57 protein-coding genes and 1 pseudogene (2 of these 58 cut by a window edge) are annotated in these 55,275 nt (G+C 71.1%); 9 read left to right on the top strand and 49 right to left on the bottom strand.

The window, feature by feature from the left end:
* Positions 1-1,161: the 3' portion of a sensor histidine kinase gene (locus OHA91_RS30710; RefSeq protein WP_031154586.1), read on the top strand. Its footprint begins 87 nt before the window's first position; the window shows 1,161 of its 1,248 coding nt (coding positions 88-1,248); its start codon lies off the left edge, out of view; it ends in the stop codon at positions 1,159-1,161.
* Between the two features lie 93 nt (positions 1,162-1,254).
* On the opposite strand, the gene OHA91_RS30705 is transcribed toward OHA91_RS30710, so the two are convergent.
* Positions 1,255-2,697 carry a GuaB1 family IMP dehydrogenase-related protein gene (locus OHA91_RS30705; protein WP_031154585.1) on the bottom strand — a complete coding sequence of 481 codons (1,443 nt, stop codon included), beginning with the start codon at positions 2,695-2,697 and terminating at the stop codon, positions 1,255-1,257.
* 265 nt (positions 2,698-2,962) lie between these two features.
* Here OHA91_RS30705 and OHA91_RS30700 point away from each other — a divergent pair, with 265 nt between their 5' ends.
* Positions 2,963-3,328 (top strand): cupin domain-containing protein, encoded by a 366-nt coding sequence (locus OHA91_RS30700; RefSeq protein WP_266503119.1) that lies wholly within the window; start codon positions 2,963-2,965, stop codon positions 3,326-3,328.
* Here OHA91_RS30700 and OHA91_RS30695 read toward each other — a convergent pair.
* The 27 genes from OHA91_RS30695 to OHA91_RS30565 form a co-directional block, all read right to left on the bottom strand.
* Positions 3,309-4,481 (bottom strand): XdhC family protein, encoded by a 1,173-nt coding sequence (locus OHA91_RS30695; protein ID WP_266503117.1) that lies wholly within the window; start codon positions 4,479-4,481, stop codon positions 3,309-3,311. The genes OHA91_RS30700 and OHA91_RS30695 overlap by 20 nt on opposite strands.
* Positions 4,481-5,797, bottom strand: a complete 1,317-nt coding sequence (locus tag OHA91_RS30690; RefSeq protein WP_456293588.1) for an IS701 family transposase — start codon at positions 5,795-5,797, stop codon at positions 4,481-4,483. Before OHA91_RS30690 ends, OHA91_RS30695 begins: the two co-directional genes overlap by 1 nt.
* A 72-nt stretch (positions 5,798-5,869) precedes the next feature.
* Entirely contained in the window at positions 5,870-6,514 is a 645-nt protein-coding gene (locus tag OHA91_RS30685) for a TMEM175 family protein (protein WP_037633221.1), read from the bottom strand.
* 100 nt (positions 6,515-6,614) lie between these two features.
* Complete coding sequence (locus OHA91_RS30680; protein ID WP_030656331.1) at positions 6,615-6,956, bottom strand: nuclear transport factor 2 family protein; 342 nt, start codon at positions 6,954-6,956, stop codon at positions 6,615-6,617.
* A 12-nt stretch (positions 6,957-6,968) separates the two neighbouring features.
* The gene (locus tag OHA91_RS30675) at positions 6,969-8,507 is read right to left on the bottom strand and encodes an ATP-binding protein (protein ID WP_051893398.1); all 1,539 of its coding nucleotides are present in this window, start codon (positions 8,505-8,507) and stop codon (positions 6,969-6,971) included.
* Positions 8,504-9,724 carry an MFS transporter gene (locus OHA91_RS30670; protein ID WP_266503109.1) on the bottom strand — a complete coding sequence of 407 codons (1,221 nt, stop codon included), beginning with the start codon at positions 9,722-9,724 and terminating at the stop codon, positions 8,504-8,506. The genes OHA91_RS30675 and OHA91_RS30670 overlap by 4 nt, the downstream gene beginning before the upstream one ends.
* Positions 9,725-9,813: 89 nt before the next feature.
* The gene (locus OHA91_RS30665) at positions 9,814-10,644 is read right to left on the bottom strand and encodes an FAD binding domain-containing protein (protein ID WP_328740391.1); all 831 of its coding nucleotides are present in this window, start codon (positions 10,642-10,644) and stop codon (positions 9,814-9,816) included.
* Positions 10,641-13,046, bottom strand: a complete 2,406-nt coding sequence (locus OHA91_RS30660; protein WP_266503104.1) for a xanthine dehydrogenase family protein molybdopterin-binding subunit — start codon at positions 13,044-13,046, stop codon at positions 10,641-10,643. The genes OHA91_RS30665 and OHA91_RS30660 overlap by 4 nt, the downstream gene beginning before the upstream one ends.
* 5 nt (positions 13,047-13,051) lie before the next feature.
* On the bottom strand, positions 13,052-13,576 hold the full coding sequence (locus OHA91_RS30655) for a (2Fe-2S)-binding protein (protein ID WP_031154569.1): 525 nt from the start codon (positions 13,574-13,576) through the stop codon (positions 13,052-13,054).
* Complete coding sequence (locus OHA91_RS30650) at positions 13,561-14,283, bottom strand: NADPH-dependent F420 reductase (protein ID WP_078959463.1); 723 nt, start codon at positions 14,281-14,283, stop codon at positions 13,561-13,563. Before OHA91_RS30650 ends, OHA91_RS30655 begins: the two co-directional genes overlap by 16 nt.
* Positions 14,220-15,704 (bottom strand): aldehyde dehydrogenase family protein, encoded by a 1,485-nt coding sequence (locus OHA91_RS30645; RefSeq protein ID WP_031154565.1) that lies wholly within the window; start codon positions 15,702-15,704, stop codon positions 14,220-14,222. Before OHA91_RS30645 ends, OHA91_RS30650 begins: the two co-directional genes overlap by 64 nt.
* 34 nt (positions 15,705-15,738) lie before the next feature.
* Entirely contained in the window at positions 15,739-16,479 is a 741-nt protein-coding gene (locus OHA91_RS30640) for a type 1 glutamine amidotransferase domain-containing protein (protein WP_266503098.1), read from the bottom strand.
* 69 nt (positions 16,480-16,548) lie between these two features.
* A complete protein-coding gene (locus OHA91_RS30635; RefSeq protein ID WP_031154561.1) occupies positions 16,549-17,292 on the bottom strand; it encodes a MinD/ParA family ATP-binding protein in 744 nt (247 codons plus the stop codon).
* Complete coding sequence (locus tag OHA91_RS30630) at positions 17,293-18,552, bottom strand: PP2C family protein-serine/threonine phosphatase (protein WP_051893394.1); 1,260 nt, start codon at positions 18,550-18,552, stop codon at positions 17,293-17,295.
* On the bottom strand, positions 18,534-18,989 hold the full coding sequence (locus OHA91_RS30625; RefSeq protein WP_031154557.1) for an ATP-binding protein: 456 nt from the start codon (positions 18,987-18,989) through the stop codon (positions 18,534-18,536). Before OHA91_RS30625 ends, OHA91_RS30630 begins: the two co-directional genes overlap by 19 nt.
* Positions 18,990-19,003: 14 nt before the next feature.
* The gene (locus OHA91_RS30620) at positions 19,004-19,315 is read right to left on the bottom strand and encodes an STAS domain-containing protein (RefSeq protein WP_031154555.1); all 312 of its coding nucleotides are present in this window, start codon (positions 19,313-19,315) and stop codon (positions 19,004-19,006) included.
* Between the two features lie 16 nt (positions 19,316-19,331).
* On the bottom strand, positions 19,332-21,479 hold the full coding sequence (gene glgX / locus OHA91_RS30615) for a glycogen debranching protein GlgX (RefSeq protein ID WP_031154553.1): 2,148 nt from the start codon (positions 21,477-21,479) through the stop codon (positions 19,332-19,334).
* Positions 21,476-21,820, bottom strand: a complete 345-nt coding sequence (locus OHA91_RS30610) for an STAS domain-containing protein (protein ID WP_030656304.1) — start codon at positions 21,818-21,820, stop codon at positions 21,476-21,478. The genes glgX and OHA91_RS30610 overlap by 4 nt, the downstream gene beginning before the upstream one ends.
* 37 nt (positions 21,821-21,857) lie before the next feature.
* Positions 21,858-23,681: an AGE family epimerase/isomerase gene (locus OHA91_RS30605; protein ID WP_031154551.1), complete on the bottom strand. Its 1,824-nt coding sequence runs from the start codon at positions 23,679-23,681 to the stop codon at positions 21,858-21,860.
* 1 nt (position 23,682) lies between these two features.
* Positions 23,683-24,132, bottom strand: coding sequence for a VOC family protein (locus OHA91_RS30600; RefSeq protein ID WP_266503090.1), 450 nt, complete (start codon positions 24,130-24,132; stop codon positions 23,683-23,685).
* The gene (locus tag OHA91_RS30595; RefSeq protein WP_031154547.1) at positions 24,132-24,770 is read right to left on the bottom strand and encodes a DJ-1/PfpI family protein; all 639 of its coding nucleotides are present in this window, start codon (positions 24,768-24,770) and stop codon (positions 24,132-24,134) included. Before OHA91_RS30595 ends, OHA91_RS30600 begins: the two co-directional genes overlap by 1 nt.
* A complete protein-coding gene (locus tag OHA91_RS30590; protein ID WP_266503086.1) occupies positions 24,763-26,382 on the bottom strand; it encodes a GMC family oxidoreductase in 1,620 nt (539 codons plus the stop codon). Before OHA91_RS30590 ends, OHA91_RS30595 begins: the two co-directional genes overlap by 8 nt.
* A 10-nt stretch (positions 26,383-26,392) precedes the next feature.
* Positions 26,393-26,764, bottom strand: a complete 372-nt coding sequence (locus tag OHA91_RS30585) for a nuclear transport factor 2 family protein (protein ID WP_031154543.1) — start codon at positions 26,762-26,764, stop codon at positions 26,393-26,395.
* A 13-nt stretch (positions 26,765-26,777) separates the two neighbouring features.
* Positions 26,778-27,233, bottom strand: coding sequence for a nuclear transport factor 2 family protein (locus tag OHA91_RS30580; RefSeq protein WP_031154541.1), 456 nt, complete (start codon positions 27,231-27,233; stop codon positions 26,778-26,780).
* A gap of 22 nt (positions 27,234-27,255) precedes the next feature.
* Positions 27,256-27,690, bottom strand: a complete 435-nt coding sequence (locus OHA91_RS30575) for a nuclear transport factor 2 family protein (RefSeq protein ID WP_030830307.1) — start codon at positions 27,688-27,690, stop codon at positions 27,256-27,258.
* A gap of 78 nt (positions 27,691-27,768) precedes the next feature.
* Positions 27,769-29,409, bottom strand: coding sequence for a thiamine pyrophosphate-binding protein (locus OHA91_RS30570; protein WP_031154538.1), 1,641 nt, complete (start codon positions 29,407-29,409; stop codon positions 27,769-27,771).
* Between the two features lie 42 nt (positions 29,410-29,451).
* On the bottom strand, positions 29,452-30,276 hold the full coding sequence (locus OHA91_RS30565) for a type 1 glutamine amidotransferase domain-containing protein (protein ID WP_031154535.1): 825 nt from the start codon (positions 30,274-30,276) through the stop codon (positions 29,452-29,454).
* Between the two features lie 294 nt (positions 30,277-30,570).
* Here OHA91_RS30565 and OHA91_RS30560 point away from each other — a divergent pair, with 294 nt between their 5' ends.
* From OHA91_RS30560 to OHA91_RS30540, 5 genes are all read left to right on the top strand, one after another.
* The gene (locus OHA91_RS30560; protein WP_031154533.1) at positions 30,571-30,837 is read left to right on the top strand and encodes a UBP-type zinc finger domain-containing protein; all 267 of its coding nucleotides are present in this window, start codon (positions 30,571-30,573) and stop codon (positions 30,835-30,837) included.
* The gene (locus OHA91_RS30555; protein ID WP_266503079.1) at positions 30,834-32,594 is read left to right on the top strand and encodes an FAD-dependent oxidoreductase; all 1,761 of its coding nucleotides are present in this window, start codon (positions 30,834-30,836) and stop codon (positions 32,592-32,594) included. The genes OHA91_RS30560 and OHA91_RS30555 overlap by 4 nt, the downstream gene beginning before the upstream one ends.
* 54 nt (positions 32,595-32,648) lie before the next feature.
* The gene (locus OHA91_RS30550) at positions 32,649-33,158 is read left to right on the top strand and encodes a hypothetical protein (RefSeq protein WP_031154529.1); all 510 of its coding nucleotides are present in this window, start codon (positions 32,649-32,651) and stop codon (positions 33,156-33,158) included.
* 72 nt (positions 33,159-33,230) lie between these two features.
* Complete coding sequence (locus OHA91_RS30545) at positions 33,231-33,560, top strand: putative quinol monooxygenase (protein ID WP_308289038.1); 330 nt, start codon at positions 33,231-33,233, stop codon at positions 33,558-33,560.
* Positions 33,557-34,027: a group II truncated hemoglobin gene (locus OHA91_RS30540; protein ID WP_031154523.1), complete on the top strand. Its 471-nt coding sequence runs from the start codon at positions 33,557-33,559 to the stop codon at positions 34,025-34,027. The genes OHA91_RS30545 and OHA91_RS30540 overlap by 4 nt, the downstream gene beginning before the upstream one ends.
* Positions 34,028-34,116: 89 nt before the next feature.
* Here the strand turns inward: OHA91_RS30540 and OHA91_RS30535 are convergent, their stop codons facing one another.
* From OHA91_RS30535 to rpe, 5 genes are all read right to left on the bottom strand, one after another.
* Positions 34,117-34,551, bottom strand: coding sequence for a barstar family protein (locus OHA91_RS30535; protein ID WP_328740389.1), 435 nt, complete (start codon positions 34,549-34,551; stop codon positions 34,117-34,119).
* Positions 34,548-35,009 carry a ribonuclease domain-containing protein gene (locus OHA91_RS30530; protein ID WP_031154518.1) on the bottom strand — a complete coding sequence of 154 codons (462 nt, stop codon included), beginning with the start codon at positions 35,007-35,009 and terminating at the stop codon, positions 34,548-34,550. The genes OHA91_RS30535 and OHA91_RS30530 overlap by 4 nt, the downstream gene beginning before the upstream one ends.
* A gap of 49 nt (positions 35,010-35,058) precedes the next feature.
* Entirely contained in the window at positions 35,059-35,280 is a 222-nt protein-coding gene (locus tag OHA91_RS30525) for a CarD family transcriptional regulator (RefSeq protein ID WP_030841491.1), read from the bottom strand.
* A 214-nt stretch (positions 35,281-35,494) separates the two neighbouring features.
* Positions 35,495-36,511 carry a sugar-binding transcriptional regulator gene (locus tag OHA91_RS30520; protein ID WP_030841494.1) on the bottom strand — a complete coding sequence of 339 codons (1,017 nt, stop codon included), beginning with the start codon at positions 36,509-36,511 and terminating at the stop codon, positions 35,495-35,497.
* A 138-nt stretch (positions 36,512-36,649) separates the two neighbouring features.
* Positions 36,650-37,336 carry a ribulose-phosphate 3-epimerase gene (gene rpe, locus OHA91_RS30515; RefSeq protein ID WP_030036653.1) on the bottom strand — a complete coding sequence of 229 codons (687 nt, stop codon included), beginning with the start codon at positions 37,334-37,336 and terminating at the stop codon, positions 36,650-36,652.
* Positions 37,337-37,468: 132 nt separating this feature from the next.
* Here rpe and OHA91_RS30510 point away from each other — a divergent pair, with 132 nt between their 5' ends.
* Positions 37,469-38,773, top strand: coding sequence for an MFS transporter (locus OHA91_RS30510; RefSeq protein WP_266503069.1), 1,305 nt, complete (start codon positions 37,469-37,471; stop codon positions 38,771-38,773).
* A 1,092-nt stretch (positions 38,774-39,865) separates the two neighbouring features.
* On the opposite strand, the gene OHA91_RS30505 is transcribed toward OHA91_RS30510, so the two are convergent.
* The 13 genes and pseudogenes from OHA91_RS30505 to fmt all read right to left on the bottom strand — a co-directional run bounded on the left by OHA91_RS30505 (position 39,866) and on the right by fmt (position 50,271).
* Entirely contained in the window at positions 39,866-40,153 is a 288-nt protein-coding gene (locus OHA91_RS30505; protein ID WP_031150138.1) for a hypothetical protein, read from the bottom strand.
* Between the two features lie 63 nt (positions 40,154-40,216).
* Positions 40,217-41,644 (bottom strand): DUF6177 family protein, encoded by a 1,428-nt coding sequence (locus OHA91_RS30500; RefSeq protein ID WP_328740388.1) that lies wholly within the window; start codon positions 41,642-41,644, stop codon positions 40,217-40,219.
* Between the two features lie 135 nt (positions 41,645-41,779).
* Positions 41,780-42,424 carry a hypothetical protein gene (locus OHA91_RS30495; protein WP_078959256.1) on the bottom strand — a complete coding sequence of 215 codons (645 nt, stop codon included), beginning with the start codon at positions 42,422-42,424 and terminating at the stop codon, positions 41,780-41,782.
* 81 nt (positions 42,425-42,505) lie between these two features.
* Positions 42,506-42,940, bottom strand: a complete 435-nt coding sequence (locus OHA91_RS30490) for a hypothetical protein (RefSeq protein ID WP_051893117.1) — start codon at positions 42,938-42,940, stop codon at positions 42,506-42,508.
* A gap of 78 nt (positions 42,941-43,018) precedes the next feature.
* Positions 43,019-43,306 carry a hypothetical protein gene (locus OHA91_RS30485; protein WP_031150146.1) on the bottom strand — a complete coding sequence of 96 codons (288 nt, stop codon included), beginning with the start codon at positions 43,304-43,306 and terminating at the stop codon, positions 43,019-43,021.
* 51 nt (positions 43,307-43,357) lie between these two features.
* Positions 43,358-43,591 carry a hypothetical protein gene (locus tag OHA91_RS30480; protein WP_328740387.1) on the bottom strand — a complete coding sequence of 78 codons (234 nt, stop codon included), beginning with the start codon at positions 43,589-43,591 and terminating at the stop codon, positions 43,358-43,360.
* 81 nt (positions 43,592-43,672) lie between these two features.
* Positions 43,673-43,810: a hypothetical protein gene (locus OHA91_RS30475; RefSeq protein ID WP_158714766.1), complete on the bottom strand. Its 138-nt coding sequence runs from the start codon at positions 43,808-43,810 to the stop codon at positions 43,673-43,675.
* A gap of 46 nt (positions 43,811-43,856) precedes the next feature.
* Entirely contained in the window at positions 43,857-44,444 is a 588-nt protein-coding gene (locus OHA91_RS30470) for a pentapeptide repeat-containing protein (RefSeq protein WP_245240085.1), read from the bottom strand.
* Between the two features lie 40 nt (positions 44,445-44,484).
* The gene (locus tag OHA91_RS30465; RefSeq protein ID WP_328740386.1) at positions 44,485-46,731 is read right to left on the bottom strand and encodes a hypothetical protein; all 2,247 of its coding nucleotides are present in this window, start codon (positions 46,729-46,731) and stop codon (positions 44,485-44,487) included.
* A complete protein-coding gene (locus OHA91_RS30460) occupies positions 46,728-47,111 on the bottom strand; it encodes a DUF6507 family protein (RefSeq protein ID WP_328740385.1) in 384 nt (127 codons plus the stop codon). The genes OHA91_RS30465 and OHA91_RS30460 overlap by 4 nt, the downstream gene beginning before the upstream one ends.
* 126 nt (positions 47,112-47,237) lie before the next feature.
* A pseudogene (locus tag OHA91_RS30455) lies at positions 47,238-47,606 on the bottom strand (Imm21 family immunity protein); the annotation flags it as partial.
* Positions 47,607-47,736: 130 nt separating this feature from the next.
* Entirely contained in the window at positions 47,737-49,212 is a 1,476-nt protein-coding gene (locus tag OHA91_RS30450; RefSeq protein WP_031150157.1) for an RsmB/NOP family class I SAM-dependent RNA methyltransferase, read from the bottom strand.
* A gap of 114 nt (positions 49,213-49,326) precedes the next feature.
* The gene (gene fmt / locus OHA91_RS30445) at positions 49,327-50,271 is read right to left on the bottom strand and encodes a methionyl-tRNA formyltransferase (RefSeq protein WP_031150159.1); all 945 of its coding nucleotides are present in this window, start codon (positions 50,269-50,271) and stop codon (positions 49,327-49,329) included.
* A gap of 252 nt (positions 50,272-50,523) precedes the next feature.
* On the opposite strand from fmt, the gene OHA91_RS30440 reads away from it, so the two are divergent.
* Complete coding sequence (locus tag OHA91_RS30440) at positions 50,524-51,072, top strand: hypothetical protein (RefSeq protein WP_031150161.1); 549 nt, start codon at positions 50,524-50,526, stop codon at positions 51,070-51,072.
* Positions 51,073-51,255: 183 nt separating this feature from the next.
* Here the strand turns inward: OHA91_RS30440 and OHA91_RS30435 are convergent, their stop codons facing one another.
* The 3 genes from OHA91_RS30435 to coaBC form a co-directional block, all read right to left on the bottom strand.
* Positions 51,256-53,355: a primosomal protein N' gene (locus OHA91_RS30435; RefSeq protein ID WP_328740384.1), complete on the bottom strand. Its 2,100-nt coding sequence runs from the start codon at positions 53,353-53,355 to the stop codon at positions 51,256-51,258.
* Positions 53,356-53,443: 88 nt separating this feature from the next.
* A complete protein-coding gene (gene metK / locus OHA91_RS30430; RefSeq protein ID WP_030965755.1) occupies positions 53,444-54,652 on the bottom strand; it encodes a methionine adenosyltransferase in 1,209 nt (402 codons plus the stop codon).
* Between the two features lie 197 nt (positions 54,653-54,849).
* Positions 54,850-55,275 carry the end of a bifunctional phosphopantothenoylcysteine decarboxylase/phosphopantothenate--cysteine ligase CoaBC gene (gene coaBC / locus OHA91_RS30425; protein WP_031150168.1) on the bottom strand. It continues 789 nt past the right edge of the window, so 426 of the gene's 1,215 nt are visible here — the last part of the coding sequence; its start codon lies beyond the right edge, outside the window; it ends in the stop codon at positions 54,850-54,852.

Below are 55,275 nucleotides of genomic sequence, written 5' to 3'. Positions count from 1 at the left end.
TGGCACGCGCGCCGCGGAGAACGCCTGGCGGGCCTGGACCTGGGCACTCCGGTGGAGCGGGCCACCTTCCACACGCTGCACACGGCTTCGCTGGCCGCTCCCCCGCTGCGCGCCGGGCTGACCGAGGACGCGGCGCGCAAGGCGGCCCGGCGGCTGCGGTCGCTGCTGGGGACGGAGGCGTTGTGCCTGACGGACCGGGAGGCGGTGCTGGCCTGGGACGGCCCGGGCGCCGACCACCACCAGCGGCGGGCGATGGCCCGGGTGGCGGTGATGCTGGAGTCGGGGCGCAGCCAGAGCGTGCGGACCGAGTGCCAGCGGCCCGACTGTCCGCTGAAGTGGGCGGTTTTCGCGCCGCTGACCGGCGAGGACGGGGTGCTGGGGGCACTGGTGGCGTACGGGTCGCGGGAGTCGGCGGTGCTGGTGCGCGCGGCGACGGAGGTGGCGCGGTGGGTGTCGGTGCAGTTGGAGCTGTCCGAGTTGGACCGATCGCGGACCCGGCTGATGGAGGCGGAGATCAAGGCGCTGCGGGCGCAGATCTCCCCGCACTTCATCTTCAACTCGCTGGCGGCGATCGCCTCGTTCGTGCGGACCGATCCGGAGCGGGCGCGGGAACTGCTGCTGGAGTTCGCGGACTTCACGCGGTACTCCTTCCGGCGGCACGGGGATTTCACCACGCTGGCCGAGGAGTTGCGTTCCATCCAGCAGTACCTGGCGCTGGCCGGGGCCCGGTTCGGGGACCGGCTGAAGGTGACCTTGCAGGTGGCGCCGGAGGTGCTGCCGGTGGCGCTGCCGTTCCTGTGCCTGCAGCCGCTGGTGGAGAACGCCGTCAAGCACGGGCTGGAGGACTCCACCGAGGAGTGCCGGATCACGATCACGGCGCAGGACGCGGGCCCCGACGCGGTGATCACCGTCGAGGACAACGGGGTGGGGATGGATCCGGCCCTGCTGCGCCGGATCCTGGCCGGGGAGCGCGCGGGGTCCTCGTCGGGGGTGGGGCTGCCCAATGTCGACGAGCGGATCCGGCAGGTGTACGGGGACGCGTACGGTCCGGTGATGGAGACGGGGGTCGGCGCCGGCATGAAGGTGACCGTGCGGATCCCCAAGTACCGGGCGGGTGTGCACAGTTCTCCGTCGGGGCAGGTACCGCCGCCCCGGCGTTGAACGCCCGCGGCCCCCCGGTCCGTCCGTGGTGGACGGGACCGGGGGGCCGCGGGACAGGGCGGGACGGGTCCCTTGCGGAACCGCTCGCCGGGACTAGCTCCAGCTGGCGTGCAGCGGCTTGCCCTCGGCGTAGCCGGCGGCGGACTGGATGCCGACGACGGCCTTCTCCTCGAACTCCGCGAGGGAGCCGGCACCGGCGTAGGTGCAGGAGGAGCGGACGCCCGCGATGATCGAGTCGATCAGGTCCTCGACGCCCGGGCGGGCCGGGTCGAGGAACATGCGGGAGGTGGAGATGCCCTCCTCGAACAGGCCCTTGCGGGCGCGGTCGTAGGCCGACTCCTCGCTCGTGCGGTTCTGCACCGCGCGGGCGGAGGCCATGCCGAAGGACTCCTTGTAGAGGCGGCCCTCGGCGGACTGCTGGAGGTCGCCCGGGGACTCGTACGTGCCGGCGAACCAGGAGCCGATCATGACGTTGGAGGCTCCGGCGGCCAGGGCCATCGCCACGTCGCGGGGGTGGCGGACGCCGCCGTCGGCCCAGACGTGCTTGCCGTACTTCTTGGCCTCGGCCGCGCACTCCAGCACCGCGGAGAACTGCGGGCGGCCCACGCCGGTCATCATGCGGGTGGTGCACATGGCGCCGGGGCCCACACCGACCTTGATGATGTCCGCGCCGGCGTCGATGAGGTCCTTGACGCCCTCGGCGGCGACGATGTTGCCGGCCACGATCGGGACCTGCGGGTCCAGGGCGCGGACGGCCTTGATCGCGTTGATCATCGACTCCTGGTGGCCGTGCGCCGTGTCGATGACGAGCGTGTCCACGCCCGCGTCGAGGAGCTGCTTGGCCTTGGCCACGAAGTCGCCGTTGATGCCGACGGCGGCCGCGATGCGCAGCTTGCCGTTCGCGTCGGTGGCCGGGGTGTAGAGGGTCGCGCGCAGGGCGCCCTTGCGGGTGAGGATGCCGACGAGCCTGCCGTCCTCGTCGACGGCCGGGGCCAGCTTGCGGTGGCCGGCGTCGAGCTTGTTGAAGGCCTCGCGGGGGTCGATGTCGGCGTCGATGAGCAGCAGCTCCTTCGACATGACCTCGGAGAGCTGGGTGAAGCGGTCGACGCCGGTCAGGTCGTGCTCGGTGACGACGCCGACGGGGCGGCCCTCGGAGTCGACGACCACGCCGGCGCCGTGGGCGCGCTTGGGCAGCAGGGACAGTGCGTCGGCGACGGTCTGGGTGGGCGCCAGCGTGATCGGGGTGTCGAGCACGAGGTGGCGGGTCTTCACCCAGGAGATGACGTCGGTGACGACCTCGATCGGAATGTCCTGGGGGATGACGACGATGCCGCCGCGGCGGGCGACGGTCTCGGCCATCCGGCGGCCGGCGATCGCGGTCATGTTCGCCACGACCAGGGGAATGGTGGTGCCGGTCCCGTCGGGCGAGGAGAGGTCGACGCCCTGGCGGGAACCGACCGCGGAGCGGCTCGGCACCATGAACACATCGTCGTACGTCAGGTCGTACGGCGGCTTCAGGTCATTGAGGAAACGCACGTGCTGAACATCCCAGTCAATCGGAGGTGCCTCGACAGGGTGCAGCCGAGGAAACGCACGTACTTCATTCTCCCACGACCTGGCGTTCACACCGCCCGGGCCGATCGTCCAAGGCATTCCCGTCCGGGTGGTGGCTTCCTACGGGACCTTGGTCCCGCGGAGTGCGCCGGTCCGTTCCCGCAGGGCAGGAGGCAGCGGTCGGGGTCACAGTGGAAGGGTCCGGACGAGTCCCGGCGTGTCCGGGCCGAGCAGCGTTGGAGGATCCATGGCGGCGACGACGCGGAACGAGGCACCCATCGCGGTGGAGGGCGGCGGGCTGGAAGTGCGGGTGCAGGAGATCGGCGGCGACCTCAGCGTGGGGTTCTTCCGCCTTCCGAAGGGCACCGATCTCACGGAGGCGCTCAAGGGGCTTCCCGACGACATGTGCCCGTGCCCGCACTGGGGCTACCTCCTCAAGGGCAGGCTGCTGATGCGGACCGGGGACGGGGAGCAGGTGTACGAGGAGGGGCAGGCCTTCTACTGGGGTCCGGGGCACATCCCCGTGGCGCTCGCCGACACCGAGTACGTCGATTTCTCCCCCACCGCCGAGTTCCACCGCGTCGTGGAGCACGTCAGGGGCGGGGCGTCCTGAGGGCGGCGGCGCGGAGTGCCGCGGGCACCGGTCTTCGGTGGATGGGGGCGGCGCCGCCGGTCAGCGGGAGCGCCGATCCGCCGTGCCGGAAGGCCGTGAACTCGGCGGCGATGGCCAGGGCGGTCTCCTCGGGGGTGGCGCCGCCGAGGTCGAGGCCGATGGGTGAGCGCAGCCGGGCCAGGGCGGAGTCCGCCACCCCTTCCTCGCGCAGCCGTCTCTCGCGTTCCGCGTGGGTGCGCCGCGACCCCATGGCGCCCACGTAGCCCAGCGGCAGCCGCAGGGCCAGCTCCAGCAGCGGTACGTCGAATTTCGCGTCGTGGGTGAGGACGCAGACGGCGGTACGGGGGTCCAGCCGGCCGGCCTCCCACTGCGCGGCCAGATGGCGGTGCGGCCAGTCGACGACCACCTCGTTGGCGTACGGGAAGCGAGCCGGGGTGGCGAAGACGGGCCGGGCGTCGCACACCGTGACCCGGTGGCCGAGGAAGGCGCCGATCCGGGCCAGGGCGGCGGCGAAGTCGATGGCCCCGTAGACGAGCAGCCGGGGCGGTTCGGCGGCGGACTCGACGAGCAGCGTCAGGGGCTCCCCGCACAGCCCCCCGGCCGTGCCGAGCTCGGTGGTGCCGGTGCGCCCGGCGAGCAGCAGGGCGCGGGCCCGGCCGGCGGCGGCCCGGTCGAGGGCGGTGCCGCCGGCGAGCCCGCCCTCGTAGGAGCCGTCGGCGTGGACGGCGAGCGCCCGGCCGAGCTGGCGCGGCGGGCCGGACACCACGCGGGCGAGCGCGGCCCGGCCGCCGTCCGCGGCGGCGTCGAGGACCGAGCCGAGGACGGGCCGTACCGGGTCGCGGCCGCGCACCGGGGTGACCAGGACGTCGAGGACTCCGCCGCAGGTCAGGCCGACGGCGAAGGCGTCGTCGTCGCTGTAGCCGAAGCGGTGCAGGCCGCCCTCGCCGGACGCGAGCGCGTCGAGGCAGAGCTCGTGGACGGCGGATTCCACGCAGCCCCCGGATATGGAGCCGAGCGCGGTGCCCCGGTCGTCGACGGCGAGCGAGGCGCCGGGGCCGCGCGGCGCGCTGCCGCTGACGGCGACCACGGTGGCCAGTGCGAATTCCCGGCGCGCGGCGCACCACGCGCGTAGCTCCTCGGCGATGTCGAGCATCAGCGGATGTATTCGCGACGCGGTGTCTGGCCGGGCAGGTGCGGGTGCGGCGGCAGCACGGCCGGGGTGGCCGGGCGGGCTGCGGCGGGCCGGGGCAGGGTGGCCGGCCGGGTGAGGGCGGCGGGGCGCGCGGGGCCGGGGTCCCGGTCGCGGTCGTGCGGGCGTGCGCCGAGCAGTTTCGCGGCGTGGGCGACGCTGGCCAGGGTGGCGTGGTGGTGCCAGCCGCGGAAGGAGCGGCCTTCGAAGTCGCGGATGCCGACCGGTTCGCAGGTCTCGGTGAAGTCCAGGGAGACCCGGTCGGTGAGTTTGGCGAGCAGGAAGAGCTGGGCGAGCGGCCGGTCCCCGATGTTGGTGATCCAGAACTCGGAGGGGAGCAGGGCCGTTTCGGTCCAGGCCCCGACCAGCAGCAGCGGGGTGGGCGCGGCGGGCGCGGGGCGGTCCTCGCAGGGGGTCGCGAAGATCGGGGCGGAGGTCAGCAGGGTCACTGCTCCTTCGGCGCGGCCGTGCCGGGTCCATTCGACGACGCGGCGCTGGGAGCGCAGGGAGTCGATGAGTTCGCGTGCGGGTGCGGTGTGCGGGCCGGGTTTGTGCCGGCCCGCCCCGCCGAAGGAGACGGGCAGCGAGCCGTCGACCTTGAAGACGAAGGGGATGTCCTGGAGGGCGAAGGAGTCGATGCTCTGGGGCAGGTCGCAGTTGGCGACCTCCATCACCACGGGCCGGCGCTGGAGTTGCCAGGTGGCGGCCATCCGCTGGACGGCGTGTACGGCGTCCTGGGCGGGGGTGAGGGAGCGGGCGGTGTCCGGGATGCCGGCCCGTCGGCGGCGCATGAGTTCGCTGGTCCAGGGCCCGGGGAGGGTGAGGGTCCATTCGACGGGGAAGCTGGCTTCGCTGGAGGCGAGCCAGATCCCGCTGGCCTGCTGGCAGTTGGCGGTGCGGCCGAGCTGGGGGACGAACTGCCGGCCGACGCCGACCGAGCGGTCGCCCGCCTTCTCTATGACCATGGGCTGGAGCACCCAGGCCAGGGGGCGCTGTGCGGTGCGTTCGAGGTGCTGGGCGAGGGAGCGCCGGACGGGCGTCCAGTCCCAGGGGGACTTGCTGATGAACTGCTGCAGGCTCTGCTCGACGGAACTCGCTCCGGTTCCGGCGATGTTACGGATTGTTTTCTTCCCGTTGGTCCGCACGAGGCCGTTCAGATAAACACGGGCCCAGTTTCGCTGGTCCCGCCGGGGTAAGGACTCGAAGAGAAGAGAGATCATGACATCGATCAATTCGGAGACTTCCTCGACGGAATCCTCCGGCAGGACTGCGCGAGCCATCTGGGCCTCCCCCGCGACCAGCTAGATCCAATACCCTACTTGACCGCGGAGAACGGCCGTAGGCCCCTGCGGCTACTTCCTGAGGTCGCTGGCAGATTCGAGCCGCTCTTCCTCTACCACGAGGGGGATGGGGATCTGGTTCGCCGCATAGTAGATCGCGATCAGGAAGTGTGCGACAAGCGTGAGCGGTGCGGAGAAGAAGGCCAGGACGACCGTACAGGGGTAGGCGATGGCACCGAGGCCGAAGCGCACCCTGGTGGCCCGCGCCCCGTCCTTGTCCACCTGTTCGTGGAAGAGGTGCCCGACCCGGGTCACGTACCACCAGAACAGCAGGAACGCCAAGGCGTAGGCCACGGTGACGAGGCTGTAGAGGACCGCGGCCGGGTTGGCGTCGCCGCCTTCGGTGAGGTGCTCGGCGAGGACGTTGGTGGTGTACGGGATCACCGATACCACCATCAGCACCATGAGATTCAGGAACAACAGCGGACGGTCGACCCGCTTGAGGTGACTGAAGATGGTGTGGTGGTTCACCCACATCACGCCGATGATGAGGAAGCTCACCACATAGGCGGCGTAATGGGGCCATTGTTCACGGACTCCATGCCAGAAGGCCGACCCGGTTTCTTCCGGAACCTTTAATTCCAGGACGAGGATCGTAATGATGATGGCGAATACACCATCACTGAATGCCTCGACCCGCCCGGTTTCATTTTCCATGACCTCCCCTTTACCATTTCCCGACGCGGGCACCGCGGGCCGCATACGGGGAGAGCGTGTTCGCCCGCTCTCCCTGCACACGCTACCCAGATTTCCGGTCTCAGCCGCCGAAGCCGGCCGTCTGGCGCCAGATTCGGCCATCGCGGACCACAAGTGTCCCGAACGCGTGCTCCGGTTCGCCGTTCAAGTTCATGATCGCCCGGTAGAAGATGGTGTCCTCGGTCTCGATGTACTCCTGGAGTTCCACCAGCGTGGGCTTCACGGTGAGGTAGCCGGTGAACGTCTCGCGAACCGCTTCGATGCCCACCGAGACGCCCTCGAACCGCAGCAGCACCGCGTCGTCGGTGTAGTTCTTCATCACCGCCTCGATGTCCAGGGCGGCCAGCGCCTCCATCTGGCGGACGAACACCGGGTGCAGCTTGGAGATGTCGTACTTGGCCATGTCGACTCCGTTTCAACGGCGAGTGGTGCCCTCGGCAGGTGCGGTTTCCCGTGCGGTATCGGATGTTTGCGCAGGTGAGACGCAGGACTGGGCGCTGCCGGCGAAGGGCAGCCGCACGACCATCCGGGTCTCGCCGGGACGCGAGCGGGCGGTGAGCGACCCGCGGTGGCGCTGGGTCACGATGCGGTAGCTGAGGTGCAGCCCCAGGCCCGTGCCCTTGCCCACGTCCTTCGTCGTGTAGAAGGGTTCGAAGATCCGCGGCAGGGACTCCGCGGGGATGCCCCGACCGGTGTCGGCGACCTCCACGACCATGCAGACGCCCTCGGACCGGGCGCTCAGCGTCAGCACGCCGGCGCCCTCCATGGCGTCGACGGCGTTGTCGACCAGGTTGGTCCACACCTGGTTCAACTCGCTCGGATAGCCCGTCAGTTCGGGCAGGTCCGGCTCGTACGCACGCACGATGCTGATGCCGTCGAGCTTGGCACGCAGCACGACCAGCGTGTTCTCCAGACCCTCGGTCACCGGGAAGCGCTGCTCGGGCGCCCGGTCCAGATTGGCGTAATCCCGGGTGGCGGACACGAGTTGGGAGATCCTGGGACCCGCCGCCCGCAGCTCGGCGGCGAGCGACCGGATCTCCAGCAGCGCCGCCAGGTGGTCGAGGGCGCGCGCGAGGGACTCCTTGCCGACGCCCTCCACCCGGTCCAGGAGCCAGCCCAGTTCCAGTCCGAGGTCGGAGACGCCCGAGCCGAGCAGACCGGATTGTTCGGCGCCGGCCCCTTCGGCCCAGTCGGCGATCTCCTCCTCGGCATCGGCCTGGGCCAGCGGGTCGGTGGTGACCGGCGGCGGCAGCGCGTCCAGTTCCCCGGTGAGCCGGTCGAGGACGGAGCGCTCGGCGGCGGTGGCGGCCGCGCCCCAGTCCTGGGCGGTCCGGGTGAGCCGGTCCAGGGCGGGAGCCAGTTCCTGCGCGGCCCGGGCCACGGCGGCCGCCGGGTTGTTCAGCTCGTGCGCGAGCCCGGCGGCAAGCGTGCCGAGCGCCTCCACGGTGGCCCGTTTGCGGGCCTGCACCTCGGAGGACTTGATGCGCCAGGCCAGGACGGGGATCAGGACGGCGGCCACCCCGTGGCAGCGCGTGAGCATCTCGAAGAAGACCGCCTTGGGGTACGCCACGACCGTGGTCGACGGCCCGCTCGCGGCAGCCGTGGCCACGTAAGCGCCGTCCGTCAGCAGCGGCAGTTCGCCGGTGAACCGGTGGGCGGCCGAGGGCTTGCCGTCGTGGTCCTCGGCCGCGGCGCTCTCCTCCTCGGTGGAGTGCCGGGTGAGCACCTCCTCCCGGCCGTCGACGACCTTGGTGACGACGAGCCCGCCCGAGAGCAGCACGTGGAAGCCGGTGGCCTCCTCGCCGTCGCGGAAGAGCACCTCCCCGTCGGCGAGGACCTGCGGCCGGGACACCGAGACCAGCCAGTCCAGCTGCTCCTCGGTGATCCCCGCGAAGACCTCCAGTCCGCGCAGGGCGGAGCGCAGCTCCGGAGTGGTCATGTCCGGTGTGTTCATGCGGTGCTCCCCTCGGCCTCGGTACGGGCGGCCAGGCGCAGGGTGGCCAGCAGGGCCACCGCGCACACCGCGGCGACGGCGGCCATGAAGCCGACCGAGGTGCGGTGCAGCCCGTGGATGTTGGTGAGCATCCCGGCGAGTACGGCCGGCACGCTCATCGCGAGGTACGCGAAGACGTATACAGCGGCGGTCAGTTCACCGCGGTGGGCCGGTTCGGCCAGCCCGCTCAGCGCCCGGAAGGAGCCGAGGAAGGCGGCTCCCCAGCCGCTGCCGAGGACGGCCGTGGCCACCAGGAACACGGGGGCCGAGCCGAGGCCCAGCGCGAGCAGCACCAGCGCGAGACCGGTGAGCAGGCCGACCAGCCCGAGCACGGCGGTACGCAGCGCCGCGGTACGGCCGAGCATCAGCTGGGCGACGGTGGCGGCGCCGGCGAGCAGCGCGACCGTGGCCCCGCCGACGAGGTAGTTCGTGGACTTGAGCAGGGACAGGGCCAGGTGCGGGCCGAGGGAGAGGTAGAAGCCGCCCACGGACCAGACGGCCACGATGGTCAGGACGAGGACCAGGAAGCGGCGCCGGGCACCCGCCGGTACGTGGATCCGGTGCGGGACCACCCGCAGCCGGCCGCCGGCGCCGGGAGCGCTCTCTCGCATGCGGACGACCCCCACCAGGGTCGCGGCGAAGGCCCCGATGAGCAGCAGGTAGCTGAGGACGGTCGGTGCGGGTGCGTACTGGACGAGCAGTCCGGCGCCGATCCCGCCGAGCCCGATGCCCACGGTCGGGCCGGCGCTGTTGACCTGGGCTCCGAGGGCGGGCCGTGCGGCGGGGCTGAGTTCCAGCAGGGCCGCCCCCATCGCGCCGGTGGCGAGGCCCACGGCGAGCCCCTGCACGGCGCGGGCGGCGAGGAGCAGTCCGAGGCCCTGGGCCCCGGCGAAGAGGGCCATCGAGACGATCGCCAGGACCAGTCCGGCGCCCAGGACGGGGCGCCGGCCCAGGGTGTCGGAGAGGGAGCCGAAGAGCAGGAGCCCGGCCAGCACCGTGACCGCGTACAGGGCGAAGACCACCGTGATCGTGCCGGAGGACAGGCCCCACTCCTGCTGGTAGAGCACGTAGAGGGCGGAGGGTACGGAGGAGGAGAGCATCAGCAGGACGAGGACGGCGCCCACCACCCGGAAGCCGGAGCCTCTGGGCGCACTGGCCGCGTGGGCGGCTGGGGGCACGGTCGACCCCGTGGTCGTTTTGGACGGTTCGGCCACTGCTTCACTCAACTCCCCCGTGAGGGGCCCGGGCGGGCCCTGTGGTCGGTCGGTCAGGCGAGGGCCCGCTCGGCCCTCTGCAGCGCTCGGGCGGTGAGGACTCCCGCGAGGTGGCCGAGGTATTCGGCCGAGGTGCCGCGCCCGGGGACGAACAGCTCCCGGGGTTCGGCGCGGAAGGCCGCGAGTACGGCTTCGGTGCTGTACGGGCCCCCGCGCAGCCGGTCCTCCACCCCGCGCAGGCGCAGGGGGCGGGGGGTGGCTCCGGTGACGGCGATGCGCGGCCCGTCGGCGGTGATCCGTACGGCGGTGGCGCAGACCGGGTAGCGGGTGGCGCGGTCGGCCGACTTCTCGAAGGCGGCTGCCGGACCGGCGGCGGGCAGGAGCAGTGCGGTGAGGACCTGGCCGGCGGGTGCGGTGCCGGCGGCGAACTCCTCGGCAGGGAGGGTGGTGCGCCCGCCCGGGCCGGCCAGTTCGACGACGGCGTCGGCGGCGATGGCGGCGACCGGCAGGTCGGTGGCGCGTCCGGCGGCCGCCAGGTTGCCGCCGACGGTGCCGAGGTTGCGGACCTGCGGATCGCCGTTGGAGCGGGCCGCAGCGGCCAGTTCCGGTGCTTCGGCGAGTACCAGCTGGTCGGCGGCGAGGTCGGCGAGCGTGGTGAGGGCTCCGATGCGCACGTGCCGGCCGTCGGGGGTGCGGCCGGTGCCGCGCAGGTCCGCCAGCCGGCGGATGTCGACGAGCAGGCGGGCGCTGTCGGCGCCGCTGCGCAGGTCGGGCAGCAGGCTCTGGCCGCCGGCCAGGATCCGGGCGCCGCGGGTCCCGGACAGCAGGGCCAGCGCCTCGTCGAGGCCGGCGGGGCGGGCGTAGTCGAACTCGGTGAGGATCACTGGGATTCCCCTCTCAGGCGGCGCCAGACCTTCTCGGGGGTGAGCGGCATGTCGATGTGCCGGACGCCCAGGTCGGACAGGGCGTCGACGACGGCGTTGACGACGGCGGCGGCGGGCGGGACGGTGGCGATCTCGCCCGCTCCCTTGGCGCCGAGCGGGTTGTGCGGGCTGGGCGTGACGGTCTTGTCGAGCGCGAAGAACGGCACGTCGGCCGCGCGCGGCAGGGCGTAGTGGCCCAGGTCGGCGCTGACCAGCCGGCCGTTCTCGTCGTATTCGGCGACTTCCAGGAGGGCCTGGCCGAGGCCGTGCACGATGCTGCCCTCGATCTGCCCCTGGACGATCTTCGGGTTGCCGATGTTCCCGGCGTCGTCGACGGCGGTGTAGGCGACCACCTCGGTCTCGCCGGTCAGTTCGTCGATCTCGACGACGGCGACGTGCGTGCCGAAGGGGTAGTTGAAGTCCGGCGGGTCGAAGTGGGTGGTCTCGTCGAGGGCCGGCTCGATCTCCGGGGGCAGCCCCCAGCCGTACCACATGGCCATCGCCAGTTCGGCGAAGGTCTTGGTGTTCTCCGGGTTGCCCTCTTCGTGGATCGCGCCGCCCTCGTAGACGACCTTGTCCTCGGGCACGCCCAGGAAGACGGCGCCGGCCCGGACCAGCTTGGCCTTGAGCTTGCGGGCGGTGAGGGCCACGGCGGGCGCCGCCATGCTGTAGGAGCGGGAGCCGTAGGTGCCCTGTCCGTACGGGGCCTTCTGCGTGTCGCCCTCGTGGACCTGGACGGTCTCGGGGTCGATGCCGAGCTCGTCGGCGGCGACCTGGGCGAAGACCGTCCCGTGGCTCTGGCCGGTGGAGGCGGAGCCGACGGTGACGGTGACCTCGCCGGTGGGGTGGACGCGGATGTTGGCGCTCTCCCAGGTGCCGCCGAGCATGCCCTCCTGCGACATCCGGGTGGACGGGCCGACGCCGCAGATCGCGACGTAGGTGGCGATGCCGACGCCGAGGCGCTTGCCGCGGGTGCGGGCCTCGGCCTTGCGGGCGGACATGTCGGCGTAGCCGGACAGCTCGATGGCCTTGTCGAAGTTCAGCTGGTAGTTCCCGGAGTCGTAGGTCCAGCCGAGGCCGTTGTCGTACGGGAACTTCTCCTTCGGCACGAGGTTCTTGCGCCGCACCGCCGCGGGGTCCATGCCGATCTCGGAGGCGTACCGGTCGACGAGCCGCTCCATGAGGAAGGCCGCCTCGGCGCGTCCGCTGCCCCGCTGGGCGCCGAGGGAGACGGTGTTGGTGAAGGCGGCGTACACCTCGCAGAAGGCGGCGTCGATGTCGTACATGCCGCTGATGGAGCGGCCCATGAGGGCGGTGGCGACGCCGGGGCCGATCGTCGAGGGGTACGCGCCGAGGTTGGCGTAGCTGGTGCAGCGCACGGCGGTGATGCGGCCGTCGCGGGTGCCGGCGAGGGTGACGTGCTGGCGGTGGTCGCGGCCCTGGACGGTGGAGTTCATCAGCCCGGTGCGGGTGTCCACCCATTTCACGGGCCGGCCGAGCGCCTTGGAGAGCAACAGGACCAGGGGCATGTCGGGGTACAGGTACCCCTTGGTGCCGAAGCTGCCGCCGACGGTCGGGGCGATCACCCGGAGCTTGTTGAAGGGGATGCCGAGGACCAGCGCGGCGAGCAGGAAGCGGTGGTTGTGCGGGCCCTGGGTGGAGGCGTAGAGGGTGTACTCGCCGGTGGCCGGGTCGTAGTCGCCGACCGCTCCGCGCGGCTCGATGGGGCTGTTGATGGTGCGCTGGTTGACCAGGTCGAGCTCGACGGTGACCTCGGCGGCGGCGATGGCCGCGTCGGTGCGGTCCTTGTCGCCACAGGTCCAGTACGCGTTGAGGTTGCCCGGAACGGCCTCGTGCAGCTGGGGCGCGCCGTCGGCGAGGGCCTCGTCGGCGCGGGTGACGACCGGCAGCGGCTCGTACTCGACTGCGATGGCGGCCAGCGCGGCGGCGGCCTGCCGGGGGGTCTCGGCGACGACCACGGCGATGGGGTCGCCGACGTGGCGGACGGTGTCGCCGGTCAGCACCGGGCGGGCGCCCGGGAGTCCGTAGGGGTGCGGCGGGAAGTGGCTCTCGACCCCGCCGGGGATCCAGATGCAGGGCAGCGGCATGACGTCGGCGAAGTCGGCCGCGGTGGCCACCTTCAGCACACCGGGCAGCTGCTCGGCCGCCTTGGTCTCGATGGACAGGATCCTCGCGTGGGCCACCGGGCTGCCCAGGATGGCCATGTGCGCGGTGCCCGGCAGGTCGATGTCCGCCACGTACGTGGCCTCGCCGCGCAGCAGCTGCGGGTCCTCGCGGCTGTCCAGCGGCTGCCCGAGCACTCCGCCCCGGTCGGCCGGGGCCTCCCCCGTCACTGTGGTCATGTCCCTCACACCTCCGGTGCGGCTGCGGTGGATGCGGCGGAGCCGGCGGGCACCTCGTCGCGGTGTGCGGCGCAGGCGCGCTGCACCCCCCGTACGACGCTGTGGTAGCCGGTGCAGCGGCACAGGTTGCCGGTGAGCCATTCGCGGATCTCGGGCTCGGTGGGGGCCGGGCCGTCGGCGGTGGCGTCGACGAGCTCGCCGAGGGCCATCACCATGCCGGGGGTGCAGAAGCCGCACTGGGTGCCGTGCTCCTGGCGCAGGGCCTCCTGGAGGCCGGACAGCTCCCCGCCCCGGGTGGTGACGCCTTCGATGGTGGCGATCTCGCCGCCCGCGGCGGAGGCGGTCAGGACCAGGCAGCTCTTGACGGAGCGGCCGTCGAGGCGGACGACGCAGGAGCCGCACTGGCCGGTGTCGCAGCCGACCTTGGTGCCGGTCAGGCCGAGGCCGTCGCGGAGCCGTTCGACGAGCAGTTCGTTCGGCTGCGCCGAGAACTGCTCGGGTCTTCCGTTCACGTTCAGTGTGATATCCATGCCAGCGCCTGCGCTTCCGTGAGCGGCCGGTTGAAAAGGGGCCCGCCGGGCTGCTGGAGAATTCCCCCGGAGTGCAGCGGGCCGGTGTCGACGGGTGCGAATCCGAGATCCGTGATGATTCCCGCGACGATTTCCTTCGCTTTCACGTCGTCTCCCGCGGTGAAATGCGCCAGGCGCTCTCCGGGTGCGGTTCCCGCGACGGCGAGTGTTTCGAAATGCATGGTGTTCAGCGATTTCACGACCTGGGCGTCCGGGTACCACTCGGCGACGAGGTCGCTGGAGCCGCGCCCGCCGAGGTCGGCGGGCGCGCCGGGGCCGCCGAACGCGTTCGTCGCGTCCACCAGCACCTTGTCCTGCACGACGCGCGGCGGGAGCAGTCCGCGGACGCGCTCGAAGGGCACCATCAGCACCAGGAGTTCGGCCTGGGCGGCGGCCTCGGCGGGGTGCGCCGCCGAGGCCGCCGCTCCCAGCTCGGCCACGAGCGGGCCGAGGGTCTGCGGGCCCCGGGCATTGGCGAGGACCACGTGGTGGCCCGCCGCCACGAGGATCCTCGCGAGGACCGTGCCGATCCGCCCGGTGCCGATGATGCCTGTCCGCATTGACGCTCCTCGGGAAAGGGGTGTTCGGGTCCGGTCCGGCCTTCTCAGTCCATGCCGATCCAGACCGACTTGGTCTGGGTGTAGCTCTCGAGGGATTCGGGCCCGCACTCGCGCCCGAATCCGGAGGCCTTGTAGCCGCCGTAGGGGACCGCGGGGTCGTACTGGTTGTAGCAGTTGACCCAGACCGTGCCGGCCTTGATCTGCGAGGCGACGCGGTGGGCGCGGCGCAGGTCCTTGGTGTGGACACCGGCGGCGAGGCCGTACGCGCTGTCGTTGGCGATGCGTACGGCGTCCTCCTCCGTGTCGAAGGGGATGATCGACAGGACCGGGCCGAAGATCTCCTCCTGGGCGATGCGCATCCCGTTGTCGACGCCGGTGAAGACGGTGGGCAGGAAGTACAGGCCCTCGGCGGAGGCCCCTTCGGGGGTCCATCCGGTGCCGCCGGTCCGCAGGACCGCGCCTTCCTTCTCGCCGACCTCGATGTACGAGCTGACCTTGTCGAACTGGGCGCGGTGGGCGAGGGGCCCGAAGAGGGTGGCCGGGTCGCGCGGGTCGCCGGGCTTGAGGGCGGCGGCCCGGCGCACGAGGCGTTCGACCAGCTCGTCGTGGATGGGGCGCTGGAGCAGCAGCCGGGATCCGGCGGTGCAGATCTCGCCCTTGTTGTAGTAGATGCCGAAGAAGGCGAGCTCCTCGGCGGCGTCGAGGTCGGCGTCGGCGAAGACGATGTTGGCGGACTTGCCGCCGAGTTCCATCGTCACCTTCTTCAGGGTGCCGGCCGCTTTGCGGATGATCGACTGGCCGACCACGGTGGAGCCGGTGAAGGCGATCTTGTCGATGCCGGGGTGGCCGGTGAGCGTCTCGCCCAGCTCCACGCCGGGGCCGGTGACCACGTTCAGGACCCCGTCGGGGATCTCCGCCTCCTGGAAGAGCTCGGCGATCTTCAGCGCGGTGAGCGGGGTGGCCGGCGAGGGCTTGTGGACGACCGTGTTGCCCGCCGCCAGCGCCGGTGCGATCTTCGTCATCGACAGCAGCAGCGGGAAGTTGAACGGGGTGATCGCGCAGACCACGCCCAGCGGTTCGCGCAGGGTGTAGGCGAGCTGTCCGCCGGCCGGGGCGCGCGAGGAGCCGTCGACACGGGTCACGGCCCCCGCGTAGTAGTGCATGAGCTGGGCGGCCATGGGGGCGTCGACCGTGCTGGAGAAGGCGAACGGCTTGCCCATGTCCACGGTCTCCAGCAGGGCGATCTCCTCCAGGTCGCGCTCGATGAGCTCACCGACCCGGTTCAGCCGCAGCGCCCGCTCCTGGGCGGACAGTCTGCTCCACGGACCTTCTTCGTACGCCGTGCGGGCGGCGGCGACGGCCGCGTCCGCGTCGGCCGCGGCGGCCTGGGCGACCGGCACGATCTCCTGTCCGTCCACGGGGCTGACGTCCGGCTCGGTCCGGCCGTCCAGGGCCGGGACCCATTTGCCGCCGATGAACAGTTTCCCGGGGTTGGCGAGGGGCGGGCCGCTCAGCTCACGCTTGGTCATGGCTGCCTTCCGGTGTCGGATGCGGGGCGGGGGGTCAGCCCTTCGCGAGCTGGGTTAAGAACGTCTCCGCGAGGGCCTTGGAGGAGTACGGGTTCTGGCCGGTCGTCAGCTTGCGGTCGACGACCACGTGCGAGTCCCAGATCGCGTCCGCCTTCTCGTAGCGGGCGCCGAGCCGGGTGAGTTCGACCTCGAGGATCAGGGGGAGCCGGCCGGCCATGTTGGTGACCAGTTCCTCGTCGTGCGAGAAGGCCGTCATCCGGTAGCCCTCGAACGGCCAGCGGCCTTCGCCGTCGCGCAGGGCGAGCAGCGAGGTGTGGCCGTGGCAGACGGTGGCGAGGGGCTTGTCCTGGGCGATGACCCAGCGCAGGATCTGGGCGAGTTCGTCGGACTTGGGCAGGTCGCCGATGGCGCCGTGGCCGCCGCTGACGTAGACGCCGTCGTAGTCGGCGACGTCCTTCTCGGTGAGGGACTCCAGGGCCAGGGGAGCTCTCAGCTGGGGGGTGTTCTCGATGACCCGGACGTACTCGGCGGCGTTGGCCGCGTCCTCGTCGGGGGAACCCTGGGGGCGGACCCACTGGAGGAACTGGGGGTCGATGCTCGTCAGGTCGACCGTGGGCGCGCGGCCCCCGATCGTCGCCACGTCCACGTCGTGGCCGGCCGCCTTGAAGAGCGAAAAGGGAACGACGAATTCCTCTGCCCAGAATCCCGAGGGATGCTGTTCGCCGTCCAGCAGGTGCAGGGTCGCCTTGGCCGTCATGACGACGAGAATCTTCATGATTCTCTCCTTGTTCTGGATTCGCTGCCGATTCAACACGCCCCCCGCAGGGGGCGTAAGGGGGTGACGTCAGGCCCGCGATACTTCGTCACGTGCGTCCAACGCCGAGATGATGGTGCGGAATTCACCGACCAGGGGGTGGTCGGGATGGGCTTCTGCAAATATGCGCTCTCCGTACAGGGAGGCCATTTCCGGCGAGTAGGGAAGGATTCCGGCCACGGGTGCGCCGTAGACCTCCTCGGAACGCCGCCGGGCCGAGTCCCGGTCGATGCCCGCGGGTGCCATGCTCAGCACCAGGGTCCGCCGGCAGGCCAGGCGCCCGGCGAGGGCGATGGTCTCCTCGACCCCGGAGAGGTCGATCCGGTCGGCCCGGGCCATGATCATCAGTACGTCGGCGCTCGCCATCGCGGTCACCGACTCGTTGTTGAGCCCGGCGTGGGTGTCGAGCAGCAGCACGTCCAGCGCGTAGTGCTCGGCCAGCCGGTCGAAGCCCTCCGGCAGCAGTCCCACGTCGTAGCCGCCGGCCATGAGCTCCCGCAGGGCCGCCGTCCCGGTCCGGGCCGGTACGACGTACAGCCCTGGTACGCCGGCCTGCTGGGCGGCGGCCTCGATCTCGCAGCGGCCGAGCAGGTAGTCGGCCAGTGAGGGTCCGGGACCGAGCCGGAACAGCAGGTCCAGGGTGGGTGACTGGATGTCGGTGTCCACCACCCCCACCCGGCGCCCCCCGGCCGCGATGAGCAGCGCGAGGTTGGCCAGGACCGAGGACTTCCCGGTGCCGCCGCGGTGCGAGTGCACCACGATGGTGCGGGCCATCTAGGCCACCACCTGGTGGCCGGGGCCGTCCGCGTACGGCCCCCGCGCCGCACGTGGCCGGTGCAGGGCGAGCATGGTGACGTCGTCGTGCTGTTCGGCGGTGCCGGTGTGCTCGCGCACCGCCAGGTCCATCCGGTCGACCAGGTCCTTGCCGCTCACCAGTGGTCCGGCGAGCAGTTCCAGCATCCGTTCGTCGCCGAGGAAGCTGCCGTTCGGGCAGCGGGCCTCGGGCACTCCGTCGGTGAACACGAAGAGGGTGTCGCCCGGGTCCAGCTGGGCGTAGCCGAGCGTGTAGACGCAGTCGGGCAGAACTCCGACGGCCGGTCCGGTGATGTCCAGGGCGGCGGGCGGGCTGCCGTCGGCAGGTCGTAGCAGGGGCGGGTTGTGGCCGCCGTTGATGTAGACGAGGCTGCCGGTGAGCGGGTCCAGCACCCCGAAGAACAGGGTGGCGAAGTAGCCCTGCCGCAGGTGGTTGTTGGTGAGGTAGCCGTTGGTGGCGGTGACCGCGTTGAGCAGGGGTGTGGCGCCGACGACCGGGATCCGCCGGCTGCCGCCGGCCCGGCCGGCGGCGACCAGGTGCTGGAGTCCGCTGTTCTGTGCGGTGTGGCGGAGCAGGGAGCGGATGAGCGCCATGAAGAGCGCGGCGCCGACTCCCTTGTCGCAGACGTCGGCGACGACGAAGGCCAGCCGGCGGCCGCGGGAGATCTCGAAGACGTCGTAGAAGTCCCCGGCGACCTGCCGGGCGGGCCGGAAGCGTACGTCGATCTCCCAGCCGTCGGGGACGGGCAGCGATTCGGGCAGGAAGCCCGCCTGGATCTCGCGGCCGATCTCCAGTTCCTTCTCGTAGCCCATGAGTTCGGCGCGGGCGTCGGCCTCGCGCAGGGTGCGGCCGAGTCCGGCGCGCTCCGAGCAGCTGTGCAGCCGGGCCCCGACGAGGGCGGGGAGGAAGGGGGGTACGAGGTAGTCGTGCCCGATCCGGACGTGCTCCTCCAGGGAGGCGAACTCCGTCACGGTCCAGACGACCACGATGGGGGCCCCGGCCCAGCGGCGCAGCCGGCGTACGGCCATCCGTACGGCTTCCCCGTCGGAGTCGGCCGGGGCGAGCAGCACGTCCGCGACGGGCAGCAGCTCCAGCGGCCCTTCGCGCAGCTCCGTCAGCGTGCGGGTGACGAGGGAGGCGTCCATCGTCCGCAGGGCGTCAAGCAGTTCGGGCGGCGGTGCCGGGTGCGCGTCGAGGATGATCACGGTCGTGGAGGGCATGGGTCCGTCCCCTCAGCCTTCACAGTCAGCGTGCTGATGTTGCGGCCGTCCCTGTGCGCATAGGCGAACTCGTCCACGCTGGTCAGGGCGAGGTGGATGCCGAGGCCGCCGATCCGCCGGTCCTGCGGGGGGACCCCGGGGCAGGGCGGCAGGCGGCCCGCGACGGGGTCGAAGGCGGGGGCGGAGTCCTCGATGGTGATCTGCACCCCGCCCGGGCCGGAGCGGCCGCGGACGGTGATCCGTCCGTCGCCGCCCCGGTACCCGTGCATCACGACGTTCGTGGCCAGTTCGTCCACGGCCAGCCGGAGCCGGTAGGCGGCCCGTTTGCCGAGCCCCGCCCGTCCGGCCAGCCGCAGGACGAACGCGGCGATGTCGCCCAGTGCCTGCACCGTCGCGGGCACCTCCAGGACGGAGGGCGTCCTCGCCAGCTCGACCATGTCACTCACGGTCGTCACTCATCGGAGAGGACGATGCTGCGGTCGAGGCCGGCCGTCCGGATGGTCCGGGAGACGGGCTCGATGGCACCGACCACCTTGATGGTGACGTGGTCCGCGATCTTCTGCTGGGCGAACACCAGGGAGCGCAGTCCGGCGCTGGCCATGTAGCCGACGCCGGCCATCCTGATCTCGACGATGGTGGTGCCGTGTCCGGCGGCCTTCTCGATGGTCCGGTGGAAGTCCGGCGCGGTCTTGGCGTCCAGCTCGCCCGACAGTTCGATCACGGTGGTGTCGCCCTCGATGCTCAGGGACACGGAAAGCGGCATGTCAGGTCTCCTTCGGTCAGGGCGTGTCGAATGCGTCGGGGTCGTTCGTGCGGCCCACGAGGATCACCACCGACCGCGGGCCGATCAGGTACTTGCCGGCGTTGTCCAGCTCCGGCTCGGTCCCCGGGGTGCGGATGTCGTGCGGTGCCTCGGCCCCGGTGTCGGCGAACAGGTGCCAGCTGCGTCCGCCGGGCAGGGCCGGCAGTTCCAGGTCGTGTGACTCCCAGTGCGAGTTCATGGCCACGTAGACCACGTCGTCGTCGCCGGCGCCGCAGCGGGCGACCGCCACCAGCCGGCTCTCCGCCGACCAGTCGGGCTGCCAGGCCCGCTCCCCGTGCCAGCTGATGTCCGGCAGGCCCAGGTTCTCGCGGACCCGTCCGGTGGGGTGGGAGGTGGAGCGCAGCTCGCGGTGGCGCTTTCGGAAGGCGATCATCTCGCGGGTGAAGCGGAGCAGTTCGGCGTTGTCGTCGACCTGGTCCCAATCGAACCAGGACAGTTCGTTGTCCTGGCAGTAGGTGTTGTTGTTGCCCTGCTGGGTCCTGCCGACCTCGTCGCCGGAGAGCAGCATCGGGATGCCCTGGCTGGTGAGGAGGATGGCGAGGGCGTTCTTCATCTGCCGGGTGCGCAGGGCGTTGATGTCCGGGTCGTCGGTGGGGCCCTCGGCGCCGCAGTTCCAGCTGTTGTTGTCGTTGGCGCCGTCGTTGTTGCCCTCGCCGTTGGCCTCGTTGTGCTTGTCGTTGTAGGAGACCAGGTCGGCGAGGGAGAAGCCGTCGTGCGCGGTCAGGAAGTTGACCGAGGCGGCGGTGCCGCGGCTGGAGTAGAGGTCGGGTGAGCCGGCGATGCGGGTGGCCAGTTCGCCGGTGACTCCGGGGTCGCCCTTGAGGAAGCGGCGTACGGTGTCGCGGTACTTGCCGTTCCACTCCGCCCAGCGGCCGTACGCCGGGAAGTTGCCGACCTCGTAGAGGCCGCCGGCGTCCCAGGCCTCGGCGATGAGCTTGGTGTGGCGCAGGACCGGGTCGTAGGCGAGCAGTTCCAGGAGCGGCGGGTTGGGCAGCGGGGTGCCGTCCAGGGACCGGCCGAGGATGGCGGCGAGGTCGAAGCGGAACCCGTCGATGTGGTAGTCCGCGACCCAGTGGCGCAGGCAGTCGAGGACGAAGTTGCGCACGACGGGGTGGTTGCAGTTGACGGTGTTCCCGGTGCCGCTGAAGTTGAAGTAGTACCCCTCGGGCGTGAGCATGTAGTAGGTGGCGTTGTCGAGCCCCTTGAAGGAGATCGTCGGCCCCTGCTCGTTGCCTTCGGCGGTGTGGTTGAAGACGACGTCGAGAATGACCTCGATGCCGGCCGCGTGCAGGTCCTTGATCAGGGTGCGGAACTCGTCGCCCTGCATCCCGTAGCGTCCGGTGGCCGCGTAGCCCGCCTTGGGCGCGAAGAAGGAGACCGTGTTGTAGCCCCAGTAGTCGAAGAGCTTCTCACCCGTCTCCGGGTTGGAGCGTGGGTTGTCGCTCTCGTCGAACTCGAACACGGGCAGCAGTTCGATGCAGTTGACCCCGAGCTCCTTCAGGTACGGGATCTTCTCGCGCAGCCCGGCGAACGTGCCGGGCGCGGTGACGCCCGAGTTGGGGTGCCGGGTGAAGCCGCGCACGTGGGCCTCGTAGACGACGAGGTCCTCGGCGGGGATGCCCAGCGGGGTGTCGTCGGCCCAGTCGAAGTCCTGGAGGCAGACGCGGGAGCGGTACTGGTAGCCGCGGCTGCGGTCCGGCTCCACGCCCCACACGTCACGGCCGGCGATCAGCCGGGCGTAGGGGTCGGAGAGGACCTGGCGGGCGTCGAAGCGGTGGCCGGTGACCGGGTCGTAGGGGCCGTCGGCCCGGTACCCGTACTCGATGTTCTCGTGGTCGAGGCCGAATACGGTCATGGCGAACACGCTGCCGGTGCGGAATTCCTCGGGGAACTCCAGTTCGGCCATCGGTTCGGGTTCTCCGCGCTTGTAGATGACCAGGGTCATGGAGGTGGCCTGGTCGGAGAAGACGGAGAAGCTGACCCCGCCGGGGACCACGTTGGCCCCGAAGGGGAACGGTTTGCCCGCGCGGACGCGGTACCCGCCCACCTCGTGGGTCGGGTACGCGTCGACGCGCAGGACCTGCTCGGACCGGGTCTCGCTCATCGCGCGGCCTTGGCCTTGGCGGCGGCCGCGGCGGCCTCGCCGGTCTCGAAGAAGTCGAGGAAGCCGGTGGCCGACATGACGAACCGGACTTCCTCGCTCACCCCGTAGAGGGTGACGGCCACGCCGGCGTGCTGGGCCTCGCGGTAGACGACGAGCAGGGTGCGCAGGCCCGCGCTGGAGACGTAGGTGACCGCGGTGAGGTCGATCCGCAGCGGCTTGCCCTCGCGGACCAGCGGCAGCAGGGACTGGAGCAGCGTGCCGGACGTCTCGCTGTTGATCTCGCCGGTGGCGACGAGCACGGTGCCCGTCTTGTTCCGGCGTTCCTTGACGTTGAGAGTCATTGCCTTCCCCTCTGTTTGGGGCGCCCCCCGTTGAGCGCTACTTCTTGGCCGTCGGCCGCAGCCGGACCTTGGCCTTGACCCGGCCCTGGACGTCGGGCAGGCGCACGGTGAGCGCCTCCGCGTCGAAGTCGGTGTAAGGCTTCTCGTCGATCTCCACGGACGCGATCCGCACCGAGCCGGCGGGCAGCAGGTCGGGCGAGACGCGCAGGATGCGGTCGGGCAGGCCGGTCGGGTCGGGCTGGAAGTGGAAGTCCATCTCCCGGCCGTTGATGAGCAGGTTGTTGTAGACGGCGGCGAGGTAGCAGAGCTCCGCCGAGTGGTACATGGACATCGAGTGGCTGCCCTTGAGCCGCTCGGTGCCGAGCAGGTACGGCGTACCGCTGGCGAGGACGTTGAAGTAGACGGCGCCCTCGTCGTGGTCGAGGAAGAAGGTGTTGTAGAAGGCCTGCGCCTGCCGGGCCTCGCGCTGGTTCGCGTCGCCGCCGACCGTGCCGTTCAGGATGAGGTAGGCGAGAATCGCCTGCTCCTGCTGCCACCAGGCCTTGCGGTCATGCCAGGCGAAACGATACGTCTCCTGATCGCCCTCCTTCACGCGCTCCACGACGTCGTACCAGCCGCCGCGCTGCACGTCGCTGCCGACGGCCGGCATGATCTCGCCGATCTTCCGGGCGAGCTCCTCGTACGCCGGCTTGGCCTTCAGCGAGTTCATCCGCATCAGGTTCCAGGCGATCTTCAGGTTGTGGCCGACGACCGCGCGGTCCTGCTGCCAGCTGTGCGCCTTGTCGTGGGACCAGTCGCGGAAGAAGCGCTCCTGGACGAAGGGGCTGTTCTTGTAGTCCGGGAACTTGTCCGCGATGGTGTCGAAGGTGTACTCCAGGAAGTCGGCGTACTTCTGGTCGCCCGTCGCCAGGTACAGGTTGATCAGGTAGGCGGGGGCGTGGTCGCCGACCGAGTTCCAGTTCTTGCGCTCGGCGTTCTCGCCGAGGGACTCGTGGTCCGCGCTGAAGAGGATCGGGTCGATGTGGGAGTAGTAGCCGCCCTGCTCCGGGTCGAAGAAGAACTTGTCGAACAGCCGGATCGTGGCGTCCGCGTCGTTCTTGATCCGGACGTCGCCGGTGATCCGGTAGGTCTGGACGGGGCCGGCCAGCGCGTAGATCTGCTCGTACATCGGGATCGCGTCGTAGTCGTCGGAGAACTCCGAGGTGAACAGCTTGCGCTCGCTGTCCCCGTCGACGCTGATGCCGTGGTACCAGAAGACCACGTCCTCCTCGCCGTCCACGACCCGCATGTGCTTGCGCAGGTACTCGGTGCCGCGCTCGGCGACCTCCAGGTACTCGTCCTTGCCGGTCAGCAGGTAGGCCGAGGCCATGCCGTAGACCAGGCGGGAGATCGTGTCGGTCTCCTGGACGTGGCTGGCGGTCTTGTCACCGCCGAGCCGGATCTCGGTGCGGTACTCGGTGAAGTCCACCGGGCCGTCGCCGAACTGCGCCCGCTTGTAGAAGTCGGCCAGCGACTCGATCTGCTTGATCCACCAGCTGCCCTCCTCGAAGCGGTAGTCCTCGGCGCCGCGGCCCAGGAACACCAGGCGCTTGGCGTCGAAGCGGCCGCCGTGCTCCGGGTAGTGGACGCCGTAGACGAAGAGGAACCGGCCCGGCGAGAGCATCTCGTCGATGTGCCCGGAGGCGTCGATGTAGGGCTCGTCCAGGTTGCGGACCAGTTCGGCGCTGGGGTCGCCGGCCAGCGAGACGTCGAACTCGCGACCGTCGGAGGTCTTCAGCCGCAGCAGGCGCGTACCGGAGTCGAAGCGGACGACGTAGCCCGCGATGGTGTCGGAGAAGGAGAAGCTCACGGCGTCCGCCATGTCATGCACCGTCCTTGTCGTGAGTGCTGTCGTCCTCGTATCCCTGGCTCACTTCGACGATCACCCCGTCGGGGTCGCGGACCCACACGGTCCGCCAGCCGCAGATGAAGTCGTCGAAGTCCAGCGGCCCCAGGGTCACTTCCGCCGCGTCGCCCAGCTCGGCCAGGAACGCGTCCACGCTGTCGGTCTGGAACGCCAGGTGGCGCATCCGTCCCGGGGCCTGCGGCCCGTCTCCCCCGGGCGCCGTGCCGGCCGGCTCGGTGCCCGCCGCGAAGAGCTCCAGGTACGCGTCCCCCTTGCGCAGGAACACGATCCGGGACTCCCCGAGGTCGACCACCCGGGCCCGGGAGAAGCCGAAGTACCTGGTGTAGAAGTCCTCGGTGGTCTTCTGGTCCACGCAGTTCAGGCCCACGTGCGACCAGACCATCGGCCGGTCCGCGGGGCCCGGCATCAGGGGGCACCTCCCAGCGGTGGCCGGGGGACGGTCCCCCGGCCCCGCCCGGCCGAGACCAGCTCGATGATCCGGCGGGCGAACAGGTGGTGGTGCGCCCCGGTGCGGCCGGTCACCAGGTCGCCGTCGACCACCACGTCCTCGTCGACGTACTCCCCGCCCATGTTGCGGACGTCGCCGATCAGGTTGTTGTGGCAGACCACCTTGCGGCCGCGGATCTTCCCGGGGATCGAGGACGCCAGCCACATGCCGTGGCAGATGATCCCCTTGAGGACCGTCGGCTCCTCGAAGGCCCGCCGCAGCAGCTCGGTCGCCGGTGCGAGGACGTCCACGTCCTCGGTGTAGCGCAGCCGGTCCGCCACCATGCCCGAGGGCACGACGATCGCCGCGTACCGGCGCAGCTCCTCGTCGCTCAGACCCTCCAGGGACCGGTTCACGGTGAAGGGCGCCCGGTACTCGTGGCCGGTGAAGGTGATGGAGTCGTTTCCCCACAGCCGGGTCAGGAAGTCGACCTCGGCGCCCTCCTCCGCGAACCGGTGCTGGTAGTAGAAGATCTCCGGCTCGTAGTAGTCGCTCTCGACCAGGACCGCGATCCGGGTCCCGGACAGGGCGCCCTCGCGCAGGACGGCATCAGGCACGGGAGGTCCCCCTCAGGAAGTCCGCCGCGCGCTCGGCGATCATCGCGATGGCGGTGTGGCAGTTGCCCGACGGGACCGCGGGCATCACGCTGGCGTCCACGACCCGCAGGTTGCGCACGCCGTGTACCCGCAGCTCGGGGTCGACGACGGCGAGGTCGTCGATGCCCATGCGGCAGGAGCCGGCCTGGTGGTGGTAGCTCTCCGACTTCTGCTTCACGAAGGTCCGCAGGTCGTCGTCGCTCACGTAGCCGGGGCCGGGCTGCAGCTCCTGCTTGTACCAGGGCGAGAACGCCGAGGTCGCGAAGATGTCCCGGGCGATCTTGACGCCCTGCACCATGCGTTCCAGGTCCCACCGGTCGCCCAGGTAGTTCGGGTTGATCAGCGGGTGGGCCAGCGGATCGGCGCTCGCCAGCCTGATCCAGCCGCGCGAGACCGGGCGTACGACACCGGGCAGGATGCTCACCGTGTTCGGGTGGTCCTTGCCGACGATCACGTCGAACGGCACGTGGACGAAGGCGATCTGCAGGTCGGGGGCGGGCAGACCCGGCTGTGAGGACAGGAACAGAGCGCTCTCCGACAGGTTCTGCGCCGGTGGCGGGAGCTCCTGGGTGACCTCGGCCATCAGCCCGGTCAGGACGTGGTTGTGGAAGTTCTCGCCGACCCCGGGCAGGGCCGCGGCGACCTCGATGCCGTGCTCGCGCAGCTGCTCGGGCCGGCCGATGCCGGAGAGCAGCAGCAGCTTCGGCGACTCGATCGCCCCGGCGGCCACGAGCACCTCGCGCCGTGCCCGTACGGTGTGCAGCCCGGGCGCCGCGACGCTGCTGTGGCCGTCCCGGACGGTCCGGCCGGGGACGTCACTGCCCGGAAGCGGGGCGGGGGGCTGGAGCTGGACGTACTCGACGCCCGTGCAGGTGTCCCCGTCGAGGAGCAGCCGGGTGCTCTGCGCGTTGGTGCGCAGGGTCAGGTTCGGCCGGTCGAGCGCGGGCTCCAGATAGGCGGCCAGGGCGCCCTGGCGGCGGCCGTCGGCGACGTCGATGTGGTGCCAGCCGGTGCCGAAGAGGCCGCGCCGGGGCCCGTCGGTGTTGAAGTCGGCGATCTCCTCGTGCCCCAGCTCGACGGCCGCGTCGATGAAGGCGCGGGAGACCGGGTTGGGGCCGTGCAGCCCGGCGTTGGTGACCCGTTGCGGGCCGCGGGTGCCGGTCGTGGCGGCGGTGACGTCCTCCTGGCCCTCCAGCAGGGCGAAGTACGGGAGCACGTCCTCGTACGCCCAGCCGGCCGCGCCCTGGTAGGCCCAGTTGTCGAAGTCCGAGGCGTGGCCCCGGATGTGCATCATGATGTAGAGGTTGCTGCTGCCGCCGGGGGCCTTGCCGCGCGGCTCGTAGGTGCGGCGGCCGTCGAGCCCGGGCTGCGGGGTGCTGGTGTAGCCCCAGTCCACGGGGCCGCCGAGGAGCTTGTACCAGGAGGACGGGTCGTCCACCTCGGGCGGGATCCGGGAGCCGCCCGCCTCCAGGACGAGGACGGAGACGTCCGGGTCCTCGGAGAGCCGGCCCGCCAGCACGCTGCCCGCGGTCCCCGATCCCACGACGATGTAGTCGTACTCTTCCACGCTCACCTCTGCCCCCTCAGTCCTGGCTCAGCACCTGGAAGGGGACCGTGTCGTGGTAGTTCGCCATGTAGGCGATCTTTCCGTCCACGATCCGGAAGAAGTTCATGACCTCGGCCTCGATGGGCTCTCCGGAGGCGCTGACCGCGGTCAGGTGGGAGACGGCCGCGGCCTTCTCACCGTCGACGAGGAAGTGCACGGGCTCGTTGTGGAAGACCCGGTACATCGTCCCCATGCCCTTCATCATCGACCGGAGCACCTCCAGGCCCTCGATGTGGCCGGCGAGCTGCTCGTCCATGACCTGGTCGTCGGCGAACAGGTCGCACCAGCGGTCCCAGTCCCCGGCGTTGGCGTACTCGTAGTACTTCTGCAGGATCTGTCGTGCGTCCATCGCGCTCATCCCCCTATCGGTCCCTGCGGGTTCCGTCCGGCGCGAACGGCGCCCAGAACTGGCTGAAGGCGGTCGCCGAGTCCCCGAAGAGCCCGTCGCGGCCCTCGACGATCCGGCCGCCCTGCCACCGCATGAAGTGGAAGACCGGGTAGTCCATCCGCTCGTACGGGGACCCGCTCGCGTCGGCGGCGCCGGCCCGCAGGGCGACGTTGCGGCACACGTCCGCCGAGCAGTCCTCGCCGACCAGCACCGCCTCCAGGTCCATCCGGAAGGTGCCGCCCGTGAGCTTGTGGGTCTGCCCCATCAGCTCCAGGAAGGCGTCCAGGCTCTCGTACCAGCCGGCCAGGGGGTGGTTGCCCGGCACCAGCCAGCGCAGGTCCTCGGAGTAGTACTCCAGGATCCGCGCCCGGTCGCCGGAGCCGAGGGCGGCGTAGGCCTCCCGTACCCGCTCCCGTGTCACTTCGGTCATCGTCGGTCCTCCTTCACCGCGGTCACAGGGAGCCGGAACCGGGCATCGGGGCCAGGTCGTTGACGGTGTACTGCTTGATCAGCGGTCCGTCGGGGCCGGCGACCACGGTCCAGGTCTGGTCGGCGTCGAAGCCCAGCCACTGGCTGCGGGCGGCGGGCGGGTCCCAGATCTTGGCCTGCCAGTTGACGAGGACCCGGACGACGGCGCGGTCGCCCTCGATGACGGGCTCCACCTTCGTGACCGTGTGCACCTCGTCGAAGAAGCGGTGGGTGACGGCCTCGTACCAGCGGCCGAACCCCTCGTGTCCGAGGAAGGTGTCCTCGGGGACCTTGAACTCCAGGTCCTCGGTGATCAGGGCGAGCACATCGGCCAGGCCCACGTGCTGGTCCAGCGCCACGTACCAGTTCTCGGCGAAACTGCGGATCGCGTCCTCGGTCAGCTGCCGCTCGGCGGGCATGCGGTCTCCTCCTGTTCCGTTTCCGTGCTGGGTGACTGGTCGGGTCGGGCAAGTCGGATCGGGCAGGCGGGTCTGCGGTCAGATCTGCACGTCGACGAGGAACGGTCCGGGGTGGGACAGCATCCGGCCCACCGCGGCGACCGCCTCGTCCGGCTTCTCCACGCGCATCCCGCCGGCGCCGAGCGAGCGGGCCAGCCCGGCGAAGTCGATCTCGGGGTGCGAGAGGTCGAAGGAGCCCGGGAAGCCGTGCTCAGGGATGTCCCGCTCCCGCCAGTACTGGGCGATGTTGTCGTCCAGCAGCCGGTACTTGCGGTTGTTGCAGACGACGAACTTGGCGTCGATGCCGTGCCGGGCCGCGGTCCACAGCGCCTGGTAGGTGTACATGGACCCGCCGTCGCCCGCGAAGCCCACGACGAGCCGGTCCGGGCGGGCCAGCTTGGCGCCGACCGCCCCCGGGAAGCCCACGCCGAGCGAACCGCCCCGGGTGAGGTGGTAGTCGCCGGGGCGCTCCGCCGGCAGGTACCGGGTGACCAGCGGCGAGGTGGTCAGCGCCTCGTCGAAGACGATCAGGTCCCCGCCGGTGCGCTCGGCCAGGGTCCGCAGGAAGACGGCCATCGGCGTGCCGTCGTCCTCGGCGGCCGCCCCCGCAGTCCGGGCCCGCTCCCGGGTCCGTACGTCGAGCCGGGCGGCCGCGGCGGCCCGCCGCTGCGGGGTCAGCTGCCGCTCCAGTACGCCGGCCAGCGCGCGCAGCGCCTGCCGCGGATCCGCGGCGAGGCCCAGGTCCACCGGGTGGTTCTTGGCGATCTCATAGGCGTTCAGGTCGATGTGGACGACCTTCGCGCCGGCCCGGAAGGGGCTCTCCAGCTCGGGGAACACCTCCGGGAAGACATAGGTGCCGACGATCAGCACCCCGTCGGCGTCCGCGACCAGCTCCTTGCTGTGCGGGCCGAACATGTGGCCGGTCTGGCCGCGCCGCAGCGGGTGCGAGGCCGCGATGTTCACCTCGGAGGAGTCGACCTCGTACACGTCGGCGCCCAGCAGCTCGGCGACGGCGACGAGCTCGCGCTGCGCCCCGGAGAGCGCCACCCCGTCCCCGACCAGGACGACCGGCCGCTCGGCGGAGGCGAGCAGTTCGGCCGCCCGGCCCACCGACGCCGGTGAGGGGGCCACGTCCGTGAGCGGGACCGTGGCCGGCAGGACGGGCTCGGAGTTGAGCTCGTCCAGCACGTCCATGGGCAGCGCGACGAACACGGGCCCGCGGGGCGGGGTGAGCGCGATCTTCACGGCCCGCCGGACGGTGCGGAGCACGGACCGCGGATCGGTGACGCGGGTCGCGTACTTGGTCACGGGCCTGGCCATCGCCACCAGGTCGGACGCCATCTGCGCGTCCATGGCGTCGTAGCGCACCCCGGCGTCGCCGGCGACGACGACGAGCGGGGTGTGGCCGCGCAGCGACTGGTAGAGCATCCCGATGCCGTTGCCGAGGCCCACCCCGGAGTGCAGTTGGAGCAGGGCCGCGCCGCCGGTCGCCCGGGCGTACCCGTCGGCGATGCCGGCGGCCACGGTCTCCTGGAGGGCGAGGACGTACCGGAAGTCCTCCGCCGCGTCCACCGCGTCGAGGAATCCCTGTTCCACCGTCCCCGGATTTCCGAACATCACATTCAGGCCGTCGGCCTTGAACTGCTCGATCAGCCTTTCCCGTCCGGGAGTGGCTTCCATGAATTCCCCCTCGCCTGTCCGATTTCCCGGCGGTTTCCGGGATTACCAGCCGAACCGGGTGAGCCCGTCCTCCAGGACTTCCACGATCTTCTGCCCCGTCAGATAGGAGTCGGGGGTGGAACGTCCCGTGACGAAGGGGAAGTCCACGATCACCGAGACCGGCTTGCCGAAGTTCCCGTGGTACGCGCCGCGCGGTCCCGTCGCGTCGCGCAGGATGTACTCCAGCGGATACGGCGGCGGGCCCATGTTGAAGTCGGTACCGAGGAATCCGGTGCCGTCCTTGTAGTCGTACTCCTTGCAGTGGCCGGTCACGTGCTTGCCCCAGATGATGCTCTTGCGGTCGTCCCAGTCCCGGGCGAAGGCCAGGCAGGCGACCCCGTAGCACTCGGCGGCCACGACCTTGCCGGCCTTCCGGAAGGCCAGGATCAGGGCGTGCACGCGCTCGTTGTTGGCGAGGTCGGCGATCGGTCCGCTGCCGCCGACGATGAGGATCGCGTCGTATCCGGCGATGTCGGCGTCGAGTGTGTCGAGATCGCGGTGGTACTGCTCCAGCTTGGGCAGGTAGGCCGCGTCGCTCGTGTACGGGCGCTCGGGCACCCACGCCTCGATGTCGAGCGGCGAGTCCAGCCGGCTCGACTGCTCGAACTCCCGCCCCAGCCGGGCGTTCTCCTCGGTGGTCACCGAGCGGCCGAGCGGGGGGTCGACGTAGTTCGCGTCGAGGCTCGGCGGAAGAGCGTGTGCACGCTTTCCGGTCGGCGTGGCGAATATGACCTCGTAACCCCGCTCGTCGAACTTCGAGACGGGGCCTATCAGTTCTTCGGCCCAGTAACCGTGTTCGGAGACAATGACCAGAATCTTTCTGCTCACGTATTCCTCCAGCGCCGCCTGTTGTCGTTGGCGTCCCCCACACTGGCCGGGCCCAGGGCCTTCGTCAAAGCGCTGGCATGCGACTTCGTGAGGTAGCCGGACAGCCGACCGGGGCACCTCAGGAAGTCGTTCGCGGACGTCATGAAGTAGTCGCAGGACTACGTGACTTCGGCCGAATCGGTGAACCATTTCGCAGGGCCCGTCCTAAGGTCTGGACGCGCCGTGAATCGCGGGCGCGCGGGCCGTGTTGCTGGGACGAGCATGAGCACGAGGAGAGGGACGGCGACGATGACGATGGACCTTTTGTGCACACACATCGATCAGATACGTCCGGTGAAGCCCACCGCGGTGGGCTGCGAGGAGTGCCTCGTCGCCGGCGACACGTGGGTGCACCTGAGGCTGTGCCTGAGCTGCGGACACGTCGGGTGCTGCGACTCGTCGAAGAACCGTCACGCCACCCGGCACTACCGGACCACCGAGCACCCGATCGCGGCCTCCCACGAGCCGGGCGAGGACTGGGCCTGGTGCTACGCCGACCAGCTGATGCTGGACCCGGCATGAGCACGGCCCGGGAGAGCTCCCCCGCACCCGCCTCGTCCGCCTCCCCGGCCTCGTCCGCGGCCGCCGCCTCGTCCGCTGCCGCCGCCGAGCGCGCGGAGAGCCGCAAGCCGGTGATCCTGGCCGTCGACGACGACCCGCAGGTGCTGCGCGCCGTCCGCCGCGACCTGCGCAGCGCCTACGGCGACCGCTACCGGGTCCTCGGCGCCTCCTCGGCCGCCGACGCCCTGAAGATCCTCGACTCCCTCGACGAGCGCGGCCACGACCCGGCGCTGTTCCTCGTGGACCAGCGCATGCCGGACGTGACCGGCGTGGAGTTCCTGCTGGAGGCCGTCAGCCGCTTCCCGGACGCCCGCCGGGTGCTGCTGACCGCGTACGCCGAGACCGACGCGGCGATCACCGCGATCAACCGGGTCCGGCTGGACTACTACCTGCTCAAGCCGTGGGACCCCCCGCACGAGCGGCTCTTCCCCGTCCTGGACGACCTGCTCTCGGACTGGCTGGCGACCTACCGCCCCGCCTACGACGGGATCATCGTCGCCGGCCACCTGGTCTCCCCCGGCACCCACGCCGTACGGGACTTCTTCACCCGCAACGGCCAGCCGTTCCGCTTCCTCAACGTCGAGCGGGACCCCGAGGCGCTGACCCTCATCGCCGCCCAGCCCGACGGCGCCCTGCCCCTGGTCCGCTTCCCGGACGGGGCGGTGCTCTCGGCACCGACCGACGCACAGCTCGCCCAGCGCCTGGGCCTGGCCACCACCGCCTCGCGCCCGCACTACGAGTGCGTCATCGTCGGCGCGGGCCCGGCGGGCCTCGCGGCCGGCGTCTACTCGGCCTCCGAGGGCCTGTCGACGCTGATGCTGGACTCCCGCGCCCCCGGCGGCCAGGCCGGCACCTCCAGCCTGATCGAGAACTACCTCGGCTTCCCCTCGGGCCTCTCGGGCGGCGACCTGACGCGCCGGGCGACCATCCAGGCCTCCCGGTTCGGCGCCGAGATCCTGCACCCGGTGGAGGTGGTCTCGCTGACCCGCGACGACCCGGCGAAGATCCTGACCCTCGCCGACGGCACGGAGATCTCCGCCGAGACGGTCCTGCTGGCGACCGGGGTCTCGTACAACCGGCTCGACGCTCCGGGCGCCGACCGCTTCGAGGGCGCCGGCCTCTACTACGGCGCGGCGACCACCGAGAGCTCGGCCTGCATCTCCCAGCACGTGTTCATCGTCGGCGGGGCCAACTCGGCCGGGCAGGCCGCCGTGCACTTCGCCAAGTACGCCGCCCGCGTGACCATCCTGGTCCGCGCGTCCTCCCTGGACGCGAGCATGTCCCGCTACCTCATCGACGAGATCGAGCGCACCCCGAACATCGAGGTCAAGGTGCGCACCACGGTGGTCCGGCTGGACGGCGAGGAACACCTCGAACGGCTGACCCTCCACGACGCGGAGACGGGCCGGGACACCGAGATCCCGGCGCGTTTCATGTTCACCTTCATCGGGGCCCGCCCGCACACCGACTGGCTCGCGGGCGTCGTCGAGCGCGACGAGTACGGCTTCGTCCTCACCGGCTCGGACCTGATCGCGAACGGCGGCGAGCTCCCCGCCGAATGGAGCCTGGAGCGCGCCCCCTACCCCCTGGAGACGAGCGTGCCCGGGGTCTTCGCGGCGGGCGACGTCCGCGCCCACTCGGTCAAGCGGGTGGCGTCGGGCGTGGGCGAGGGGGCGATGGCCGTCTCGCTGATCCACCGCTACCGCTCGATGGGCTGAGAGCGAACGCTGTGCCCTTGTGATCAAGGGCACAGCGGATGCAACGTTAATTACATGATTACAGCCGAACAGAGCGAACAGCTCCGCGCGTGGTTCGCCGAGCGCCTGCCGGTGGACGTCTACGAGTCCCTCGACTCGGTCACCGCAGACCGCGAGGAGATCACGGTCGTCGGCGTCATCCCGGCGACCGAATCGGTCCAACAGTTCCGCGAACGCACCCGCGAACAGCGCATCGAAGTGGCCCGCGAGGCCGAGGAGCTCTACCGCCGCAAGGTCGCCTGGGGCGTACGGGTGGGTGACGAGACGACCCTCTTCACCCACCTCGCCGTCCCCGTCATGACCCGCCTGCGCCAGTCCGAACGCCAGGTCCTCGACACCCTGGTCGCCGGCGGCGTCGCCCGCAGCCGGGCCGACGCACTGGCCTGGTGCGTCCGCCTCGTCGGACGCAACACCGACAGCTGGCTGACGGAACTGCGCGACTCCCTGGACCAGGTCGGCCGGGTCCGCGCGCAGGGTCCCGACGTCTCCGGCACCACCGACTCCATGAAGTCCGGGTCCGAATGACGAATCCGCCCCACGGCGCCGTGTGATCGCGTAAGGCTGGCCGAGACCTACACCCAGGGAGAGGTACGCACCATGACGACCACCGTCGAATACATCCGCTACCGGATCGCATTGGACGACCAGCAGGCCTTCGAGGACGCGTACGCCCGGGCGGCCGAGTCCCTGGCCGCCTCGCCCGAGTGCATCGACTACGAACTCGCCCGGTGCGAGGAGGAGAAGGAGCGCTACATCCTCCGGATCCGCTGGACCTCGATCGAGGCCCACCTGGGCGGCTTCCGCAAGGGGGAGCAGTTCCCGGCCTTCTTCGCCGCGATCCGCCCGTACGTGAACGCCATCGAGGAGATGCAGCACTACCTCGTGACGGGCGTCGTGGGCACGGGAAAGGGCGCCGGACAGCGATGAGCACCACACCCACCATCTACGAGTGGATGGGCGGGGCGGAGGCGATGAACCGCCTCACCGACGCCTTCTACGCCCACGCCCTACAGGACGAGATCCTGGCACCGGTCTTCGCGGGCATGGACTCGGAGCACCCGCAGCACGTCGCGGTCTGGCTGTCGGAGGTCTTCGGCGGCCCGGCGGACTACACCGACCACCACGGCGGCCACCAGCACATGGCCACCAAGCACCTGGGCCGGGCGATCACCGAGAAGCAGCGCCGCCGCTGGGTGGACCTGCTCATGGACACGGCCGACGAGGTGGGCCTCCCGACGGACCCGGAGTTCCGCGGGGTCTTCGCCTACTACATCGAGTGGGGCACCCGCATGGCCCTGATCTACTCGGGCCCCAACCCGCCGCCCGTCGACGCGGCCAAGATCCCGGTCTGGTCCTGGGGCCAGACCCCGCCCTGGATCCCGAAGACGGACTGACAACGACGGAACCGGGTGGCTCCGGACCACCCGGTTCCGCCGTCTCGGCCCCGCACCGTCCCGCTACGCCGACGCACGCGGCCCGCCCTTCAGCCCCGCCGGCGTCTGAGGCGCGGGGCCCGGGACGGAACCCCGGCAGCCGGCCCGCGCTCGGGCACGGGCTCCGCCAGCACCACGGTGAGCCCCGGCTCCTGCTCCCGCCAGAAGTCCACGGCCTCTTCGAGCACCTCCACGAACGTCTCCCACTCCGAAGGCCTCGCCCCGGCGTACCCGCTCCAGGACGTGACGGCGACCAGCCGCCCCGCCGCCGCCCCGGCATCCGGCAACCAGGACAGGTCCTGCAGGACATCGGCCAGCGCGTCCCAGTTCCCGCCGAACCACTCCGGCAGCCGCAAGGCCTCCCCGCACCGCCTCATCAGCCCCGCCTTGCCCCGTACGCCGTCCAGGTCCAGCCGTACGGTCGTCCAGCCCGCGGCCTCGGCGGCGGCGAGCGCAGGGGCGAGCGGCTGCGGATGCAGGGTCATCGGAGAACCGCCTTGAAGGTCTGGTAGTGGTCGTCCGTGTAGTAGAACTCCCCGCCCTCACCCGTCACGATCCGCCGGGCCCCGCGGTCCCGCTCCCCCGGCGTGCGCACCGTGAACTCGTGGTAGTAGCCGCGCTTCTGGCGCGGCAGGACCTTCTCGAAGTTCCCGAAGGCGGTGCCGTCCTGCCGGTACGGGTACGGGCCGCCCTTGTCGATCAGCGCGAGGACGTCCTGCGCCTGCCGCGGCAGCGCATCGGCGCGCACGACGGCCATCCCCCGCGCCCAGCCCGGAACCGCATCGGGTGCGGCGCTGGGAGCCGCACTGAGCTCGGCGCTGCCGCTGGCGACGGCGGGGCCGGGTTTCTGCGCACCACAGCCCGCCGTCGCGACGAGCGCGACACAGAGGAACACGGCCCCCAGTGAACACAGCAACCATCGGGGCACGTTCCGGAAGATCATGCGCCGATGGTGCCAAATATCCGATTCGCCCGCGAATCGCTCGGTCGCGTCAGAGCGCGGCCATCTTGCTGTAGGGACTCAGGATGCGCTTCTGGACCGAACCGAAGTCGACGAGAACGGCGATCCCCTCCTCGATTCCGACGACACGGCCGAGGCCGTGCTCGTCGTGAGTGACCCGATCGCCGACGCTGAACTGCCGGATGGGCTGCTCCACGGGGGCTTTGAACGGGCTGGACGGCAAATGGCGGCGAGGAACTGCTGATTTTGTCATTGGATTCAGTATGCGCCCCGCGGGCCGCCGCGCGGCGGCCCTTCGGATCTCGATCCGGGCACCATCCGCATCAGCGGCACCCCCGAGCCGGTGTCCGTCCGGGCCGAACCCGCTCCGAACCCCCTCTGCGGGGCACAGGAGCCGCCCGACGCATCGCGGGCCCGCCCGGGCCCGCACTACTCCGTACGCGGCACAGCAGCCCCGTACCGGGGTCCTACAGGTCGTCGGGGTCGGCCCGGTCCAGCGCCGGCCGCAGCCCCGGAGCCGACTCGGTCAGCAGGTAGTCGGCGACCGCCGTGTCCGTGACCAGGCTGGTCACCAGCCCCGACCGCAGCACCGCGCCGATCGCGGAGGCCTTGCGCAGCCCGCCGGCAATCGCCACGACCTCGGGGATCCGGCGCAGCCGGTCCGCCTCGACCGTGATGCACCGCTCGCCGAGGTCCCGGCCGACCCGCCGGCCCTCGGCGTCGAAGAGGTGGGCGGACATCTCGGCCGCGACGCCCAGCGAGGCGTAGTGGGCCCGCTCCTCGTCCGTCAGCATGTCGTGGACGGTCGAGATGCCCGGCTCCCACGAGCCGATGGAGACGGCCGCGACCGTCACCTTGTCGAAGTAGTCGAAGGCGCGGGCGATCCCCGTCTGGCTGCGCAGCGCGGCCGCGGTCGCCGGGTCGGGCAGCAGCATGGGCGCGTAGATCGGGTGCGCGTCGCCGCCCGAGACCTGCGCGGCCCTGCGTACGGCCTCGACCGACCCGCGCTCCGCGGTCCCCGCGTCGTACACCCCGGTCAGCTGGACCACGGTGCACTGCGGCAGACGGTGCAGGGAAGCGGCCATGTGGATGGTCGACCGGCCCCACGCGAGGCCCAGGACGTCACCCTCGCTGACGAGTTCGCCCAGCAGGTCGGCGGCGACGGCGCCCAGGTTCTCCGGGTCCGGGGCGTCCTCGGTGGCGTCGGCGGGCGACTCCACCACGACGGCGTGCCGGAGCCCGTACCGGGCCCGGAGCGCGTCCGACCGCTCCGCGTCGAGTTCGGCCGGGACCCGGATCTCGATCCGTACGAGGTCGCGTTCGAGGGCGGTCTCCAGGACCCGGGCCACCTTGAAGCGGCTCACGCCGAACTCCTCGGCGATCTGGATCTTGGACTTGCCCTCCAGGTAGAAGCGGCGGGCCATGGCCGCCGCCTGCACCAGCTCCGCGGGTCCCATCCGCAGGGCTGACCGTCCCGCCGACATTGCAGACACCGCGTTCTCCTCACTGCTGTTCACACTCTCGTGTTCACACTCTCGACTCGCCGTTCATCCTGTCAGATCCGACGGCCGTTGATCAGCCTGGACAGCTCCCGTTCACCGAGCTGTTCATCAACCCTTGGCTCAGTGGTCGCAAGCCCACGGCGCCGCCGCGATCGCCGCACCCGCCTGGTCACGCAGCGTGCGGACGGCGGCCGCCGGATCGACCGCCCCGTAGACCGCGCTGCCCGCCACGAAGACGTCCGCGCCGGCCTCGGCGCAGCGCTCGATGGTCGAGGCCGAAACCCCGCCGTCGACCTGGAGCCACAGCTCCAGACCGTGCTTGGCGATCAGCTCCCGGGTACGGCGGATCTTGGGGAGCATGATGTCGAGAAAGGGCTGGCCGCCGAAGCCCGGCTCGACCGTCATGATCAGCAGCATGTCGAGCTCGGGGAGGATGTCCTCGTACTGCTCGATCGGCGTGGCGGGCTTGAGCGCCATGGAGGCCCGCGCCCCCTTCGCCCGGATCTCCCGCGCGAGGCGCACGGGCGCCGCCGCGGCCTCGGCGTGGAAGGTGACCGAGCCCGCGCCCGCCTCCACGTACTGCGGGGCCCAGCGGTCCGGGTTCTCGATCATCAGGTGCAGGTCCAGCGGGATGTCCGTGGCACGGCTCAGGGACTCCACCACCGGCATGCCGAGAGTGAGGTTCGGGACGAAGTGGTTGTCCATGACGTCGACATGCAGCCAGTCGGCTCCCTCGACGGCCTTCGCCTCCTCGGCGAGACGGGCGAAGTCGGCGGACAGGATGCTGGGATAGATCTGAGCGGCCATGCCCCAAGCCTGCCATGCCTGCGGCCGGTTCCGGCCACGACCCCGCAAGTCAGGGTTCGCGCAGCAACGCTAAAGCAATGACGGAGAACATTTAACTTGTTCTTATAGATCAGCTTCGACACGGTTCTGTGCATGACATCCTCGCCACGCCGGCGCCCGGAGCGCCGCTCGCGGACCCTCCGGACGACGCCCGAACCCACCCCGGGAGGCGCCACCGCCCCCTCCGCCACCGGCTCCCCCTGGCGCGATCAGGACTTCCGCACCCTCTTCGGCGCCGCCGCCCTCAACCAGCTCGGCACCAACACCGGTCACGTGGCCGTGCCCCTGCTCGCCCTCACCGCCCTCGACGCCGGCCCCGCCCAGGTCGGCACCCTCGCCGCACTCTCCACGCTCGCCTTCCTGCTGATCGGCCTGCCCGCCGGCGCCTGGGTCGACCGCCTGCGCACCCGCGGCGTCCTCGTCGCCGCCGACCTCGCCCGGGCGGCGCTCTTCGCCTCCTTACCGCTCGCGTGGTGGCTGGACGTCCTCACCCTGGGGCAGCTCTACGCCGTGGTCCTGCTGGCCGGCTGCGCCACCGTCTTCTCCGACGTCGGCTCGCAGAGCGTCCTGCCGCAGCTGGTCGGCCGGGAGGGGCTGGTACGGGCGAACACCGCCATGGTGACCCTCATGGCCGCCGCCAACATCGCCGGCCGCGGAGCCGGCGGTGCCCTCGTCGCCGCCCTCACCGCCCCGTTCGCGCTGGCCTGCTCCTCGGCGGCATACCTCGCCTCCGCGCTCCGGCTGACCGCGATCCGCTCCACCCCCGCTCCGGCGCCGGCCGCCCGAACCCCGCTCACGGCCCAGATCCGGGAGGGGCTGCAACACGTACTGGGCCACCCCGAGCTGCGCGCCCTGACGCTGGCCGCCACCCTGAACAACCTGGGCGGCGCGGTGCTGGGCACCATGCTCCCGGTGCTCTTCGTCCGCGAGCTCGGCCTGTCCCCCGCCTCGCTGGGCCTGTTCTGGGCGGCCGGCGGCGTGGGCCTGCTCCTGGGAGCCCGCCTGGCCCGTCCCTTCGCGGCGCGCGTGGGCTACGGGCGCGCCCTGCTGCTGAGCCTGACCCCGGCGGCCCTGCTGGTGCCGCTGCTCGACCGCGGCCCGTGGCTCTGGCTCGCGGGCGGCGCCTGGCTTCTGACCATGATGAAGATCGGCTCGGACAACGTCCTGGGGGTCAGCCTCCGCCAGCACCTCACCCCGGACCCCCTCATGGGCCGCATGAACGCCACCTTCCGCTTCACCCTGACCGGAGCCCTGGCCCTGGGCTCCGCCACCTCGGGCCTCCTCGCGGAACTCACCACCCTCCACACCACCCTCTGGACGGGAGCCACCCTCCTGGCCCTGTCCTGGACCCCGGTGGCACTCTCACCGCTGACGCGGCGGCGGGGGGTGGGCGGGTGAGGGTGGACTGTACGGGGTGGTGTGGCGGGAGCGGGGTCTGCGCGGGGCGGCATCAGAGCTGTCTTGGGGGTTTCCCGTCAGTCCCATCGTCTCTCCGGTTCGTGCCGGTCCCTCAAGGGCGCTCCCTCCGGTCGCGTCGCTACGCGATGGCCTACGGCCACCCTTGACCGACCGTCCCGCCCCGGAAATCCGAAAGACTGCCGGGAAGCCCCCAAAGGAACGGGCCGGGCGATCGACAGAGAGACGGCCGCATCAGTGATGGGCGGGGGGTCAAGGGAGCGCGTCTAATCGCTACGCGCTCCTGCCGGAAGGCGTCTGCCAGCCTCTTGGGCTGGACATAAGCCGCCCTCGATCGCTACGCGCTTCTCCGAGACCGCGTCCGCCCCTTGCTGGGGGCTGGGAGGGGCGGATTGGAGGGCAGGAGGGCGAACGGCTCAGCCGAAGCCAACCCCCATCAAGCCCGAGGTGGCATCCCACTTGCCCACCCAAACAGGAGCAATTGGGGCAATCGGACGGCTCTCCGAGGCCTCCATCCACCCACACCTGGATTGGCATCGCCTCAGCCGTCGTCTGGCGCTTTTCCTCCCCCAACCGTCCTCGGACGCCGTGCATGAGGAGCGAATCGGGCCTCTGCGGCTTATGACCAGCCCCAGACGGACTGCGGACGCGTGATCGAGAAGCGCGTAGCGATCGATGGCGGCCTATGTCCAGCCCCTGACAGCTCGCAGACGCCATCCTGGCGAAGCGCGTAGCGATTTGGGGCGCACCGGGCTCCCGCCCGGGCCTCTCCGACGCCCCGATGGCGTCTTGATCCCCCGGCCCGTCCCTTTGGGGGCTTCCCGGCAGTCTTTCGGATTTCCGGGGCGGGACGGGCGGTCAAGGGTGGAGCGCAGCGACATCGCGAAGCGACGCGACCGAAGGGAGCGCCCTTGAGGGACCGGCACGAACCGGAGAGACGATGGGACTGACGGGAAACCCCCAAGACAGCTCTGATGCCGCCCCGCCGAAACCCTGCCGCCCCACACCACCACCCCGCACACGTCAGACCCCGCCCCGCACCTCCCCACCCCGCCCCGCACCTCCTCCGCGCCGTCATCCCGGCGGCATCGGCTGCTGTGGAGCGCCCTCGAACAGGTAGGCATACATGGCTCGAAGGTAGGTCTTCAGGCTTTCACCATCAGGGAATTCGATATCGGTCAGCCGCTCGTATTCGGCTGGACCGAATGAATCGTCCGTGACGATCTGCTCGAATCCCGTGCGGATCAACTCCACATAGGAGTCGTTGAAGCTCAGCAAAGTGGACCTCAGACGGCCATCAACATAGTAGCCCTGCTCAATGTTCAGCTGAGCTCTGAAGAAGTTCCTGAAATGCAGATCCATGGAAATCTCTCACCACGAATAACGGCCGGGGTGTGTACCTGCGCCGGCCGCCGTCATCGCCTGTCAGGCGGGCGGCGCGCCGCGCAGGTGGCGCAGCAGCCCCTCCAGCGCGGTCCAGCTCTCGGCGGTCTCGGCGTCGCCCAGTGCGTAGTAGAAGCCCGGCCGGGCGCTCGGGCCCAGTTGTACCGGGCGTTCCTTGAGCGGCGTCCTGCTCGCGGTGTCCCGCCCCGCCTCCTGGACCTCCGCGGGGCCGAGTACGAAGGCGTACGGCAGCGGCGGGTGCTCGTAGTGGGGCGGGGCGCTCAGGTCCCGGCGGGCTTCGCGCAGCTGGCACAGCATGGTCGTGAGCCCGTACCGGGTCACCAACTCCTCTGCCAGCCCCGGAAGGGCCTCAAACGGTATCTCCTCGCCCGGGCCGTAGCCCACGGTGAGGGTGATGTCCTCCTCCACTCCCTCCGAGGTGCGGATCACGCGGAGTGTCGCGACGGCGGGCCGGTCCGGTGTGCCGACGACAACGGTCCAGGTGGAGCGCGGGGCGCGTTCGTACGCCAGCTCGGTCAGCTGGCGCCGCGACCACGTCAGGCCTGCGGGCTCCGAGGTCCCCCAGCCGGCCGGCAGGCCGCCCGTCAGTGCCTGCCAGGCGGCTTCGAGCGCGCCGCCGAGGACGAGGTCCGCGGTGGGGCGGTGCAGGGTACGGAAGGAGACGCTGAGCTGACGCTCACCAGTGGGTGCGGTCTCCGTGAAGGCGTCCGCGACCGGGGTCTCGCCGTTCTCGCCGCGGTCCGGGGCGAAGGCTTCGTCCTGCCAGGTGAGTACGGCGCCGGTGAGGCCGTCGTAGTAGCCGCACCGCTCGTCCTGCACGACCCACCGGGCGGGCATGGACTGCAGCAGGAGACGGGTGGGCGTGGACAGCCGGCAGTGCGGCGGGGTGACGATCTGCAGGGAGCGGTCGCTCTCCACGGTGGCCCGCAGCACCTCGGAGAGCCAGCTCGTCATGGGGACGACGGGGCGGTCCTGGAGGACGACGGCGGCCTTGTCTGTGAGCATGTCCACGGCCGGCTGGGCGGCGGCGGGCGCCGGTACGGCGGTGATGCCCGAGACGTCGACCGGGCGGGCCGCGCCGACGGTGCCCGGGGCGTCCGGCGGCCAGACCCGGCCGCCCAGGAGCATGGTCAGCCGGGCTGCGAAGGCTCCGGCGAGCTGCTCGGCCTGCGGCATGCCCGCGGCGGCTCGCGCCTCGACCCACCACACCGGGCCGTCGCCCGACAGCTCGGCTCCGGGCCCCAGCAGCCGGACCGCCTCGCCCGGCACCTGGAGCATCAGCGGGACCTCGATCGAGACGAGCGGCCGACCCTCGGCGTCGCACAGCTGGACCACGGCGCCCTCTCCGGCAGACTCGATCAGCAGGTCCGGTCCGCCCGCGAGCAGGCCCGCCAGGACGCTCAGCGCGTCCGGCATCCGCTCGGTGAGCGCGATCACGTCCTTGGTCATGCCGTGTTCCTTGTCGTCATATCTCTCAGTGCGTTTCTGTCAGTGCTTCGCGGGCTTTCCGCGCGCAAGGGTTCCTCTCCGAAGGCCAACAGGTCGGCATGGACCGGACCCTGCTCTCGCTGAATCGGCCGCCCGCTAGCACGGCGCCGCATCGGTGAGGTCCGGTCCGAGCCCGTCGATGAGGTCGGGAGTCCCGAGTCCGTAACCCTCGGCCCGCCCGTAGTAGGTCGGTTCGCCGGGCTCTGCGGCGACGCCGAGCACCTGGTCGAGTTCCCGCAGGGCGGAAGCGAGGCGCGGCGCATTGTTTGCGTGAATGATCGGCTGCGGCTCGCCGCGGAAATCACACTGACCCCAGACGTCGTGGAAAACGGAGAGTTCAGCCCAGGTACCCAACTCATTGGAATTCACCAAAAGTTCCACCAGACGGTGTTCCTCGTGCCGCACTCCGTTCGCGTCGAACCAGGCACCCGAACCCAGCACGAGGATTCCGCCGATGTCCGCCTGCGGATTGCCCGTCGGTCGACAGGCGCGGAGCCGATCGGGCAACGCCGGATCGGCGAGCGGGCGAGCGCGGATGTTCAGCCGGCAGCTCACGCCGAGGACGCCCTTGCCGGCGATGGACCAGTCCCACTCGAGTGAGTCAGGCGCCAACAGGGCGTGCGCCTCCAGCACCGCACTCATGCGCCCGGCGATCTCGAGCACGGACTCCAGGCCGGGCTGCGCTACGTCGTCCAGATCCCAGGTCCACGAGCCACTCTCCTTGGGCGCGCGCATCAGCATGCTCGGCGAACTCTCCTGTGTGGGTGCAGCATCGCTGCTGAAGTGGGGCGGCGGGTTGACCGCGGGCGTCGTATGACCGGTTCAAGCGGCGAGCAGCGCCGTGGCTCGACGGAAGAGGTCGTCGTCCTCCAACTCCACGCGCTCCGTTTCGATGTCGGTGACCATCCGCCGCAGAACCTTCGTCCATTCAGCGATGAACTCCCGTACGGGAACGACAACATCGCCCCGTTCGGCCAGCAGCGACTCGTAGCTGCCGAGGATGCTGTGCCAGCGCGCCCGGATCCTCAGCGAATCGCCCTCGCGCACGACGCTCCACTCGGCCGAGAACGTGTCCGACCCCCAGAAGACCTCGGCGTCCGAGAAGCCCGGCCGCCGGATCTCCTCGAGCAGGGGCACCAGGTCGTCGAGAAGGACGGACAGGTCGTGGCCGTACGACAGCCGGACCGCCACCAGATTCCAGACGAGAATGGCGTCCTCACACTCAACGGGGTACATCTCACAGACCGCGTCGGCCATGTCGGCGGCCGAGCCGCACCCCCGAACGGCCGGACAGCCCGCCTGGATCGAAAGGCTCACCGTCGTACCACCGCGCGGTCACCCCGGGGGCATCGGCTGCTCCGGCCCACCATGGAACAGGTAGTCGTACATCGCCCGGAGGTAGGCATCCAGAGTCTCCTGGTCGGGGAATTCGATATCGCTCAGCCGCTCGTATTCGGCAGGCCCGAAGGAATCGTCTGCCAAAACCTGGTCGAAACCCGATCGAACCGCTTCGACGAACGGTTCATTGAATCCGAACAGTGTGGGTCTGAGGTAGCCGCTCGTGTCATATCCTTCCACGAGGTCGAGATATCTCCCGACGAAGCGCTCGAACCGCTCGTCCATTCACACCTTCCCGGCTGCGGATCGTCCTGGAAATCACACTGGCCCCAGCCGTCATGGAAAACAGTCAGTTCGGCCGCGCGAATTTTCAGCTGGCAGCTCGCATTGAGGACGCCCTTTCCGGTGATGCACCAACCCACTCAAGTGAGTCAGGCGCCACAGGGCGTGCGCCTCCAGCACCGCACTCATGCGTCCGGCGATCTCGAGCATGGACTCCAGGCCGGGCTCCGCGACGTCGTCCAGGTCCCAGGTCCACGAGCCGATCTCCTCGGGCGCGCGCATCAGCATGGTCGGCAAACTCTCCTGCGTAGGTGCAGCATCGCTGCGGAAGTGCGGCGGCGGGTTCACCGCGGGTGTCGTGTGGCCGGTTCAAGCGGCGAGCAGCGCCTTGGCGCGACGGAAGAGGTTGTCGTCCTCCAGCTCCACGCTTTCCGCCTCGATGTCGGTGGCCAAGCCGCACTTCCTGCCCTGGCCCTCCAATGAACAGCGAACCCGAACGAACCACATCGACAAACGGTTCACTGAATCCCGGTCCACAGGAGGGTGCGTTGATCTACTGCGGGGAACTTCCCGGAGCGAGGACTTGGACCTTCCCGCCGCGCTCGCCGATCCACGTCTCCAGTTCCGCGCCGCCCACTTCTCGGGACGATTCGCCACTGAAGACGGAGATCGGCCCGAAAACGCTGCCCGTCAGGCCGCGCAACACCGTGGTGTCGTCGACTGAGACCTTGAAGGTGTTCTGGAACAGGACCGCGTCGGTCAGATCCGCTCCCCTCATGTCCACCCCATGGAGAGATGCACCCATGATGCGCGTTCCCCTGAAGCTCGCTCGTGACGCATCGACCCCGTGCAATGAAGCGTTGACCATGTCGGCACCATCGAGCCGTGCCGACCTGAGCACGGCCCTGTCGAGGTTCGCCCTGACCAGGTCGGCACCGGTCAGATCCGCGCCCGTGAGGTCGGCCGACTGAAGGTCGGCGCGGTAGAGAACCGCTCCCACAAGCCGCACGCCCGCCAGGATGGAGTCTGTGAACCACGAGCTCGAAAAGTCTCCACCCGACAGGTCGGAACCTCGGAAGTCGAGCTCGACGCCGAAGAGGCTGAAGCCGTCCTCGGTGAGCCATTCCTGCAGCCGGCCCATGGCCTCGGGGTCCGCCGGAAGCGTCTTGGGCTCCCAGTTCCTACGGGTACCAGATGACATCTTCTCCCCAACCATGTGTTTCAACGATTTCCCTGATGCTGTCGATCGCCGCTTGATTCGCGTTCCGGACGTCAATGATGACTACCCGACGCTTTTCAACGATCTGCTCGGAAAAGGTACGCACCCAGGTATCGGCATCCCTCGCCGGGTTGTACGCGCCCGGGAAGGGCCGGGCCAGCAGGGCAGGATTTTTCACGTTGTTGAAGGGTGGCCAGAAAGAATGTACACCCTTGATGTCGTAGTGCCTGCCTGTGGTTTCCGAGCGGAACTCACCCATGTCCTGCATGGGTGGACGTCGAATGTCCGCAGGGAGGCGCCCCTGCTCCCGCAGGTCGAGGCCGACCCGGGCTTCGTCCTTCGACTTGACGTCGACCTGACCTCTATGGTCGGGGTCGTGCTTCAGGTGATCGAATTCGTCCGGAGCCCGCTTCTCCACTTCCTCTAGATGTCCCCAGTGCCCGGCGCGCTCTTCGACCGTCAACTCCGGAATCGGCTCGTTCACGCGATCGCTCGGCGTCGTCCCCGGTTCGCTCGAAGCGCCCGAGCCGTTGCCGTGGTTCCCGTCACCGCCGGGCGCGCCATCGGGATGACCGCCGGTGCCCGCACCTGGGGTATCGCCGAAGCTGCCGCCACCGGACGGAGTGTGCGTACCGGATCCACCTCCCGACGAAGTGTGCGCGCCCGCACCCCCACCGTTGCGGTCCGGGTGGGCTGCGGCGTGGCCGGCCGTGGACGACGTGTCGTGAGCGCCGCCTCCCTCACCCGCGGGGTGGGTCGGGCCCGTCGGGTGGCCCGTGGAGTTCTCCGCTCGGCCGGGGCCGCCCGCGCCTTCGAGGATGCGTTCCCTGGCCGGGGCGGGCTCGTGGGTGTTGGGCAGGTCGTCCCTGTGCGGCTCCCTGACGGGCTCGGTGTCGGGGACGACGTTGCCGTGCTCGTCGCGGATGGTGCCGTCGCGGCCGATGACGCGCTTGTTGCCCTGCGGGTCGGCGTACTCGTAGCCGGGCGGCGTCCTGTCGGCGGCGCCTGCGGGGGGTGCGGTGGTGTCGGCCGGGTGCGGGGAGGTTCCGCCGGGCATGTTGCGGGCCATGTCGTCCACGCCCGCCCTGCTCGCCTTCAGGCCCTCCATGAAGTCGCCGACCTTGATCTTGGTGACGTTCGCGGCCTTGCCGAGGTAGCTCATCGGGTCGACGAGCACGCCCGCCTTGCCGACCACGGTCGCGATCTCCGAGCCCACGCCCAGCTTTCCGGCCCTGCCGAGCTTGAGGAACGAACCCGCGCCGATGGTCAGGACGTTGAACACCACCGTCCCGCCGGCCCGCGCCGGGTCCTTGCCCCACTCGTCCCACGCGACCAGCGACTTGCCGAAGTTGCGCAGGGCGGCCTTGTTCTTCTCCCGGTCGCTGTGGTCGGCCGGGCCGAGCATCTTGTCCATCGCCCAGTCCCACGGCGTGAGGAGGTAGCCGCTGACTCCCTGGAAGACGTCGCCGATGCCCGACCAGGTCTCCTTGAGGGTGTCCATGTCGAACACGTTGACCATGTTGCCGAGGCCCTTGAGGGTGCCCCAGACGCCGTCGACGAAGAAGCCCTTCAGGCCGCTGCCGACGTTGTCCTTCGTCCACTCCCACGCGGCCCGCAGGCCCGTGTACTCGCGCTCGTCGGCCGTCCCCCAAGGCGTCTCCTTGGCGTCCTTGACGTCGCTCTCCTTGAAGCCGTACATGCCGGCCTTGTGGGAGCCGTCGTCGACGACGAAGTGCGTGCCGCCCACCAGCGTGGTGATCTTGTTGGCAGCGTCGCGCTCGACGCCCTGGAACGCCACCCACGTCACGCCGACCTCGCGGACGAGGCGCGCGTTCTCGTCGATCTTGCCCTGGTCCTGCTGCCAGTCCTCGTCGTCCTTGTTGTCCGCGACGAACTTCTCCGCATCGATGCGGAGTTGCTTCATCTTGTCCACCAGCGGGCGGGCGGTCGACGCGAAACTCGTCAGCGCCCCGCTGACGGACTCCAGCTTCGTCGCGAAGGCGTCCGCGTTGTCCCGCACCGGAAGCGTCGAGTTGAGCAGCTCCTCCTGCTCGGGAGCGTCGTAAACCGGATCCAGCGCCTGGAAGGCGTTGTGGACGTCCCTGCCGGTGCCGCGGATGCTGGAGGCGGTCGTCTTGAGCGCGGCCGCGTGCGTCTCCAGGGTGTCCAGGTTGCCGGTGAAGGTCGGTATCTTCCCGACGTCGATCACTTCTTGGGGCCCTTCAGCTCTTCCGCGGTCGGAGCCTTGGAGTACTCCTCCTGCTTGTTCTTCGCCATCTGCAGGTCGCCCTTGATGTACTCCTCAGTGGCCAGGCGCGCACCGGTGATGGACTTCCCCGTCCGGACGGGAAGGAACTTCAGGTCGTTTTCCGTTCGCTGCTGAAACTCAAGCAATGCTTGGGCCACAGGCCCGAACGCGCCCTCCTTGGGCAGCTCGGTCCCGCCCAGCACCATCGTGCCCGCCCACGTCGCGGCGCCGACCACGCCGTCGCTGTACGACGTGAACTCTTCCTCGAACTTGCTGCCTGCTTCGGCGGTCTTGTTCAGGACGCCTCGGACGCCGGCCGGCTTGATATCCCACGTAGACACGTTGTCCCCCGTTCCTCACAACGCTTCTCTCCAGTGCCCCGATGCCGGTCGACGGCGCCGCCGCCCATCCGCACAGGTGATCCATTTCTATCAACCTGGCATTGCTGTCTGCAAAGTGAATGAGGGTCATTCCGGCCCGTAGACCGCCCTTGTCGCGGAGTTGTGACAGGACGGACATCCCGCCGTCGGGTACTCGACCCCCGCTTCGGCGGAAATGAGCACGGCCGGGCCGTCCGACATCCACGTGCCGCGCTCCTCCCACTCCGTGGCGGGGTCCGCGAGAACCGCCCCCCGCGGCGGCCTTCCGTCGGGCCCCGGAGTCGGCGGCCGGCCAGCGCAGGAGGGCGCGGTGCCCGGGCAGGTAGCAGAGGTGGACGGCTCGTCCGCCAGCACGAGCGCCCGGGCGCCGGACCCGCCGACGGCGATCACGCCCGCCAGGCCGTCCGCCACCGCGCAGGCCCGGTCGTAGTCGTCGGCGGCGGTGGCGGTGGCGGTGTCGGTGTCGTCAGGCTGCCGCCGCCCACTGACAGGGCCACGACAGCCCGCGGATACGGGACACCCCCCGCGACAGACATCGTCGCGGGGGGTGTCGGGCCGTGGGCCGGGGCGTGGGTCGGGTCGTTCGCTACGCCGTGCGCCTCAGCAGGGCCAGGTACATCGCGTCCGTCCCGTGCAGGTGCGGCCACAGCTGGACGTCCGGGCCGTCGCCCAGAGCGGGGACGCCCGCCATGAACGGCCGGGCATCGATGAGTTCGGCGGACACCGGCGCGTTGCCGGAGCCGCGGCCCTTGAGGACGTCGTCCACCACGACCCGGGTCTCCGCCAGGTGCGGCGAGCACGTCGCGTAGCCGACGACCCCGCCGACCCGCACCGCCGACAGCGCCTGCCGCAGCAGCCCGCGCTGGAGCGGCGCGAAGCCCTCCAGGTCCTCGGGGCGGCGGCGCCAGCGGGCCTCCGGGCGGCGGCGCAGCGCGCCCAGCCCGGAGCACGGCACGTCCATCAGAACGCGGTCGAAGGAGCCCGGCAGCCATGCCGGACGGGTGCCGTCCGCCGTGATGACCTGGTACGGGCCCGGGTTGCCCGCGAGGGCCCGCTCCACCAGTCGCGCCCGGTGCGGCTGCTTCTCCGAAGCCAGGAGGAACGCCCCGCGCTCGGCCGCGAGCGCCGCGAGCAGCGCCGCCTTGCCGCCCGGGCCGGCGCAGCCGTCGAGCCAGCGCTCGTCGCGGCCCTCCACGGGCACGGCCGCCAGCGCCATCGCCACCAGCTGGCTGCCCTCGTCCTGCACGCCGGCACGGCCCTCGCGCACCGCCTCCAGCGCGCCCGGCTCGCCGCCCTCGGCCATCCGGACGGCGTACGGCGACCAGCGCCCGGGCAGCGCCGACTCCTCGCCGACCGCCTCCAGCAGCTCCTGGGGCGTGGACCGGCCGGGCCGGGCGACCAGCGTCACCTCGGGCCGCTCGTTGTCCGCCTCCAGCAGGTCCTCGATCCCCGCGCGCCCGCCGCCCAGCGCGTCCCACAGGGCGCTGACGACCCACCTGGGGTGCGAGTGGTAGACGGCGAGGTGCTCCTCGGCATCGTCCTCGTACGGCGGCGCGACCCGCTCCAGCCAGCCGTCCAGGTCGTGCGCGGCGATCTTCCGCAGCACGGCGTTGACGAACTTGGCGCGCCCGTCCCCGAGCACCACCCGGGCCAGTTCCACGCTCGCCGAGACGGCGGCGTGCGTCGGGATCCGGGTGCCCAGCAGCTGGTGCGCGCCGAGGGAGAGCACGTCCAGGACCGGCGGGTCGACCTCGCGCAGCGGGCGGTCGATGCAGGCCTTGATGACCGCGTCGTACGTGCCCTGGCGGCGCAGCGTCCCGTAGACGAGTTCGGTGGCCAGCGCCGCGTCGCGCGCCTCGAACTTCTCGTCCTGGCGGGCCTTCCTGAGCAGCGGCGGCAGGACGAGGTTGGCGTAGGCGTCGCGTTCGTCCACCGCCCGCAGCACCTCGAAGGCCAGCATCCGGACGGGGTCCTTCTGGGGCCGACGGTACGGCTTGGCCTGCTTGCCGCCCGCTCCTGCGGGAGCGGGCTTGCGACGGGGCTGGCGGGGCTGTTCGCTCACGTGAAAGGTGCTCCGGATGTACGAGTGCTACGAGTACTACGAGTGGTGCGGCTGCCGGTGGGGCGGGCGGTGCGGACCGCGCGTGGACGCGGGCCTGCGGCGCGGCCGCACTGATCAGCCTACGTCGGCCCCGCCGAGCCGCTCGCCGGGGGCGATCCGCACTCCGCGCGCCCAGTCGGCGGCGCGCATCGGCTTCTTGCCCTGCGGCTGGACCCAGAGCAGCTCGACGGCGTGCGAGCCGGTGCCGACGTGGACGCTGTTCTTGGTGGCGGACAGCGCGCCCGGCTCCAGGTCCGTACGGTCGGCCACCATGCCCAGGGAGATCAGCTTGAGCCGCTCCCCGCGGAAGACGGTCCATGCGCCCGGGGCCGGCGTGCAGCCGCGCACGACGCGGTCGGCGCGCATCGCGGGGGCCGTCCAGTCGATCCGGGCGTCCTCCACCGTGATCTTGGGTGCGAGGGAGATCCCGTCGAGGGGCTGGGCGACTGCGCGCAGGGTGCCGTCCTCGATGCCGTCCATGGTGGCGGCGAGGAGTCCGGCGCCTGCGAAGGCGAGCCGGGTGAGCAGGTCGCCGCTGTTGTCGGTCGGCCGGATCTCCTCGGTGAGGACGCCGTAGACCGGGCCCGAGTCGAGGCCTTCCTCGATCTGGAAGGTGGAGGCGCCGGTGAGCTGGTCGCCCGCCATGATCGAGTGCTGGACGGGGGCGGCTCCGCGCCAGGACGGCAGCAGCGAGAAGTGCAGGTTGACCCAGCCGTTGCGCGGGATGTCGAGGGCGCTCTTGGGGAGGATGGCCCCGTAGGCGACGACCGGGCAGCAGTCGGGGGCGATCTCGCGCAGCCGGGCCTGGAACTCGGGGTCGCGCGGCCGGGTGGGCTTGAGGACCTCGATGCCGGCCTCTTCAGCGCGTTCGGCGACCGGGCTGGCGACGAGCCGGCGGCCGCGGCCGGCCGGTGCGTCGGGCCGGGTGACGACGGCCGCGACCTCGTGTCGCCCGGAGGCGATCAGGGCGTCCAGGGCGGGTACGGCGACCTCGGGGGTGCCTGCGAAGACGAGCTTCACTGGGGGGTCCTACCTCGCTATGTCGGCTGTCAGCAGCGCACCAGTCTATGGGGCGTCCGCCGGGCGGCCCACTTGTGGTGCCGAGGGGGCGTGCGTACACGCGCGCGCCACTCGCATATGCCGACACGCCCCCACAGCGTGACCTGCACGACGGGTGGCGCGTTGGTCAAGAGAGATTGACCGAAACGGGCCGCGTGTGAACGATGTCTGCGGCCCGATCCGCCCTTCAGCACCGGTTCGAGAGGCTTCTTCATGGCCGACCACGCCACCCACGACGCCCAAGCCCGGGCCAGCCTGCACCTCCTGGTGCGGGACATCGAGCGGGTTCGCCGGCAGGTGGATGCCCTGCGTACGCTCACCGCCCAGCTCGGCAACGTGTACCGCCCCCGTCGCTCGGGTCCCTCCACGGGTTTCGTCGTCTACGGCAGGGCGCCCGCGCCCACCGTCCGCCTGGCCCAGGAGCTGCGGGACAGCGTGGAGACGCTGGTCACCGCCGCGGTGGACTTCGACCGTTCGCTCGGCTTCTCGTGGGACGCGGTCGGTTCGGCGCTCGGTGTCACCAAGCAGGCGGTGCACCGCCGCTACGGTGCCCGGCGGGCGCAGTCCGCGGAGGCCTCGGAGCCGCTGGCCGAGGGGACGACCACCCGGACGCTGGGGCCCCTGCCCACCGTCCCGGCCGCCCGTTCGGTGCCGCCGCAGCCGGTGCGCGAGGAGGCGCAGGCCGCCGCCGGCGGTCCTCCCGGACGGAGTCTGGGGGACGCTCCGCGCTCCCCCGCCTTCCCCGGTCCGCGCAACGGCTGACGCTGTCCCGCCGCCGGGACGCCGACCCCCGACGGCCGGCCGCCTCGGGCCGCCGCGCATGAATCCGCCCCGGCTGGGACGCCCGTACGGGTCCCCGCCGGGGCTTCGGCGTTCGGCGCGGCCTCGGTACGGCCTCGGTACGGCCTGCGTGAGGCATTCGGTACGGCCGTCGGTACGGCGGTGTCAGCCGATGTCCGCCGGGTCGATCCGGACCCGTACCGCGTCCGCCGCCGGGACGCCTCGGGCCAGGCGCGCCGCCTGCGCGGACTTCAGGGCGGCCGCCAGGGCGGCTCCGCTGCCGGGCGGGACCCGGACCAGGGCCCGCTCCCCGGGAGAGGGCTCCCCGCGCCGTCCGGGCAGCGGCACCGGGCCGAGGATCTCGGCGTCGGCCGGCAGCCCCGCCCCCGCCAGGAAGGCCTCCAGCGCCTCGCCCCGCCCGGCGACCGCGGCCATCCGGGAGACCGGCGGGAAGCCGAGCTGGGCCCGCTCCGCGAGCTCCCGTACGGCGTGGCCCACCGGGTCCCACCGGACGAGGGCCTGTACGGGCCGCAGCGTCGGCTCGGCGACCACCACGACCTGGCCGTCCGCGCGGACGAGGGAGGACGCGGCGATCCAGCGCCGCAGCGCGTCCTCGCCGGCCCGCAGGTCGGGACGGGTCAGCATGGCCCAGCCGTCGAGCAGCAGCGCCGCGGCGTACCCGGCGCCCGCCGCCACCGGTTCGGCGCCCGGGGTGCTCACCACGAGCGCCGGCCGGTCCGGCACCTCGTCCAGGACGTGGTCGCGGCCGGAGGTGCGCACGGGCACGGCCGGGAAGGCCCGGCCCAGTTCCTCGGCGGTGCGCCGGGCGCCCACGACCTGGGCGCGCAGGCGGAAGGACCCGCATTCCTCGCAGTGCCAGGACGGCTCGCCGCGGCCGCACCAGCCGCAGGTCAGGTCCCGCTCGTCGGGGGCTTCCAGGGGTCCGGCGCAGACGGTGCAGCGGGCGGGTGTCCGGCACCGCTCGCACGCCAGCCTGGGCACGTAGCCGCGGCGCGGCACCTGGACGAGGACGGGCCCCGACTTCAGTCCCTCCCGTACGGTCTCCCACGCCAGGCTGGGGAGCCGGGCGGCGCGGGCCGCCTCGTCCCGGGCCAGGAGTTCGTCGCCGACGGTGCGGATCCGGGGCGCGGTGGCCCGCACGGTCTCGCGGGCCGCCACGAGCGGGCGGGCCCAGCCCGACTCGACGAGCTGGGCGGCCTCCACGGTGCAGCTGGTGCTGCCGGCCAGGAACGCGCAGCCGTCGCTGACCGCGCGCAGTTCGAGCACTTCGCGGACGTGCGGGAAGGGCGCGCGGTCCTCGCTGTGGCTGGAGTCGCCGTCGTCCCAGATCGCGACCAGTCCGAGGTCGCGGACGGGGGCGAACATCGCGGCCCGGGTGCCGATGACGGCGCGGACCGAGCCCCGGTGGAGGGCGAGCCACTGGCGGTAGCGCTTCTCGGGGCCGGACTCGGCGGTCAGCAGGGCGTGCCGTCCCTCGCCGAGCAGGGCGGTCAGGGCGGCGTCGACCCGGCCGGCGGTCCGGCCGTCGGGGAGCACGGCCAGGGCGCCGCGGCCGGAGGCGAGGGTGGCGGCCATGGCCCGGGCGAGCTCGTCGGCCCAGCCGGGGCCCGGCAGGGCGGTCCACACCGCGCGCGGGGCCGCGCCGGTGGCGAGGGCGCGCAGGAAGCCGGGCCCGGCCCCGTACCGCTCCCAGCCGCCGGGCTCGGGGGCGGCGGGCGGCGGCAGCGGCTCCGGGGAGGGCTTGGCCTCGGCGCGGGCGTTGCGCGGGGGCAGGGCGAGCTGGAGCACGTCGGCGAGGCTGCCGGCGTACCGGTCGGCGACGGCGCGGGCGAGGGCGAGCATGTTTGGGCCCAGGACCACCTCGGGCGAGACCACCTGGGCGAGGGCGGCGAGCGCTCCGTTGTAGTCGGACTCGGCGCGGCGCTCGACGATGAAGCCGTCGATGAGGCTGCCGCCCTCGCGGCGGCCCCCGCGTACGTGGTGGGAGCCGGCGCCGAAGCGGACGCGGACGCGGACGCCGGGCTGGGCGGCCTCGGAGAGCTCGGCGGGCACGGCGTAGTCGAAGGTCCGGTCGAGGTGGAGCACGCCCTTGTTCACCAGGACCCGGGCGACGGGCAGCTCCTCGGCCAGGGCGGCCCCCCGCCAGGTACGCGGCTTCGCCTTGGGCGCCTTGGCCTTCGCCTCGGCGACCATCTCCCGGATCAGTGCGAGCTGCTCCGGCGGGGAATCATTCGCGCTGCTCACATCAGCATTCTTACCAAACCGCTGTGACAGGCGGGCGTGCGCGAAAGGCCCCGGACCGCGCGGTCCGGGGCCTTTCGTCGGGTGGTCCTTACAGACCGGCGGCGGCGCGCAGGGCGTCCACGCGGTCGGTGCGCTCCCAGGTGAAGTCCGGCAGCTCGCGGCCGAAGTGGCCGTAGGCGGCGGTCTGGGCGTAGATCGGGCGCAGCAGGTCCAGGTCGCGGATGATCGCGGCCGGGCGCAGGTCGAAGACCTCGCCGATCGCGTCCTCGATCTTCTGGACCTCGACCTTGGCGGTGCCGAAGGTCTCGACGAAGAGGCCGACGGGCTCGGCCTTGCCGATGGCGTACGCGACCTGGACCTCACAGCGCGAGGCGAGGCCGGCGGCGACCACGTTCTTGGCGACCCAGCGCATGGCGTACGCGGCGGAGCGGTCGACCTTGGACGGGTCCTTGCCGGAGAAGGCGCCGCCACCGTGGCGGGCCATGCCGCCGTAGGTGTCGATGATGATCTTGCGGCCGGTCAGGCCGGCGTCGCCCATCGGGCCGCCGATCTCGAAGCGGCCGGTCGGGTTCACGAGCAGGCGGTAGCCCTCGGTGTCGAGCTTGATGCCGTCCTCGACGAGCTGGGCCAGCACGTGCTCGACGACGAACTCGCGGATGTCGGGCGCGAGCAGCGAGTCGAGGTCGATGTCGGAAGCGTGCTGCGAGGAGACCACGACCGTGTCGAGGCGGACGGCCTTGTCGCCGTCGTACTCGATGGTGACCTGGGTCTTGCCGTCGGGGCGCAGGTACGGGATGGTGCCGTTCTTGCGGACCTCGGACAGGCGGCGCGAGAGCCGGTGCGCGATGTGGATCGGCAGCGGCATGAGCTCGGGGGTCTCGTCGCAGGCGTAGCCGAACATCAGGCCCTGGTCGCCGGCGCCCTGCTTGTCGAGCTCGTCCTCGTCACCCTCGACGCGCTTCTCGTAGGCGGTGTCGACACCCTGCGCGATGTCCGGGGACTGGGCGCCGATGGACACCGACACGCCGCAGGAGGCGCCGTCGAAGCCCTTCTTCGAGGAGTCGTAGCCGATCTCGAGGATCTTGTCCCGGACGAGCTGCGCGATCGGCGCGTAGGCCTTCGTCGTCACCTCACCCGCGATGTGCACGAGACCCGTGGTGATCAGGGTCTCCACGGCGACGCGCGAGGTCGGGTCCTCGGTGAGGAGTGCATCGAGGATCGTGTCGCTGATCTGGTCAGCGATCTTGTCGGGGTGGCCCTCGGTCACAGACTCCGAGGTGAACAGACGACGGGACACAACGCTCCCTGGGGTTGCAGCGGCTGCTGGCTGATCATTTGGCGGAACCACATCGGGGGCTGCGCCCGATCACGTTCCAGGTGCAGTTTATCGGTCGCCACCGTTGCGCGGACCATCCGTCTCGCCTTGTGGGAGCCGTGTGACCTGCGGCACTCACATTCTTGCGTACGGGGGTGACCGAGTGAAGGGGAATCGGCTCAGGCGCGTCGTGGCGTATACCGCTGCGTAACCTGGTCCCAAATCGCTTCGGCGAGGGCTTCCTTCGGACCGTAGGGCACCGGGATTTCCGACCCGTCCGAGGAGAGGATGATCGCCTCGTTCTCCTCGGATCCAAAGGTGCGGGCCTCCCCGACTTCATTCACGACGAGAAGATCACATCCCTTGCGGCGGAGCTTGGCCCGGCCGTTGTCGAGGACGTCGTCGGTCTCCGCGGCGAAGCCCACGACCACCTGGCCCTCGCGCGCCCGGTCGGCGGAGATCTCGGCGAGGACGTCCGGGTTGCGTACGAGCGCGACCGGAGCGGGGTCCTCCCCGTCCTTCTTCTTGATCTTTCCGCCGGCGTACTCGGCGGGCCGGAAGTCGGCCACGGCCGCCGCCATGACCACGACGTCGGCGTCCGGCGC

This window comes from Streptomyces erythrochromogenes (assembly GCF_036170895.1).
Lineage (GTDB): Bacteria > Actinomycetota > Actinomycetes > Streptomycetales > Streptomycetaceae > Streptomyces > Streptomyces erythrochromogenes.
The sequence above is the reverse complement of the archived record's forward strand: the minus strand, read 5'-3'. Positions and strand labels throughout refer to the sequence as shown.

Excerpts from the sequence above, each read along its gene's own strand:
- OHA91_RS30700 (WP_266503119.1), top strand. The coding sequence starts at position 2,963 with ATGGCGGCGACGACGCGGAACGAGGCACCCATCGCGGTGGAGGGCGGC.
- OHA91_RS30695 (WP_266503117.1), bottom strand. The coding sequence starts at position 4,481 with ATGCTCGACATCGCCGAGGAGCTACGCGCGTGGTGCGCCGCGCGCCGG.
- OHA91_RS30690 (WP_456293588.1), bottom strand. The coding sequence starts at position 5,797 with ATGGCTCGCGCAGTCCTGCCGGAGGATTCCGTCGAGGAAGTCTCCGAA.
- OHA91_RS30685 (WP_037633221.1), bottom strand. The coding sequence starts at position 6,514 with ATGGAAAATGAAACCGGGCGGGTCGAGGCATTCAGTGATGGTGTATTC.
- OHA91_RS30680 (WP_030656331.1), bottom strand. The coding sequence starts at position 6,956 with ATGGCCAAGTACGACATCTCCAAGCTGCACCCGGTGTTCGTCCGCCAG.
- OHA91_RS30675 (WP_051893398.1), bottom strand. The coding sequence starts at position 8,507 with ATGAACACACCGGACATGACCACTCCGGAGCTGCGCTCCGCCCTGCGC.
- OHA91_RS30660 (WP_266503104.1), bottom strand. The coding sequence starts at position 13,046 with ATGACCACAGTGACGGGGGAGGCCCCGGCCGACCGGGGCGGAGTGCTC.
- OHA91_RS30655 (WP_031154569.1), bottom strand. The coding sequence starts at position 13,576 with ATGGATATCACACTGAACGTGAACGGAAGACCCGAGCAGTTCTCGGCG.
- OHA91_RS30645 (WP_031154565.1), bottom strand. The coding sequence starts at position 15,704 with ATGACCAAGCGTGAGCTGAGCGGCCCGCCCCTCGCCAACCCCGGGAAA.
- OHA91_RS30640 (WP_266503098.1), bottom strand. The coding sequence starts at position 16,479 with ATGAAGATTCTCGTCGTCATGACGGCCAAGGCGACCCTGCACCTGCTG.
- OHA91_RS30635 (WP_031154561.1), bottom strand. The coding sequence starts at position 17,292 with ATGGCCCGCACCATCGTGGTGCACTCGCACCGCGGCGGCACCGGGAAG.
- OHA91_RS30630 (WP_051893394.1), bottom strand. The coding sequence starts at position 18,552 with ATGCCCTCCACGACCGTGATCATCCTCGACGCGCACCCGGCACCGCCG.
- OHA91_RS30625 (WP_031154557.1), bottom strand. The coding sequence starts at position 18,989 with ATGGTCGAGCTGGCGAGGACGCCCTCCGTCCTGGAGGTGCCCGCGACG.
- OHA91_RS30620 (WP_031154555.1), bottom strand. The coding sequence starts at position 19,315 with ATGCCGCTTTCCGTGTCCCTGAGCATCGAGGGCGACACCACCGTGATC.
- glgX (WP_031154553.1), bottom strand. The coding sequence starts at position 21,479 with ATGAGCGAGACCCGGTCCGAGCAGGTCCTGCGCGTCGACGCGTACCCG.
- OHA91_RS30610 (WP_030656304.1), bottom strand. The coding sequence starts at position 21,820 with ATGACTCTCAACGTCAAGGAACGCCGGAACAAGACGGGCACCGTGCTC.
- OHA91_RS30605 (WP_031154551.1), bottom strand. The coding sequence starts at position 23,681 with ATGGCGGACGCCGTGAGCTTCTCCTTCTCCGACACCATCGCGGGCTAC.
- OHA91_RS30600 (WP_266503090.1), bottom strand. The coding sequence starts at position 24,132 with ATGCCGGGCCCCGCGGACCGGCCGATGGTCTGGTCGCACGTGGGCCTG.
- OHA91_RS30585 (WP_031154543.1), bottom strand. The coding sequence starts at position 26,764 with ATGGACGCACGACAGATCCTGCAGAAGTACTACGAGTACGCCAACGCC.
- OHA91_RS30580 (WP_031154541.1), bottom strand. The coding sequence starts at position 27,233 with ATGACCGAAGTGACACGGGAGCGGGTACGGGAGGCCTACGCCGCCCTC.
- OHA91_RS30575 (WP_030830307.1), bottom strand. The coding sequence starts at position 27,690 with ATGCCCGCCGAGCGGCAGCTGACCGAGGACGCGATCCGCAGTTTCGCC.
- OHA91_RS30570 (WP_031154538.1), bottom strand. The coding sequence starts at position 29,409 with ATGGAAGCCACTCCCGGACGGGAAAGGCTGATCGAGCAGTTCAAGGCC.
- OHA91_RS30560 (WP_031154533.1), top strand. The coding sequence starts at position 30,571 with ATGGACCTTTTGTGCACACACATCGATCAGATACGTCCGGTGAAGCCC.
- OHA91_RS30555 (WP_266503079.1), top strand. The coding sequence starts at position 30,834 with ATGAGCACGGCCCGGGAGAGCTCCCCCGCACCCGCCTCGTCCGCCTCC.
- OHA91_RS30550 (WP_031154529.1), top strand. The coding sequence starts at position 32,649 with ATGATTACAGCCGAACAGAGCGAACAGCTCCGCGCGTGGTTCGCCGAG.
- OHA91_RS30545 (WP_308289038.1), top strand. The coding sequence starts at position 33,231 with ATGACGACCACCGTCGAATACATCCGCTACCGGATCGCATTGGACGAC.
- OHA91_RS30540 (WP_031154523.1), top strand. The coding sequence starts at position 33,557 with ATGAGCACCACACCCACCATCTACGAGTGGATGGGCGGGGCGGAGGCG.
- OHA91_RS30535 (WP_328740389.1), bottom strand. The coding sequence starts at position 34,551 with ATGACCCTGCATCCGCAGCCGCTCGCCCCTGCGCTCGCCGCCGCCGAG.
- OHA91_RS30530 (WP_031154518.1), bottom strand. The coding sequence starts at position 35,009 with ATGATCTTCCGGAACGTGCCCCGATGGTTGCTGTGTTCACTGGGGGCC.
- OHA91_RS30525 (WP_030841491.1), bottom strand. The coding sequence starts at position 35,280 with ATGACAAAATCAGCAGTTCCTCGCCGCCATTTGCCGTCCAGCCCGTTC.
- OHA91_RS30520 (WP_030841494.1), bottom strand. The coding sequence starts at position 36,511 with ATGTCGGCGGGACGGTCAGCCCTGCGGATGGGACCCGCGGAGCTGGTG.
- rpe (WP_030036653.1), bottom strand. The coding sequence starts at position 37,336 with ATGGCCGCTCAGATCTATCCCAGCATCCTGTCCGCCGACTTCGCCCGT.
- OHA91_RS30510 (WP_266503069.1), top strand. The coding sequence starts at position 37,469 with ATGACATCCTCGCCACGCCGGCGCCCGGAGCGCCGCTCGCGGACCCTC.
- OHA91_RS30505 (WP_031150138.1), bottom strand. The coding sequence starts at position 40,153 with ATGGATCTGCATTTCAGGAACTTCTTCAGAGCTCAGCTGAACATTGAG.
- OHA91_RS30500 (WP_328740388.1), bottom strand. The coding sequence starts at position 41,644 with ATGACCAAGGACGTGATCGCGCTCACCGAGCGGATGCCGGACGCGCTG.
- OHA91_RS30495 (WP_078959256.1), bottom strand. The coding sequence starts at position 42,424 with ATGCTGATGCGCGCGCCCAAGGAGAGTGGCTCGTGGACCTGGGATCTG.
- OHA91_RS30490 (WP_051893117.1), bottom strand. The coding sequence starts at position 42,940 with ATGGCCGACGCGGTCTGTGAGATGTACCCCGTTGAGTGTGAGGACGCC.
- OHA91_RS30485 (WP_031150146.1), bottom strand. The coding sequence starts at position 43,306 with ATGGACGAGCGGTTCGAGCGCTTCGTCGGGAGATATCTCGACCTCGTG.
- OHA91_RS30480 (WP_328740387.1), bottom strand. The coding sequence starts at position 43,591 with ATGCTGATGCGCGCGCCCGAGGAGATCGGCTCGTGGACCTGGGACCTG.
- OHA91_RS30475 (WP_158714766.1), bottom strand. The coding sequence starts at position 43,810 with ATGTGGTTCGTTCGGGTTCGCTGTTCATTGGAGGGCCAGGGCAGGAAG.
- OHA91_RS30470 (WP_245240085.1), bottom strand. The coding sequence starts at position 44,444 with ATGGGCCGGCTGCAGGAATGGCTCACCGAGGACGGCTTCAGCCTCTTC.
- OHA91_RS30440 (WP_031150161.1), top strand. The coding sequence starts at position 50,524 with ATGGCCGACCACGCCACCCACGACGCCCAAGCCCGGGCCAGCCTGCAC.